This window comes from Azospirillum thiophilum (genome assembly GCF_001305595.1).
In the GTDB taxonomy this organism is placed as follows: Bacteria; Pseudomonadota; Alphaproteobacteria; order Azospirillales; family Azospirillaceae; genus Azospirillum; species Azospirillum thiophilum.
This window is the reverse complement of sequence record NZ_CP012401.1, coordinates 2,783,852-2,840,815: the sequence shown is the minus strand read 5'-3', so window position 1 is coordinate 2,840,815 and position 56,964 is coordinate 2,783,852. Positions and strand designations below refer to the sequence as shown.

The 56,964-nt window shown below is 69.0% G+C and carries 49 protein-coding genes (2 of these 49 only partly in view); 30 read left to right on the top strand and 19 right to left on the bottom strand.

The window, feature by feature from the left end:
• A protein-coding gene (locus tag AL072_RS13125; RefSeq protein ID WP_144428211.1) for an SLBB domain-containing protein crosses the window boundary here: on the bottom strand, positions 1–2,270 show its 5' portion. 622 nt of this gene lie to the left of the window's left edge; the window shows 2,270 of its 2,892 coding nt (coding positions 1–2,270); it begins with the start codon at positions 2,268–2,270; the stop codon falls past the left edge of the window.
• Positions 2,271–2,565: 295 nt separating this feature from the next.
• Here AL072_RS13125 and AL072_RS13120 point away from each other — a divergent pair, with 295 nt between their 5' ends.
• Both AL072_RS13120 and AL072_RS13115 read left to right on the top strand, forming a co-directional pair.
• Entirely contained in the window at positions 2,566–3,600 is a 1,035-nt protein-coding gene (locus AL072_RS13120) for a histone deacetylase family protein (RefSeq protein WP_045582187.1), read from the top strand.
• Between the two features lie 113 nt (positions 3,601–3,713).
• A complete protein-coding gene (locus AL072_RS13115) occupies positions 3,714–4,337 on the top strand; it encodes a putative metalloprotease CJM1_0395 family protein (RefSeq protein ID WP_245636684.1) in 624 nt (207 codons plus the stop codon).
• A 61-nt stretch (positions 4,338–4,398) separates the two neighbouring features.
• Here AL072_RS13115 and aguB read toward each other — a convergent pair whose 3' ends face one another.
• A complete protein-coding gene (gene aguB, locus AL072_RS13110) occupies positions 4,399–5,307 on the bottom strand; it encodes an N-carbamoylputrescine amidase (RefSeq protein WP_045582189.1) in 909 nt (302 codons plus the stop codon).
• Between the two features lie 599 nt (positions 5,308–5,906).
• Here aguB and AL072_RS13105 point away from each other — a divergent pair.
• Positions 5,907–6,368: a MarR family winged helix-turn-helix transcriptional regulator gene (locus AL072_RS13105; protein WP_045582685.1), complete on the top strand. Its 462-nt coding sequence runs from the start codon at positions 5,907–5,909 to the stop codon at positions 6,366–6,368.
• Positions 6,369–6,435: 67 nt separating this feature from the next.
• On the opposite strand, the gene AL072_RS13100 is transcribed toward AL072_RS13105, so the two are convergent.
• Complete coding sequence (locus tag AL072_RS13100) at positions 6,436–7,755, bottom strand: pentapeptide repeat-containing protein (RefSeq protein WP_045582190.1); 1,320 nt, start codon at positions 7,753–7,755, stop codon at positions 6,436–6,438.
• Positions 7,756–7,932: 177 nt separating this feature from the next.
• Between AL072_RS13100 and phoU the strand changes: the two genes are divergently transcribed.
• Both phoU and AL072_RS13090 read left to right on the top strand, forming a co-directional pair.
• Positions 7,933–8,688 carry a phosphate signaling complex protein PhoU gene (phoU, locus tag AL072_RS13095; RefSeq protein ID WP_045582191.1) on the top strand — a complete coding sequence of 252 codons (756 nt, stop codon included), beginning with the start codon at positions 7,933–7,935 and terminating at the stop codon, positions 8,686–8,688.
• 288 nt (positions 8,689–8,976) lie between these two features.
• Positions 8,977–11,232 (top strand): anthranilate synthase, encoded by a 2,256-nt coding sequence (locus tag AL072_RS13090; protein WP_045582192.1) that lies wholly within the window; start codon positions 8,977–8,979, stop codon positions 11,230–11,232.
• Positions 11,233–11,294: 62 nt separating this feature from the next.
• Here the strand turns inward: AL072_RS13090 and AL072_RS13085 are convergent, their stop codons facing one another.
• Positions 11,295–11,543, bottom strand: a complete 249-nt coding sequence (locus tag AL072_RS13085) for a DUF2312 domain-containing protein (RefSeq protein ID WP_045582193.1) — start codon at positions 11,541–11,543, stop codon at positions 11,295–11,297.
• Positions 11,544–11,950: 407 nt separating this feature from the next.
• Here AL072_RS13085 and AL072_RS13080 point away from each other — a divergent pair, with 407 nt between their 5' ends.
• The 8 genes from AL072_RS13080 (at position 11,951) to AL072_RS13050 (ending at position 18,392) form a co-directional block, all read left to right on the top strand.
• Entirely contained in the window at positions 11,951–13,099 is a 1,149-nt protein-coding gene (locus tag AL072_RS13080; RefSeq protein ID WP_045582194.1) for a Re/Si-specific NAD(P)(+) transhydrogenase subunit alpha, read from the top strand.
• A gap of 25 nt (positions 13,100–13,124) precedes the next feature.
• Positions 13,125–13,544 (top strand): NAD(P) transhydrogenase subunit alpha part 2, encoded by a 420-nt coding sequence (locus tag AL072_RS13075; protein ID WP_045582195.1) that lies wholly within the window; start codon positions 13,125–13,127, stop codon positions 13,542–13,544.
• Between the two features lie 4 nt (positions 13,545–13,548).
• Complete coding sequence (locus AL072_RS13070) at positions 13,549–14,943, top strand: NAD(P)(+) transhydrogenase (Re/Si-specific) subunit beta (protein ID WP_045582196.1); 1,395 nt, start codon at positions 13,549–13,551, stop codon at positions 14,941–14,943.
• A gap of 132 nt (positions 14,944–15,075) precedes the next feature.
• On the top strand, positions 15,076–15,363 hold the full coding sequence (locus AL072_RS13065) for a DUF1330 domain-containing protein (RefSeq protein WP_045582197.1): 288 nt from the start codon (positions 15,076–15,078) through the stop codon (positions 15,361–15,363).
• Positions 15,364–15,504: 141 nt separating this feature from the next.
• Positions 15,505–15,633 (top strand): hypothetical protein, encoded by a 129-nt coding sequence (locus AL072_RS35990; protein ID WP_281178640.1) that lies wholly within the window; start codon positions 15,505–15,507, stop codon positions 15,631–15,633.
• Positions 15,634–15,814: 181 nt separating this feature from the next.
• Positions 15,815–16,855 (top strand): ABC transporter substrate-binding protein, encoded by a 1,041-nt coding sequence (locus AL072_RS13060; protein WP_052710010.1) that lies wholly within the window; start codon positions 15,815–15,817, stop codon positions 16,853–16,855.
• Between the two features lie 29 nt (positions 16,856–16,884).
• Positions 16,885–17,637, top strand: coding sequence for an ABC transporter permease (locus tag AL072_RS13055; RefSeq protein ID WP_045582198.1), 753 nt, complete (start codon positions 16,885–16,887; stop codon positions 17,635–17,637).
• Complete coding sequence (locus tag AL072_RS13050; RefSeq protein WP_045582199.1) at positions 17,625–18,392, top strand: ABC transporter ATP-binding protein; 768 nt, start codon at positions 17,625–17,627, stop codon at positions 18,390–18,392. The genes AL072_RS13055 and AL072_RS13050 overlap by 13 nt, the downstream gene beginning before the upstream one ends.
• Before the next feature lie 42 nt (positions 18,393–18,434).
• Here AL072_RS13050 and AL072_RS13045 read toward each other — a convergent pair whose 3' ends face one another.
• The 3 genes from AL072_RS13045 to AL072_RS13035 form a co-directional block, all read right to left on the bottom strand.
• A complete protein-coding gene (locus tag AL072_RS13045; RefSeq protein ID WP_045582200.1) occupies positions 18,435–19,649 on the bottom strand; it encodes a threonine ammonia-lyase in 1,215 nt (404 codons plus the stop codon).
• Positions 19,646–22,258 carry a penicillin acylase family protein gene (locus tag AL072_RS13040; protein WP_052710011.1) on the bottom strand — a complete coding sequence of 871 codons (2,613 nt, stop codon included), beginning with the start codon at positions 22,256–22,258 and terminating at the stop codon, positions 19,646–19,648. The genes AL072_RS13045 and AL072_RS13040 overlap by 4 nt, the downstream gene beginning before the upstream one ends.
• Positions 22,259–22,398: 140 nt before the next feature.
• A complete protein-coding gene (locus tag AL072_RS13035) occupies positions 22,399–24,768 on the bottom strand; it encodes a hybrid sensor histidine kinase/response regulator (protein ID WP_045582201.1) in 2,370 nt (789 codons plus the stop codon).
• Positions 24,769–25,077: 309 nt separating this feature from the next.
• Between AL072_RS13035 and AL072_RS13030 the strand changes: the two genes are divergently transcribed.
• Positions 25,078–25,494, top strand: a complete 417-nt coding sequence (locus AL072_RS13030) for a hypothetical protein (protein ID WP_245636683.1) — start codon at positions 25,078–25,080, stop codon at positions 25,492–25,494.
• Between the two features lie 27 nt (positions 25,495–25,521).
• Here the strand turns inward: AL072_RS13030 and cbiB are convergent, their stop codons facing one another.
• Entirely contained in the window at positions 25,522–26,484 is a 963-nt protein-coding gene (gene cbiB, locus AL072_RS13025) for an adenosylcobinamide-phosphate synthase CbiB (RefSeq protein ID WP_045582202.1), read from the bottom strand.
• 67 nt (positions 26,485–26,551) lie between these two features.
• On the opposite strand from cbiB, the gene cobD reads away from it, so the two are divergent.
• From cobD to AL072_RS13005, 4 genes are all read left to right on the top strand, one after another.
• Positions 26,552–27,655, top strand: a complete 1,104-nt coding sequence (gene cobD / locus AL072_RS13020) for a threonine-phosphate decarboxylase CobD (protein WP_082405201.1) — start codon at positions 26,552–26,554, stop codon at positions 27,653–27,655.
• Positions 27,656–27,815: 160 nt separating this feature from the next.
• Positions 27,816–29,495 carry a diguanylate cyclase gene (locus tag AL072_RS13015; protein WP_045582203.1) on the top strand — a complete coding sequence of 560 codons (1,680 nt, stop codon included), beginning with the start codon at positions 27,816–27,818 and terminating at the stop codon, positions 29,493–29,495.
• A gap of 114 nt (positions 29,496–29,609) precedes the next feature.
• Positions 29,610–29,915, top strand: coding sequence for an STAS domain-containing protein (locus AL072_RS13010; protein ID WP_045582204.1), 306 nt, complete (start codon positions 29,610–29,612; stop codon positions 29,913–29,915).
• Between the two features lie 3 nt (positions 29,916–29,918).
• Positions 29,919–31,166 carry a PP2C family protein-serine/threonine phosphatase gene (locus AL072_RS13005; protein ID WP_052710013.1) on the top strand — a complete coding sequence of 416 codons (1,248 nt, stop codon included), beginning with the start codon at positions 29,919–29,921 and terminating at the stop codon, positions 31,164–31,166.
• Here the strand turns inward: AL072_RS13005 and AL072_RS13000 are convergent.
• Positions 31,114–32,049 (bottom strand): response regulator, encoded by a 936-nt coding sequence (locus tag AL072_RS13000; protein WP_045582690.1) that lies wholly within the window; start codon positions 32,047–32,049, stop codon positions 31,114–31,116. The genes AL072_RS13005 and AL072_RS13000 overlap by 53 nt on opposite strands.
• A gap of 156 nt (positions 32,050–32,205) precedes the next feature.
• Positions 32,206–35,811 carry a response regulator gene (locus AL072_RS12995; RefSeq protein WP_245636682.1) on the bottom strand — a complete coding sequence of 1,202 codons (3,606 nt, stop codon included), beginning with the start codon at positions 35,809–35,811 and terminating at the stop codon, positions 32,206–32,208.
• Between the two features lie 217 nt (positions 35,812–36,028).
• Between AL072_RS12995 and AL072_RS12990 the strand changes: the two genes are divergently transcribed.
• Positions 36,029–36,814 (top strand): ABC transporter substrate-binding protein, encoded by a 786-nt coding sequence (locus AL072_RS12990; RefSeq protein ID WP_045582692.1) that lies wholly within the window; start codon positions 36,029–36,031, stop codon positions 36,812–36,814.
• Between the two features lie 93 nt (positions 36,815–36,907).
• The gene (locus tag AL072_RS12985; protein WP_045582205.1) at positions 36,908–37,546 is read left to right on the top strand and encodes a glutathione S-transferase family protein; all 639 of its coding nucleotides are present in this window, start codon (positions 36,908–36,910) and stop codon (positions 37,544–37,546) included.
• Between the two features lie 52 nt (positions 37,547–37,598).
• Here the strand turns inward: AL072_RS12985 and AL072_RS12980 are convergent, their stop codons facing one another.
• The 3 genes from AL072_RS12980 to AL072_RS12970 are packed head-to-tail and all read right to left on the bottom strand — an operon-like array spanning position 37,599 to position 39,498.
• Positions 37,599–37,931: a DUF1244 domain-containing protein gene (locus AL072_RS12980; RefSeq protein ID WP_045582206.1), complete on the bottom strand. Its 333-nt coding sequence runs from the start codon at positions 37,929–37,931 to the stop codon at positions 37,599–37,601.
• 40 nt (positions 37,932–37,971) lie between these two features.
• Entirely contained in the window at positions 37,972–39,207 is a 1,236-nt protein-coding gene (locus AL072_RS12975) for a DUF2478 domain-containing protein (protein ID WP_045582693.1), read from the bottom strand.
• Between the two features lie 48 nt (positions 39,208–39,255).
• Complete coding sequence (locus tag AL072_RS12970; RefSeq protein WP_082108943.1) at positions 39,256–39,498, bottom strand: sulfurtransferase TusA family protein; 243 nt, start codon at positions 39,496–39,498, stop codon at positions 39,256–39,258.
• 187 nt (positions 39,499–39,685) lie between these two features.
• On the opposite strand from AL072_RS12970, the gene AL072_RS12965 reads away from it, so the two are divergent.
• Both AL072_RS12965 and AL072_RS12960 read left to right on the top strand, forming a co-directional pair.
• A complete protein-coding gene (locus AL072_RS12965; protein WP_045582207.1) occupies positions 39,686–40,675 on the top strand; it encodes an SDR family oxidoreductase in 990 nt (329 codons plus the stop codon).
• Between the two features lie 106 nt (positions 40,676–40,781).
• Complete coding sequence (locus AL072_RS12960; RefSeq protein WP_045582208.1) at positions 40,782–42,032, top strand: Hsp70 family protein; 1,251 nt, start codon at positions 40,782–40,784, stop codon at positions 42,030–42,032.
• A gap of 135 nt (positions 42,033–42,167) precedes the next feature.
• Here AL072_RS12960 and apbC read toward each other — a convergent pair whose 3' ends face one another.
• Complete coding sequence (apbC, locus tag AL072_RS12955) at positions 42,168–43,316, bottom strand: iron-sulfur cluster carrier protein ApbC (RefSeq protein ID WP_045582209.1); 1,149 nt, start codon at positions 43,314–43,316, stop codon at positions 42,168–42,170.
• Between the two features lie 172 nt (positions 43,317–43,488).
• Here apbC and hflK point away from each other — a divergent pair, with 172 nt between their 5' ends.
• The 3 genes from hflK to AL072_RS12940 all read left to right on the top strand — a co-directional run bounded on the left by hflK (position 43,489) and on the right by AL072_RS12940 (position 47,562).
• Positions 43,489–44,742: an FtsH protease activity modulator HflK gene (gene hflK, locus AL072_RS12950; RefSeq protein ID WP_045582210.1), complete on the top strand. Its 1,254-nt coding sequence runs from the start codon at positions 43,489–43,491 to the stop codon at positions 44,740–44,742.
• A 13-nt stretch (positions 44,743–44,755) separates the two neighbouring features.
• Positions 44,756–45,688, top strand: coding sequence for a protease modulator HflC (gene hflC, locus AL072_RS12945; RefSeq protein ID WP_045582211.1), 933 nt, complete (start codon positions 44,756–44,758; stop codon positions 45,686–45,688).
• A gap of 269 nt (positions 45,689–45,957) precedes the next feature.
• Positions 45,958–47,562, top strand: coding sequence for a DegQ family serine endoprotease (locus AL072_RS12940; RefSeq protein ID WP_045582212.1), 1,605 nt, complete (start codon positions 45,958–45,960; stop codon positions 47,560–47,562).
• 120 nt (positions 47,563–47,682) lie between these two features.
• On the opposite strand, the gene AL072_RS35180 is transcribed toward AL072_RS12940, so the two are convergent.
• Complete coding sequence (locus AL072_RS35180; RefSeq protein WP_167543373.1) at positions 47,683–47,856, bottom strand: hypothetical protein; 174 nt, start codon at positions 47,854–47,856, stop codon at positions 47,683–47,685.
• 536 nt (positions 47,857–48,392) lie between these two features.
• Here AL072_RS35180 and AL072_RS12935 point away from each other — a divergent pair.
• Positions 48,393–49,082 (top strand): LuxR C-terminal-related transcriptional regulator, encoded by a 690-nt coding sequence (locus AL072_RS12935; protein WP_014189689.1) that lies wholly within the window; start codon positions 48,393–48,395, stop codon positions 49,080–49,082.
• A 263-nt stretch (positions 49,083–49,345) separates the two neighbouring features.
• Here AL072_RS12935 and AL072_RS12930 read toward each other — a convergent pair whose 3' ends face one another.
• Both AL072_RS12930 and AL072_RS12925 read right to left on the bottom strand, forming a co-directional pair.
• Positions 49,346–50,749: an ATP-binding protein gene (locus AL072_RS12930; protein ID WP_082108944.1), complete on the bottom strand. Its 1,404-nt coding sequence runs from the start codon at positions 50,747–50,749 to the stop codon at positions 49,346–49,348.
• A complete protein-coding gene (locus tag AL072_RS12925; protein ID WP_045582213.1) occupies positions 50,746–51,447 on the bottom strand; it encodes a response regulator in 702 nt (233 codons plus the stop codon). The genes AL072_RS12930 and AL072_RS12925 overlap by 4 nt, the downstream gene beginning before the upstream one ends.
• A gap of 212 nt (positions 51,448–51,659) precedes the next feature.
• Between AL072_RS12925 and AL072_RS35600 the strand changes: the two genes are divergently transcribed.
• Positions 51,660–51,953, top strand: coding sequence for a hypothetical protein (locus AL072_RS35600; RefSeq protein ID WP_045582214.1), 294 nt, complete (start codon positions 51,660–51,662; stop codon positions 51,951–51,953).
• 46 nt (positions 51,954–51,999) lie between these two features.
• Here AL072_RS35600 and AL072_RS12915 read toward each other — a convergent pair whose 3' ends face one another.
• Together AL072_RS12915 and mbfA are read right to left on the bottom strand one after the other, a co-directional pair.
• Complete coding sequence (locus AL072_RS12915; protein ID WP_045582215.1) at positions 52,000–52,512, bottom strand: MarR family winged helix-turn-helix transcriptional regulator; 513 nt, start codon at positions 52,510–52,512, stop codon at positions 52,000–52,002.
• Between the two features lie 125 nt (positions 52,513–52,637).
• Positions 52,638–53,594 carry an iron exporter MbfA gene (gene mbfA / locus AL072_RS12910; protein WP_045582216.1) on the bottom strand — a complete coding sequence of 319 codons (957 nt, stop codon included), beginning with the start codon at positions 53,592–53,594 and terminating at the stop codon, positions 52,638–52,640.
• Positions 53,595–53,859: 265 nt separating this feature from the next.
• On the opposite strand from mbfA, the gene tpiA reads away from it, so the two are divergent.
• The 3 genes from tpiA to AL072_RS12895 all read left to right on the top strand — a co-directional run.
• A complete protein-coding gene (gene tpiA, locus AL072_RS12905; RefSeq protein ID WP_045582217.1) occupies positions 53,860–54,615 on the top strand; it encodes a triose-phosphate isomerase in 756 nt (251 codons plus the stop codon).
• Between the two features lie 194 nt (positions 54,616–54,809).
• Complete coding sequence (gene secG / locus AL072_RS12900) at positions 54,810–55,133, top strand: preprotein translocase subunit SecG (RefSeq protein WP_045582218.1); 324 nt, start codon at positions 54,810–54,812, stop codon at positions 55,131–55,133.
• 252 nt (positions 55,134–55,385) lie between these two features.
• Positions 55,386–56,964: the 5' portion of a CTP synthase gene (locus AL072_RS12895; protein ID WP_045582219.1), read on the top strand. Its footprint extends 53 nt past the window's final position; the window shows 1,579 of its 1,632 coding nt (coding positions 1–1,579); its start codon is at positions 55,386–55,388; the stop codon falls past the right edge of the window.

Sequence of the window (56,964 nt, the reverse complement as noted above, 5' to 3'; positions counted from 1 at the left end):
TCGGCCATCAGGCCGCCGGCCCGGGCGATCAGCGAGGACAGCGTCTCGCCCCGCCCGATATCGTAGCTGCCGGGCCGGCGCACAGCCCCTTCGATGGCGACGGCGCGCGCCTCCAGGGCCTGCGGGCGCGGATTGACCCGCAACGCGTCGCCGGGGCCGACGGTGCGCCCGGTATCCTGGCCGAGATCGACGATGCTGCGGCTTCCGGTCGCCGCGGTCAGCTCCGCTGCCGCCGGGTCGGCGTCGGCCGACAGCCCGCCCGCCACCGCGATCAGCGACGGCAGCGGCGTACGGTCGGCGACCGGGTAGCCGCCGGCATCGCGCACCGCGCCGCGCACCTGCACCGTCCGCTCGCCGATCAGGGCGACGACGGCCGGATCCAGCAGGGCGGCCAGCATCGGCGGCTCGCTCTGCTCATCGGCGGACGGCGTGGTATCGGCATGACCGGACGGCACGAGGCTGCGGATGTCCTCCGTGGCGAACAGATGGATGCGGTCGCCGTCGGCGAGGCTGCGGTCGGCGCGGCCTGCGGCGACCTCCTGCGGCGAAAAGGGCAGCCATGTGCGGATCAGGGTCCGCCGGTCGAAGCGCTCGACGATGCCCAGCAGCGGATAGACGTCGCGTTTCAACGCCTTGCCGCCCGCCAGCACGCCGCGCAGCGTGGCACCGGCCGACAGCCGACGGGTGCCGGGATGGCGGACATGGCCGATCAGCTCATAGCGCGGCAGCTCCGACTCGACGATCGCGTCACGGGCGCCGGTCGCCGGTCCATGCCCGTCTCCGCCTGCAACCGGGTAAAAGCCCGGGCGCTGCACGCCGGACAGCCGGAGCACGGCATGGCGCAATGCCAGCGGCAGCAGGTCGGGCACCGCCGTGAACAGGGGGGTGCAGGGCGTGCGCGCGCCGGTCAGTCCGGCGGCGGCGTGGGCCTGCGGGCCGGTGGCGAGCGGGCCGTCGGGCTCCGCCGCCAGCTTGCGGGCCAACGACACCAGTCCGGGGCAGGCGTCGGGCGGCGGCTGGCGTTCTCCGCGCAGCAAGGCCAGCACCGGCTCGGCTGTCAGGAAATCGACGTCGGCGGCTCCCAGCACATACAGCGTGTCGCCATCGGCCAGCCGGCGGCGGTCGCGTCCGGCCAGCACGGCGGCAAGGTCGACCGGGCGCAGGATGCGGGCGGCGGTGGCGGGGTCGGCGCTCTCCAGGGCGGCGAAGGGCAGATAGGGATCGGGCCGCAGGTCGGTGCGGGCAACCAGCCCGGCCAGGGTCTTCGCCTGGGGCAGGGCGCGCGGGCCGGGGCGCAGGACATGCCCCTCCAACCGCAACTCGTCGCGGCGATCCTCGCGCTGCGGGGCCAGCACCAGCAGGTCGCCGTCGGCGAAGCGTCCGGCATCGGGATCGGCGACATCCTCCGTCACCTCCTCGCCGGACGGGCCGATGCCGAACCGCAGGAGCCGGGCACGGCCAGGACGCAGCGCGCCGCCGGCCAGGTCGCGCAGTTCCATGGCGGACAGCGGGCCGGCACCGGGCGGCAGCTCATAGATCCCCGGCCGCTTGACCGGTCCGGCGACGGCCACCGTGGCGCCCAGCGGCGGGACGAACAGCCGGTCGCCGTCGCGCAGCGGCTGGTCGGCGTTGCCGGCATTCCCATCCATCCGGCCGGCCGTCTGCAGCGGGTAGAGGTCGACCGTCATCCCGGCTCCCGCCCGTATCAGCCGGATGGCGCGCAGGGTGCCGCCGCGCTCGACCCCGCCGGCAGCCGACAGCGCGTCGAGCACGGTGGCGAAAGCGCTGATCTCCTGCCGGCCAGGGCGCCGCACGGCGCCGGTCACCATCACCCCGATCCGCCGGACCTCCGCCAGGGTCGCGAAGGCATCGGTGTTCGGCCAGGTCGCGGCGACGGTGGTGGTCAACTCCTGCCGCAGGGCGTCCAGTGTCAGTCCGGCCGCGGTGACCGGCCGCAGATCGTCCACCACGAGCTGGCCGTTGCGGTCGACGGAGAAGCGCTTGCTGAAGGATTTCTGGCCGCGCAGCGTCACCAGCAGGGCGTCGCCGGTGTTCAGCACATAATCGCCCTGGATGGCACCCGGTGCCACGCCCTCCGCCTGAACGGGCTCCCCGACGGGGGCGAACAGGTCGTAGCCGAACTGACGCAGCGGTTCGCCGGCGCGGGCGGAAAAGGCCGATTCCAGCGGCGAGGGGGATGTCGGCAACGCGGCATCGCCACGCGGCGGCCCGGCGGCCAGCACGTCGCATGCCCCCGGCAACGGCGTCATCACCAACGCCAGAAGGGCGAATATTCTGCGCGCAGCAGCAAGCATCGGATATCAAACAACCAGTCACACCACCCGCACGGCGCGGATCTTGATTCAAGAACACTATTGCGTGTATTGGTCGAAAAGGCAATGGTGCGCATCCTGGGCGCCATGCAAAAGGGCGGCATCCGCAGCCCGGCAGGCGGGGCTATGATGCCGCCTCAGGCGGATATGCGGCCCGAGCCGCTCGCCTGATTCCGGCCATCCGGACCATGGCGGCGCCGCACGGCGCCGGACTATCGAGGATACCAGCGGCGTGATCGTCATCCACAGCGAAGAGCACCGGCTCCAGGCCGGGCGGTCCGAACTCAACGACGGCCAACTCGTCCCCTGCTACGAGAAGCCGGCACGCGCCGACATCGTCCGCGCGAGGATCGAGGCGGTGGGGCTGGGCCCGATCGTCGAACCCACCCGCCACGGCTTCGCCCCGCTGGAACGTGTGCATGACGCCGGCTATCTCGGCTTCCTTCGCACCGCCTGGGACGACTGGGTGACGGAGCATGGCGCCGACATCGATGCGCTGCCGCTGAACTGGGTGGCGCCGGGCATGGCGCGGCGGCGGGTCCCGCGCTCGATCGACGGGCGGCTCGGTTTCTACTCCTTCGATGCCGGGACGCCGATCACCGCCGGCACCTGGCGGGCCGCCACCGCTGCTGCCGACAGTGCGCTGACCGGTGCCGACCACCTTCGCGCCGGCGACCGCAGTGCCTTCGCGTTGTGCCGTCCGCCTGGACACCATGCCGGACATGCCTTCTACGGTGGCTATTGCTTCCTGAACAATGCGGCCATCGCGGCGCAGGCGTTGCGCGACGGCGGGGCGACGCGGGTGGCGGTGCTCGACGTCGATTACCATCACGGCAACGGCACGCAGGAGATCTTCTGGGAGCGTGGCGACGTGCTGTTCGTGTCGCTGCACGCCGACCCAATCGATGAGTTTCCCTATTTCTGCGGCCATGCCGACGAGACCGGAACAGGAGCCGGCGACGGCGCCAACCTGAATTTGACGCTGCCCTGGGGCACCGACTGGGGCGGCTATGCCCGAGCGCTGGAGACGGCGGCAGCGCGCATCGGCGGCTTCGGGGCGGATGCGCTGGTGCTGTCGCTTGGCGCCGACACCTACGGCGGCGACCCGATTTCCCGGTTCCGGCTGTTGTCGGAGGATTTCCTGCGCATGGGGGCGGCCATCGCCGGCATCGGCTTGCCGACCCTGTTCGTGATGGAGGGCGGCTATGCCGTCGACGATCTCGGGGTGAATGTCGCCAACGTGCTGACCGGCTTCCTGGACGCGTGAACGCGGCCGGGCTTCGCTTCGAATGCCGTGCCTGCGAAAGCCGTACTGTTGCCGGCACGGACGATTCGTCCTAAATTGAGGAGAGGTTCGGCCCCTTCTTGAGGACGCGGGCGGTGGCTGCCGACGTCGCGATATCCAGCCTGTCCATCGGGACCTATTCCGCCCCCCGCAGTCAGCCGCTGCGGGAGGACGGGAAGGGCGCGTCCACTGCCAGGACGGGACGTGGCGAATCGGAGACCAGTTCGGCGGCCGCCAAGCCGACCGACACGGTCACGCTGTCGGATGCGGCACAGCAGCAGGTCCAAAAGCTCAAGCAGGTCGATACCAACGTCCGCCGGCATGAGGCGGCACATCAGGCGGCCGGCGGCAGCCATGCCGGCGGCGCCTCCTTCACCTATACCCGCGGACCGGACGGCAAGAACTACGCCACCGCCGGCGAAGTGCCGATCGACGCCAGCGCCGAATCGGAGCCTGCCGCCACCATCGCCAAGATGGAGCAGGTGAAGGCCGCGGCGCTCGCTCCCGCCGATCCCTCGCCGCAGGACATGCGGGTCGCCGCACAGGCCGACGCGACCAAGCTGCAGGCCCAGGTGGAACTGCGCCGACAGGGTGGGGACGGTGGCAGTGGCAGTGCTGGCGGTGGAGGAGGCGGTGCCGCGGCGCGCGCGGCTGCCGCCTATGGGGCGGCGCAGGAATTGGGCAGCGGAGCAAGGCGGGGGACCGGGCTGACGGTTTGAGGAGGGTGCGGCGGCCGATGCCCCCTCCTCGCCGCAGGGTGATCGCCCGCTTGTCGCCCGCTCACCGCCGGGGCGTCGTCTCGCCGTCCAGCGTCAGCAGGGCGCCGTAAAGCTCCGGCCGGCGGTCGCGGAAGACGCCCCAGGAGGCGCGCTGGGCCGCGATGCGGTCTAGGTCGAAGGTCGCCGTCAGGACCGTCCGGCTCGCGCGGTCGGCCTGGGCCACGATCTCGCCCTGCGGCCCGGCGATGAAGGATGAGCCGTAGAAGGTCAGCGCACAGCTGTCCCCCTGCTCGGTTCCGACCCGGTTGGATGCCACCAGCGGCATCAGGTTGGCGCCGGCATGGCCCTGCATGACCCGGGTCCAATGGCCCTGGCTGTCGATGGCGGAGTCCTGGGGCTCCGACCCGATGGCGGTGGGATAGAGCAGCAGCTCGGCCCCCTTCAGCGCCATGATGCGGGCGGTCTCCGGGAACCACTGGTCCCAGCAGATGGCGCAGCCGATGGTGGCGTAGCGGGTCTTGAACACCGGGATGCCGGTGTCGCCGGGGCTGAAATAGAATTTCTCCTGATAGCCGGGGCCGTCCGGGATGTGGGACTTGCGGTAGATGCCCAGCAGGCTGCCGTCCGCATCCACCATGGCGACCGAGTTGTAATAGGCGTTGCGCGCCTTCTCGAAGAAGCTGACCGGGATCACCACCGACAGTTCGCGCGCCAGGGCACGCATCCGCCCGATCACCGGATGGTCTTCGGCCGGGGCCGCCAGTTCGAACAGCGACTGCTTCTGGTCCTTGCAGAAATAGGGCGTCTCGAACAACTCCTGCGGCAGGACGATCTGCGCCCCTTGGGCGGCAGCTTCGCGAATCAGCGATTCGACTCCGTCGACGTTGGCGGCACGGTCCCAGCTGCAGGCCATCTGGGTCGCGGCGATGGTGACGGTACGGGACGAGGAAACGGGCGGCGAAGCGGTCATGGCGGACTTATGACTCCTGTTGACGGAGGAAGGGACGGCGGACAAACCCTGTGTGGCCAAAGGTCGCGGCAGATACAAGCAAGCGGAAGGGCATTCATAAAACTTTAGGGAAATGTTAATTTTATCGTAGCTTGCCGTATGAACTGTCAAATAAAACCGATCCAATCGGCAATGAACGGGCTTGTCATCATATGCGGATATGAAGGTGGCCCGCGAAATGGGAAACATCGAAGTGAAGCCGCTCGGCCATGCGAAGATTCCGCCAAATCGTTATGTCTAAGCTGATCGTCGATCGGCGGCCATATCTCGGCATATCATTGCATGTCACCGCATGAAGTCCGCGCAATTGATTTGCGCTTTGCGTGCAGCACGTTATGATTGGATGCCGCAGCCGCCCCCATTCGTGTCAAGGTGGTATGGCCAGGACGGAGTGATTCCGATGGACGCGATGTCGCCGCGTCGCCTGACAGGCGACAGCCCGGCGCGCGCAGCCGGTCGGCGGGTGCGGTTGCAGGCGTGGGAATGACGGCAGAGAGATTGTCGGTATGGAGGCGTCTGTCAAGGGGTGGGAACCGGAGCGCCCCGATGAATCGGGGGACATGGCGGAATCTGCCGACGGTGCGTTATCGTTCGTCGTCAGGGAGGTCAACCGTGCTTTTTCCCGCGCCCTGCAGATGCGCATCGCGCGCTCGGGCGTCAGCATGGGGCAGTGGTTCTTCCTGCGGGCCCTGTGGGAGGAGGACGGCCTGACCCAGCGGGAGTTGAGCCACCGTGTCGGCATGATGGAGCCGACGACCGTCACTGCGGTCAACGTGATGGAAAGCCAGGGGCTGGTCCAGCGCGTGCGCAACCGCCACGACCGCCGCAAGATGAACATCTTCCTGACCGACAAGGGCCGGGCGTTGCGCAATGCGATGATGCCAAGCGCAGCGGAAATCGCCCAGATCGCCATCGATGGAATCACGCCGAGCGAACTGGAACTGACGTTGGACGTGCTGCGTCGCGTCGGTTCAAACCTAAACGCCGCCTCGGCCGCGGCCCGGGACGGTGAAGAGGGGTGAAGGCTCGGGCCCCGGCCTCCTGCGCCATCCTCCGCCGGCCTGTGCCGTGCCGGCCCATCTTGTGGGTTCAGTCGTCGTCCGGGTCGGGTGGCGGGGGCAGGCTTGCGCCGGTCAGGTTGGCTCCTGCGAATTTGGCGTCGCGAATGTTGGCGTCGCTCAGGATCGCGCCGGTCAAGTTCGCGTCGCTGAAATCGCAGCCCGCCAGATTGGCGCCGCGCATGTTGGTGCGGATGCAGGAGCTGCGGGTCAGCCGCGCGCCGGTGAGGTTCGCCGCCCACAGTCGCCCGGTCGGCTGGCCGTCGGGCCCCTTGATGTCGACCCAGCCGACCCCGGCACCGTCCAGCCGCACGCCGTCCATGTTGGCGCCGCGCAGGTTGGCCCCGTCCAGGATCGCCCCGGTGCAGTCGGCACCGGCAAGCACCGCTTCGGAGATGTCGCACATGATCAGCAGCGCCTCGCGGAGCTTGGCGCCGTCGAGATTGGCACGCTTCAGGTTGGCGCCGGACAGGTTCACGCCGGACAGGTCGATGTGGCTGAGGTCGGCGCCGGTCAGGTCGGCCCGCGCGCCCATCGTTCCGTTGGTGTTGATCCAGGTATAGTGGCTGTGCAGCGCCTGCTGGATCTGGACCGAGAAATTGTCGGCCGACCGCGCCAGATTGGCGCCGGTGGTGTCGGCCCCGGTCAGGTCGGCGCCTTCCAGCTTGGCGCCCTGGAGGTCGGCGTTGCGCAGGTTGGCGCCGGCCAGCATGGCGCCGGTCAGGTTGGCGTCGCGCAGCACCGCCCCTTGCAGGTTCACGCCGGACAGGTTGCTGCCGCGCAGGTCGGCGCGGGCGAGGTTGCAGCTTTTCATGCTGGCGCGCATCAGCGTGGCGCCGGTCAGCAGCGCCCCTTCGCAATCGGCGCCGTTCATCGACACGTCGGTCAGGTCGGCGCCCGACAGGTTGGCGTTGGTCAGCGACGCATCGTCGAAATCACTGCCGGACAGGTCGGAGCGGACGAAATCCAGTCCCTTGCCGCCGCCCTTGCCGCCGTTCGGCCCGCCATAGAGCAGCGCTCCGCCGCGCAGGTCGGCTTCCTTCAGGATCGCGCGCTTCATCTTGGCGCCGCGCATGTGGGCACCGCGCAGGTCGGCGCGATACAGGTTGCAGCCGGACAGATCCGCCTTGGTCAGATGGGCGGCGAACAGGTCGGCCGTGCTGAGATTGGCGTTCGACAGGTCACAATGGGACAGGTTGGCGCCCGACAGCTTGCCCTGCGCCAGGTTCACCCCGGACAGGTTGGAGCCTTCCATGTTCGCCATGGTCAGGTTGGCGCGTGAACCGCCGGATTTGTTCTTCAGCCAGCGCTCGTGCTTTTCAAGCACGGCAACCAACTCGTGCGGCGTCATCGGTTTCGTCCGGTCTGCCTGGTTGCATGGTCCATCGATAGACCAGTGTCCCTGAATAATCTATGACAAAGGTTAAGGAGCCTCCAGTTCCGGAAGCCGCTTGGCGCGGCGGCCCCGCGATCCCATCTCCGGGGCGGCGGGTGTCCGAATGCCTGTCACTGCAAGGAGTTGGGGACCATGTCGGGTGGACACACGATCGCGGCGTTCGATGCCGAGCTTACGGCCCTGCGGACCGCCGTCGACCGCATGGGCGAACTGGTCGAAAGACAGGTCGCCCTGGCGCTCGATTCGCTGGCCGGTCCCGATGCCGACCTTGCGGCCGAGGTGCTGAAGGGTGATGCCGAGATCGACCGGCTGGAGATGGAGGTGGAGGCGATGACCGTCCGCCTGCTGGCGCTCCGCCAGCCGATGGCGAAGGATCTGCGCGAGATCGTCGCGGCGCTGAAGATCGCCTCGAACCTGGAGCGGATGGGCGACTTCGCCGGTTCGGTCGCCAAGCGGGCGGTCACGCTCTCGACCCTGCCGGTGGCGCCGCCGGTAGCCTCGCTGATCCGCATGGGCCGCATGGTGCAGGCGATGATCGGCGACATGCGGCGGGCCTACAGCCTGCAGGACGCCGATCTCGCGGCTTCCGTCCGCGAGTGCGACGGCGAGGTCGACGCCGCCTACACCAGCCTGTTCCGCGAGTTCCTGACCTACATGATGGAGTCGCCGGCCCAGATCACCGGTTGCACCCACCTGCTGTTCGCCGCCAAGTCGATCGAGCGCATCGGCGACCACGCCACCAACGTGGCGGAGAATATCAGCTTCCTGGTCAAGGGCCGGCTGCCCTCGGACGAACGCCGCAAGGAGGATCTCAGCAGCTACGCCGTCGCTCCACATCAGGAGGGACCGCAGGAGGGGCCGCAAGAGACGCCGCAAAAGAGCGGATGAGCGGGACGGCTTGACAGGAGCCGCGGGTCTGTGGCTCGCTATGCCCCATGAACATGTCCTCGCTCCTCCTGTCGCAGCGTTGGTGGCGGCCCGTACAGATCGGGCCGGCCTGGCGACGCGCGTGAGCGTGGATTGAACGAAAAGGCCGCCCGGTGCATCCGGAGCGGCCTTTTTCCTGACCCCCACCTGACTCCCAAGTCGCGGGTCATGCAGTGGAAGCAAGGACAGGCAAGCGGAAGCACCGGGCGGCGTCACCCCGACAGACGTCCCATCCGGAGTCCCGCCGCCATGATCCCGCCCGATCTCTTCCTCGCCGATCCGGTCCTTCTCGCCCCCTTAGTCGCCCGAACCGGCGGCGGGCTGGAGGTTCATCGCAGTGCCGAACCGGCCGGTGCGCAGCCTGCCGATGCGCTCGATGCGCTCGCCGGGGCGCTGGACGAGCGGCGCGGCCTGCTGCTCTCCGGCGGGGTCGAGGCCCCCGGCCGTTATCGCCGCCAGGCGCTGGGCTTCGTCGATCCGCCGCTGTCGGTGACCGCCCGCGGTCGCACGGTGCGCATCGATGCGCTGAATCCGCGCGGCCGGCTGCTGCTGCCGGCGGTGGTCCGCGCACTCGACGGGCATGAGGCCCTGGTCGGGCTGGAGGTCACGGAGGGTCGCGTCACCGCCCTGGTCCGCCGCCCGTCCGGCGTCTTCGCCGAGGAGGAGCGCAGCCGCCAGCCCTCCGTCTTCAGCGTGCTGCGGGCGCTGATGGCGCTGTTCGCCAGCCCGGACGAGCCGTTCCTCGGGCTCTATGGCGCCTTCGGCTATGATCTGGCCTTCCAGTTCGAGCCGATCCGCCGGCGGCTGGAGCGGCCGGACGACCAGCGCGACCTCGTCCTGTATCTGCCCGACCGGCTGCTGGTGGTCGACCATGCCGCCGGGGTGGCGCGCCGCTTCGCCTATGAGTTCGTGGTCGACGGCGTCTCGACCGACGGCGTCGCTGGCGGCGGCCGGGTCCATGGCTACCGGTCCGACACCAACGCCGCCGCCGGATGCGACCATGCCCCCGGCGACTACCGGCAGGTGGTCGAGGCGGCCAAGGAGGCCTTCCGCCGCGGCGACCTGTTCGAGGTGGTGCCCGGCCAGACCTTTGCCGAACCGTGCGCCGACAGCCCCTCGACGGTCTTCCGCCGCCTGCGCGCCGCCAACCCGGCACCCTACGAGGCGTTGATCAATCTGGGCGACGGCGAGTTCCTGGTCGCCGCCAGTCCGGAGATGTATGTCCGCGTCGGCACCGGCGCCGCACGGGGCCGGGTCGAGACCTGCCCGATTTCCGGCACGGTGGCGCGCGGGGCCGATGCGCTCGGCGATGCCGCGCAGATCCTGACGCTGCTGAACTCGGCCAAGGACGCGGCGGAACTGACGATGTGCACCGACGTCGACCGCAACGACAAGGCGCGGGTGTGCGAGTCGGGGTCGGTGCGCGTCGTCGGCCGGCGGATGATCGAGCTGTATTCCCGCCTGATCCACACGGTCGACCATGTGGAGGGGCGGCTGCGTGCCGGCTTCGACGCGCTCGACGCCTTCCTCACCCACAGTTGGGCGGTGACGGTGACCGGTGCGCCGAAGCGCTGGGCGATGCAGTTCCTGGAGGACACCGAGCGGTCGCCGCGCCGCTGGTATGGCGGGGCCTTCGGCCGCATCGGTTTCGACGGCGGGATGGACACCGGGCTGACCCTGCGCACCATCCGCATGAAGGACGGCGTCGCCTTCATCCGTGCCGGCGCCACCCTGCTCTCCGACAGCGACCCGGAGGCGGAGGATGCCGAATGCCATCTGAAGGCGTCGGCCTTCCGCGATGCGGTGCGCGGCGCCGCAAAGGAGCGGCCGCCTGTCGTTCCGAAGATGGACAGGCTGGCGGATGGGCGACACAGCGGGCAGGGGAGGCGGGTGCTGCTGATCGACCATGACGACAGCTTCGTCCACACGCTGGCCGACTATTTCCGCCAGACCGGCGCCACGGTGACGACCCTGCGCCATACCCATGCGCGGGCAGCCCTGCGCAGCGATCCGCCGGACCTGCTGGTGCTGTCGCCGGGACCGGGCCGCCCGGAGGATTTCGACGTCGGCGGCAGCGTCCGGGCGGCACTCGATCTCGGCGTGCCGGTCTTCGGCGTCTGCCTGGGGCTGCAGGGCATGGCCGAGCATCTGGGCGCGACGCTGGAGCGGTTGCCGGAGCCGATGCACGGCAAGGCCTCCGCCCTGCTGCACCGGGGCGGGGCACTGTTCGACGGGTTGCCGCAGGGATTGCAGGTCGGCCGCTACCATTCGCTGGTGGCGAAGCGCGACAGCCTGCCGCCGGACCTTCGGGTGACGGCGGAAACCGGGGATGGCATCGTCATGGCGGTGGAACATTGCAGCCTGCCGCTGGCGGCGGTGCAGTTCCATCCCGAATCGATCCTGACCCTGGATGGCGGGCATGGGCTGGCGTTGATCGGCAACGTCATGGCGACGCTGGCCGGGCGCCGCGAGGCGCTGGTGCCGGAATGCGAAGCGGCGGCCTGAGGGCCGCCGCGGCATACCGGCAGACTGTCGGGCGGGTGGTGACGGGAACCGGTCGCCGCCCGTTACTCCACCATCCCCAGCGCTTCCTTGTAGAGCTCCAGGATCGCTTCCTGCTCCTGGCGGTCGGCCTTGTCCATCTTCCGCAGGCGGATGATCTGGCGGATGATCTTGACATCGAAGCCGGTGCCCTTGGCCTCGGCATAGACTTCCTTGATGTCTTCCTGGAGACCGCGCTTCTCCTCCTCGAGACGCTCGATGCGCTCGACAAAGGATTTCAGGCGATCCGCCGCGATGCCGCCGACGTCGGACATGGCAAAACCTCAAACGATGGGGGTGTTCGTAAACGGGGCGGGACGATATCGGCGGGCGGGGGGAATGGCAAGCGGACGATGCGCGGCTCGGGGATGCAGCGGCCGGGACAGGGGCCGGGACAGGGGCTGTCGCCTGCGACACCGGGTCGCGGCCGGTCCTTCGTACAACCCCGAATCCATCCGGCATGTGAACAGCTCGTGGCTGATTTGTCTTACCTTCTGAAACAATCGTACGATGGATGCTCGCGGCCATTCCCTTTGTTGCGATGCACTGTATAGGCTGGTATTACCATCGGTGTGTTCGGCTTCACAAAGTCACACGGATCCGGCATGAATGCGCGTCGTCTGGGCCGATAACCCAGGGGGGGGCCGGGATCGGCGTATCTGAGGCAGGGGAGTTGTATTCAATGAAAGTCGCCATTCCAAAGGAGCGACGTGCGGGCGAACTTCGCGTGGCCGCATCACCGGAAACGGTGAAGAAACTGAAGGGGTTGGGACTGGACGTGGTGGTTGAGAGCGGGGCCGGGCTCGGCTCCAGCATCACCGACGCCGCGTTCGAGGCGGCGGGCGCCGCCATCGCCGCCGATGCCGCCTCGGCGCTCGCCGATGCCGACATCGTGCTGAAGGTGCAGCGGCCGCTGATCGCCGCCGAGGGCGGCGAGGACGAGCTGGCGCTTGTCCGCAAGGGTGCGTTGCTGTTCGCCATCCTCAATCCCTACAGCAGCCGCGACCATGTGAAGGCCTACGCCGATGCCGGCGTGAACGCCTTCGCCATGGAGTTCATGCCGCGCATCACCCGCGCCCAGGTGATGGACGTGCTGTCCTCCCAGGCCAACCTCGCCGGCTACAAGGCCGTCGTCGATGCGGCCGGCGAGTATGGCCGCGCCTTCCCGATGATGATGACCGCCGCCGGCACCGTGCCGCCGGCCCGCGCCTTCATCATGGGCGTCGGCGTCGCCGGGCTGCAGGCCATCGCCACCGCCAAGCGGCTCGGCGCCATCGTCTCGGCGACCGACGTGCGCCCGGCGGTGAAGGAGCAGGTGCAGTCGCTGGGCGGCAGCTTCGTCGCGGTCGAGAACGACGAGTTCCGCCAAGCCGAGACCGCCGGCGGCTACGCCAAGGAGATGTCCGACGACTACAAGCGCCAGCAGGCGGCCTTGGTCGCCGAGCATATCAAGAAGCAGGACATCGTCATCACCACGGCGCTGATCCCCGGCCGCAAGGCGCCGATCCTGGTGACGGCGGAGCATGTGGCGTCGATGAAACCGGGTTCGGTCCTGATCGATCTCGCGGTCGAGCAGGGCGGCAACGTCGAGGGCGCCAAGCTGGGCGAGGTGGTGACCACGGCCAACGGCGTGAAGATCGTCGGCCATGCCAACTACGCCAGCCGCATCGCCGAGAGCGCGTCGCTGCTCTACGCCAAGAACCTGCTGGCGCTGCTGACGTCGCTGCACGGCAAGGACACCGGTGTGGCCGTCAATTGGGACGACGAGATCGTCAAGGCCATCGCGCTGACCCGCGACGGCGCCGTCGTCCACCCCGCCTTCGCCGGCTGACCGGGCGCCCGAGGAGACAATCGCAATGGACCAGACCCAACTGTCCGCCCGTATCGCCGAGCTCAAGGCGAACCTCGCGGCGCTCGGCCAGCAGGCCGACCAGCTCGCCGCCCAGGTCGCTCACGCCGCCCAGCCGGCGGCGGAAGCCGCCGGCGGCCATGGCAGCTTCTTCGTCACCGGCCTGACCGTGCTCGTGCTGGCCTGCTTCGTCGGCTACTACGTCGTCTGGCGCGTCACCCCGGCCCTGCATTCGCCGCTGATGGCCGTCACCAACGCGGTGTCGTCGGTCATCATCGTCGGCGCCCTGGTCGCCGCCGGCCCGGCCGGCTTCGGCTTTTCCAAGGTCCTGGGCTTCCTCGCCGTCATCCTGGCAAGCGTCAACATCTTCGGCGGCTTCCTGGTGACCCAGCGCATGCTCTCCATGTTCAAGAAGAAGGGCAAGTAAGACCATGGAAACCTTGTCGGCCCTTCTCTATCTGGTCGCCTCGATCTGCTTCATCATGGCGCTGCGCGGGCTCAGCAGCCCGGAGACCTCGCGCCAGGGCAACATCTACGGCATGGTCGGCATGACCATCGCCATCCTGACCACGCTGGCCTCGCCCATCGTCCAGTCCTACTGGATGATCGTGCTCGGCATCGCCATCGGCGGCGGCATCGGCTATGTCGTCGCCAAGAAGATCGAGATGACGGCGCTGCCCCAGCTGGTCGCCGCCTTCCATTCGCTGGTCGGCCTCGCCGCGGTCTTCGTCGCTCTGGCCGCCTTCTATTCGCCGGAGGCCTACGGCATCGGCACGGCCGGCGCCATCGCCAAGGGCTCGCTGGTCGAGATGGCGCTCGGCACCGCCATCGGCGCCATCACCTTCACCGGCTCCATCGTCGCCTTCGCCAAGCTCCAGGGTCTGGTCACCGGCAAGCCGCTGGTCTTTCCGATGCAGCATCCGCTGAACGCGGCGCTGGGCGTGCTGACCGTCATCCTGATCGTCTGGCTGGTGCAGTCGAACTCGACCGCCGCGATGTGGATGATCGTCCTGGTGGCGCTGGCGCTGGGCTTCCTGCTGATCCTCCCCATCGGCGGGGCGGACATGCCGGTGGTCATCTCGATGCTGAACAGCTACTCCGGCTGGGCGGCCTGCGGCATCGGCTTCACGCTTCAGAACAACCTGCTGATCATCACCGGCGCGCTGGTCGGTTCTTCGGGTGCGATCCTGTCCTACATCATGTGCAAGGGCATGAACCGTTCGATCTTCAACGTCATCCTCGGCGGCTTCGGCGGCGAGGCGGCGGGTGCCGCGGCTGGGGCCAAGGGTCCGCAGGGCTCGGTCAAGGCCGGCTCGGCGGAGGATGCCGCCTACATCATGAAGAACGCCCAGTCGGTGATCATCGTCCCCGGCTACGGCATGGCGGTGGCGCAGGCCCAGCATGCGCTGCGCGAGATGGCCGACACCCTCAAGCATGAAGGCGTCAGCGTCAAATACGCCATCCACCCGGTGGCGGGGCGCATGCCCGGCCACATGAACGTGCTGCTGGCCGAGGCAAACGTGCCCTACGACGAAGTGTTCGAGCTGGAGGACATCAACCGGGAGTTCGGCACGGCGGACGTGGCCTTCGTCATCGGCGCCAATGACGTGACCAACCCGGCGGCCAAGACCGATCCGGCCTCGCCGATCTACGGCATGCCGATCCTCGACGTGGAGAAGGCCAAGACGGTGTTCTTCATCAAGCGCGGCATGGCGGCCGGCTATGCCGGCGTCGAGAACGAGCTGTTCTTCCGGCCCAACACCATGATGCTGTTCGGCGACGCCAAGAAGGTCACCGAAGAGGTCGTCAAGGCGATGGAAGCCTGATCCGCTTCCACGATTTGCCTCTACGGGGGCTTCCAAGGCGGTTGACCGGAACGGGCGCGGGGGGCGAGGCTTCCCGCGCCCGTTTTCTTTGGGCCGCCGCCAGGACGTATCACCAAGAAAGGACGAGGACCAATGGCCGCCTACATCATCGCCGACGTGCGGGTGACCGACCCGGTCGCCTACGAGCTCTACAAGTCGTTGACCCCCGACGCCATCGCCAGGAACGGCGGCCGTTTCCTCAGCCGCGGCGGCGAAACGGTGGTGCTGGAGGGCGATTGGCAGCCCAACCGCGTCGTCATCCTGGAATTCCCCGACATGGCGACGGCCAAGGCCTTCTATGAGAGCCCGGAATACCGCAAGGCGCGGGATGCCCGACGCGATGCCGCCGATTTCAAGATGATCGTGGTCGACGGCCTGTAAACACGACGCAGGCCGTTACCGTCGGTTACACAAAGGCGTCAGCGGGACACACAGCGGCAACATGGCCTCGTTAACGGTTGGGTCACCGGAAGACGGCGGGGATTCCCCGCCGGCTCCACCACAATGACGGAAAACCCGGCCATGCATGACGATCTCCATTCCGAACCGCTCGATTCGCACATCACGCTCTGGACCCGCATCGCCGTCGCCATCCTGATGGTGGGCGTCTCGCTCTGCGGCGTCTCGCTTTACCTGCTGACGGAGATGTGACGCCACGCCGTAAAATCCGCGCCGAACCCACATTCTGCGCCGATTCCGGTCTCTGGCCGGACTGTATGAACATTCAAAAAATGTTCTATTGTGAATTCCCGTTCGCGTTCTTGTGGAAATCTCTCTTCTCTATCCGGCCAACCGTGCTAAATAGCGTCGGAACCCCAGTCGAGGATATCCGATGCTCCGCTTGACCCGCCGCTCCACCCTTGCCGCCCTGGTCGCCCTCGCGTCGGCTATGGCGTCGGCCGTGGCCGTTGCGCCCGGTTCCGCCCGCGCCGCCAATACGGTGAAGCTGGAAATCGGCTATATCCCCATCCTGGCGGCGTCGCCGCTGTTCATCGTCGACGGGCAGGGCTGGGCCAAGGAGGCCGGGATCGAACTGAAGCTGACCCGCTTCGAGTCCGGTCCGCACGCCATCCAGGCGATGGCCGCCGGCCAGATCGACCTGCTCTATGCCGGCGTCGCCCCGGTCCTGGTCGCCCGGACCAAGGGGGCCGACATCTCGGTCATCGCCAATTCCGCGGTGGAGGAGATGGTGGTCGCCGCCCGCGGCCCCTTCGCCAAGGCGCTGGGCGCCGCCCCGACCGCCGAGTCCTTCAAGAAGTTCGCCGCCGATACCGGCCGCAAGGCCAAGATCGGCACCCAGCCGCCGGGCTCGGTCCCCGACACGGTGCTGAAGCACTGGCTGTTCAAGGTGGTCAAGGTCGATCCGGCCGACGTGGAACTGGTGCCGATGGGCATCGAGAAGACGCAGCAGGCGCTGCTGGCCGGCGCCCTCGACGCGGCCACCATCCGCGAGCCGACGGTGACCGTGACCCAGCAGATGGACCCGAACGTTGCGCTGCTGGCGACCGGCGCCCAGATGTTTCCCGACCAGCCCGGCACCGTCGTCGCCGCCCGCGCCGAAGTGTTGAAGAAGAATCCCGACGCCATCAAGGCGCTGGTCAAAGCGCACATCCGCGCCGTCGAGCTGATCGCCAAGGACCCGGCCGCCTCTGCCAGGATCGTGAACAACTATCTCGGTAAGGGCCTGCTGGAGCCGGCGACGCTGGAGGCCGCCTTCAAGGGGCCGGGCTCCAAGTTCGTCGCCGATCCGCACAAGGTGGTTCCGGCGGTCGAGCGGATGATGGCCTTCACCAAGGAGATCGGGTCGGCGAGCGAGACGATCCCGGTGGCCGAGGCCTTCGACTTCAGCTTCTATGACGCCGCCGCCAAGTAAGGCGCCCCATCGATCAAGACGGCCTTTCAATGAAGACCTACCAAAAGATCGCCCTGTCGGCGCTTGGCGTCGTCACCTTCCTGCTGCTGTGGGAAGCGGTGGCGCGCAGCGGGGTGGTGCCGGCCCGGCTGCTGCCGTCGCCGAGCGCGGTGCCGGCCGCCTTCCTGACCGAGTTCAAGAGCGGCATCTGGCAGGCGATGGTGGCCGCCAGCCTGTCGCACTATCTGGTCGGCCTGTCGCTCGGCACCTTCCTCGGCGTGTCGTTCGGCACGGCGGCGGCGCTGTGGGGCGTGTGGGACGCCTTCCAGGCCTGGGTGGTGCGCATGCTGCGGCCGATCCCGGCCATCGCCTGGATCCCCTTCGCCATCATCTGGTTCGGCGTCAGCGAGGGGGCGGCGTCCTTCCTGATCTCGCTGACCGTGTTCTGGATCAACTATTATGCCAGCTACGCCGCGGTGCGCGGGGTGGACAAGGATCTGATCGAGCTGGGCCATGCCTTCGGCCAGGGCGGGCTGATCCCGCGCCTGTTCAAGATCATCCTGCCGGGGGCGCTGCCCGGCATCCTGTCCGGTGTGCGCGCCGGGCTGGGGCAGGGGTGGATGACGGTGGTCGCGGCCGAGCTGTTCGGCATCTCCGGCCTCGGCATGCGGATGATGGAGGCGTCGGGCCTGCTGGCGACCCACATCGTCGTGCTCTACATGGTCACCATCGCGCTGCTCTACGGCGTGTCGGACTTCCTGTTCATGCAAGTTCAGTCACGGGTGCTCTCATGGCAGCGGTGAGCCAGACCAACCGGCCCGCAGGATCGGTCATCGACCTGGATGGCGTCTCCATCGGCTACGGCGCCGACGCGCCGCCGGTGCTGGTCGACGTCAACCTGTCGGTCGAGCGCGGCAGCTTCGTCGCCATCGTCGGCCCGTCGGGCGTCGGCAAATCCACGCTGCTCCGCGTGGTCGCCGGGTTGCACACCGCGCGCAGCGGCGGCGTGACCATCCATCAGGACCAGCGCCCCGGCCATCGCCCGGTCGGGCTGGTGTTCCAGGATGCCCGCCTGCTGCCCTGGCGCCGGGTGATCCGCAACGTCGAGTTCGGGCTGGAGGGACTGCCGGTCAGCCGGGAGGACCGCCACCGCCGGGCCGAGGCGGCGCTGAAGCTGGTGCGGCTCGACGGCTATGCCCGCCGCTGGCCCTACGAGCTGTCGGGCGGCCAGCGCCAGCGCGTCGGCATTGCCCGCGCCATGGCGGTCGATCCCGACATCCTGCTGATGGACGAGCCGTTCGGCGCGCTCGACGCCATCACCCGCAACAACCTGCAGGACGAGTTGCGCCGCATCCACCAGGAAACCGGCAAGACCGTGCTGTTCGTCACCCACGACCTGGAGGAGGCGGTGCATCTGGCCGACCGCATCATCGTGCTGGGCGGAACCCCGGCCCGGGTGGTGCGCGACGTCCGCAACAGCGCCGGCCGCGACGGCTCGGTCTTCCGCGACCAGGTGGAGCAGCTGCGGCTGGAGATCGCCGACAATTACAGCATCTGAAGGGAATTGGCCCTCTCCCGTCCCGGGAGAGGGCGCTATCCGTCAGCCCACCTCGACCATCAGGCTGGTGGGATAGCCGGCGTCCTTCATCCGGGCGATCAGCGCCTCGACATGGGTCTGGTTGCGGGTTTCCAGAACCACGTCGATCTCCGCCATCTTCACCGGCACATTGTGGAACAGGCGCTGGTGATGCACCTCCACGATGTTGGCGCCGGCCTCGCCCAGCAGGCGGGTGACGCGGGCGAGCGCGCCGGGGGCGTCGGTGATGCCGATGCGCAGGCGGACGATGCGGCCCTCATGGACGAGGCCGCGCATCAGCACCTGGGCCATGATGCGGGAATCGATGTTGCCGCCGGACAGCACGATGCCGACCTTCCGCCCCCTGTAGCGCTCCGGATCGTCGAGCACCGCGGCCAGCGCCGCCGCACCCGCCCCCTCGGCCACCAGCTTCTGCACGGTGGCGAGATGGTAGACCGCCTCCTCCAGCCGCGCCTCGCTCACCTCGACCATCTCATCGACGAGGTCGCGGATGATCGGCAGGGTCAGGGCGCCCGGCGCCTTCACCGCGATGCCCTCCGCCACCGTGGCGCCGCCGCAGGTGATGGGTTGGCCGGCCAGCGCCTGCCGCACCGCCGGATACAGGCTGCACTGCACGCCGACAATGGTCAGGTCCGGCCGCAGCGCCTTGGCCGCGGTCGCCATGCCGGCGATCAGCCCGCCGCCGCCGACCGGGATCACCAGGATCTCGAGGTCCGGCACATCCTCCAGCAGTTCCAGCGCCGCGGTGCCCTGGCCGGCGGCGACCAGCGGGTCGTCATAGGGATGGACGAAGGTCAACCCGTCCCTTGCGGCCAGATCATGGGCGAAGGCGGCGGCCTCGCTCAGCGTCTCGCCATGCAGCTCGACGGTGGCGCCGAGATTCTCCGTCCGCTCCACCTTGGTGAAGGGGGTGAATCCGGGCATGACGATGGTCGAGCGGATGCCGAGCCGGGTCGCATGGCAGGCCACCGCCTGGGCATGGTTGCCGGCGGACATGGCGATCACGCCGGCGCGGCGTTCCGCCTCGCCCAGCGACAGCAGCTTGTTCAGCGCGCCGCGCTCCTTGAAGGAGGAGGTGGCGTGCTGGTTCTCCAGCTTCACATGCAGCCGGCATCCCGCCATGTCCCCCAGGCGGGGCGCCGCTACAGTGGGCGTTCGGGACAGATGTCCCGCGATGCGCGCCGCCGCGGCGCGCACATCCTCCAGAGTGATGGTCATTTCGCGTTTGCCCCGGGGTTGCGTGGTGTGAGTGTCAGCACCTCCGCCCCTGCCGCGACCAGCGTGCCACGGTCGCCGGCCAGACGCAACGCGCCGCCGTCGCGCCATGTCTCCACCAGATCGCCCCAATGGCGCGACCAGATGTTTCCGGATTGGCCGGTGGCGATCACGAAGCGCGAATTGTCGAGGTCGGCCAGATCATAGACCGCGCGGAAGCCGGCGCCATGGACATGGCGGAACGGATTGGCGCCATCGCGGGTCGTGGTCGTCCCGCGGTTGACGGTGAAGAAATCGCCGTCGGTTTCGACCGACAGGTCGGCCCGGCCGCCGATCAGCGGCAGGCGGCCCAGCATCCGGTGGGCAAGCTGCGCCTTGTGCTCGTCGCCCCAGCGCCAGCTCTTCGGGCTGGAGCCGTGGCGGTCGGCCAGCATCTTCACAGCGCTTTCCAGCGCCTTGCCGATGGTGTCGGCGCAGGTCTCCTTCTCCGGAGTAGTGACGTCGTCGCACCAGTCCGGCCGTTCGCCGATGACATGGCGCAACGCTTCCGGCCGCAATTCCCAGTAGGAGGCGAAGTCGGGGCCGAGTTCGTCGGCGAAGACCGCCCGCACCAGTTCGCGCAGCCAGGCGGTGAAGATCAGCGGCTCCGGCCGGTCGCGGTCCATCCGGCCGTCCCAGCCGCGCAGCAGCGCCGCGGCGTCGGTCGCAAGGCCGGGCGGCGTCGGATACTTCAGCAGCTCTGGCAGGAAGTCGCGGGCGGGCAGGGAGACGACGTCCATCTGCTGGCGTGCCACATCCTCGACGGAATGGCGGCCGGTGCCCAGCATCTCGACGATGCGCTTGGCGCGCGACGGGTCCGGCCATTCGGTGGCGAGGCGGTAGGGGTAGTCGCGCCCGACCACCGCGTTGTTGGCGTTGACGAACTGGCCGGACGGCGGGTTCACCCCCTGCGGCAGGGCGTAGTAGGGCAGGAAACCGGTCCAGTCATACTCCCCGGTCCAGCCTGGAACCGGCACGCGCCCGTCGCCCTTGCGGCGGATCGGCAGCTGCCCGGCGGTGATGAATCCGACCTCGCCGGCGACGTCGGCATAGACGATGTTCTGCTGCGGGGCGACATGCAGGCGCAGCGCGTCGCGCACGCCCTCCGCCGTGCCGGCATGGTTCAGGCGGTAGAGCGCCTCGGCGCTGGTGTCGTCCTCGGCCAGCCCGGGGAAGGACAGGGCGAGCGGGGCGCCTGAGCTGGAACCGGTGGCGGTGCCGCCATCGAGGTCGGAGATGACGGGCCCATGTCGGGTACTGCGCACCGTCAGCGTCTGCGAGGCCTCGCCGGCGATGGCGATGGTCTCGCTGCGCGTCTCGAACGGCTGGCTGCCGTCCGGGGTCAGGTAGCGGGCGGGATCCTGCGGGTCGGGCTTCTCGACGAACAGATCCTGGGTGTCGCTGTGGGTGGTGGTGAAGCCCCAGGCGACCTTGCCGTTGTGGCCGAGGATGGTCAGCGGCACGCCCGGCACGGTCGCCCCGGTGACGGTGAAGTCCGGCGTGACGATGCGGGCGAGATACCAGAGGATCGGCGCCTCCAGCCCGAGATGCGGGTCGTTGGCGATGATCGGCTTGCCGGTGGTGGTGCGTGCGCCGGTCAGCACCCATTCGTTCGAGGCGGTGTCGAAGCCCATCCGCGGCAGCGCGGCCAGGGTGCGGGTGACGGTCTCCCGCAGGTCGTTCATGCCGCGCAGTTCGCCGGCCAGCGTCGTCGGGGCGCCGGGCGCGTCGGGCGGGAACAGATCCTCGACCTGGCTCGGCGACAGCCGTTCCAGCAGGCGGGAGCGGAACAGCTCGTCGCGGTAGTTGGCGGACAGCTGCAACGCCATCAGCTTGGCCCAGACCAGGCTGTCGGCCACCGTCCAGGGTTCCGGCGTGTGGCGGAGAAGCTGGAATTCGAGCGGCAGCGCTTCCGACCGGGTGGCGAGATAGGCGTTCACGCCCTCGGCATAGGCCTCGAACGCGGTGCGGGCGTCGGGCGACAGGGTGGCGGCCATCGCCTGGGCCGAGCGGTAGAGGCCGAGCGTGCGCATCAGCCGGTCGCTGCGCAGGGCGAAGTCGCCATATTCGGTGCCGACCAGCTCGGCCAGCCGGCCGGCGCCGGCGCGGCGCATCGTCTCCATCTGCCACAGCCGGTCCTGGGCATGGGCGTAGCCGAGGGCGCGATAGCCGTCGCGTTCCGTCGCGGCGAAGATATGGACCACGCCCTGCCCGTCGCGGACGATCTCGGCCGGGGTGCCGCTGCCGGGGATGGCGATGGTGCCGTTGGTCTGCGGCTGCTGCGCGCGCATCCACAGCCAGGCGCCGAGCAGCGTCGCCGCCGGGACCAGCACCAGCACGCCGAGAGCGGCGGCGACCTTGCCCCGGCGGGTTCGCGGCAGGCGGAAGCGCGGCGGACGGAATTGCGAGGGGTGCGGCTGGCCGGGATGCTGGCCACGCGGGTAGCCGGCCGGCGGCGGGGCGGCGGTGGCGTTATGGCGGGACAGCATGCGGGCGAGGACGGCGCGAAGAAGGAAAGCGCAGGACTGGCCAGCGCTGAACAGGGCGGCGCGGAACGGGGAACGGCGAAGCATCACGGTCCGTGGGAGAGGATGGGGCGGCGAGCCGGGGCGCCGGGGCACGGTCGGGTTGCGGATGCTAGTATCCTAGCCGCCGGCCCGTCCAGGGTTGCTTGGCCGGGGCCGGCGGCTTTTTTCCCGGCCCCGCGGGGGGCTTACGCCGCGGCGGTCAGGATTTCTCGCAGCAGCGGGGCGGACACCGGCTTGTGGATCAGACGGTGGCCGCTGCGCTGAACCTCGGCGATGCGGGCGGGGTCGGTGTCCCCGGTCAGGACCACGGCGGGGACACGGACGCCGCAGACGCCGTAGATGTCGCGGATCGCCTCCACCCCCGTCCGCCCTTCGCGCAGGCGGTAGTCGGCGACGATCATCGCCGGGCGGCGTCCCAGGTTCAGCAGGGATTCGATGGCCTCGTCGGCGGACATCGCGGCGACCACGTCATAGCCCCATTCCTCCAGCATCGCCCGCATGCTGAGCAGGATGATGCTGTCGTCGTCGACGACGACGATCAGGCCCTTGCCGCGCTGCCGCTCGACCACGGTGCGAACCGGCTTGGGGATCGGGCGCGGCACCGCCGCCGGCAGGTCGAGGAAGAAGCCGCTGCCGCGGCCCGGGGCGGAGCGCACCGTCATCCCGTGGCCCAGCAGCCCAGCCAGCCGCCGCACGATGGCCAGCCCCAGCCCCAGCCCCTTGCGCCGGTCGCGTTCGGGATTGGCCAGCTGGGTGAATTCCAGGAAGATGTCCTGGATCTTGTCGGCCGGGATGCCGATGCCCTGGTCGACCACCGCCAGCCGCAGCCCGCCGTTCCGGTGCAGGCAGCCGATCAGGACGTTGCCCCGCTCCGTGTAGCGGATCGCGTTCTCGATCAGGTTGCGCAGGATGCGTTCCAGCAGGGCGGGATCGCTGCTGATCCAGGCGGTGGTCGGGACATGGCGCAGCCGGAGCCCGGACTCGGTGGCGCGGATGCGGTATTCCTCCGCCAGCCGGTCCAGCAGCGGGCCGAGCGCGAAGTCGGTGACGCTGGGCTTCACCACCCCGGCATCCAGGCGGGAGACGTCCAGCAGGCTGTCCAGCATCACCCGCAGCCCGGTCAGCGACTCGGTCATGCTGGCGAGCAGCGGGGATGTGGGGTGGTTCTCCAGCTTGTCGGACAGGGCATGGGCGAAGAAGAACAGGGATTGCAGCGGCTGGCGCAGGTCGTGGCTGGCGGCGGCCAGGAACTTGGTCTTGGCGCGGTCGGCGCGCTCGGCCTCGACCCGGGCGCGCACCGCTTCTATCCGGGCGGCCTCCGCCTCGTCGCGGGCGCGCAGGATCGCCTCCTCCGCCGCCTTGCGGGCGGTGATGTCGCGCATGATGCCGGTGTACATGCGCCGCTTGCCGACATGCCATTCGCCGACCGACAGATCGAGCGGAAAGACGGATCCGTCCTTGCGCAGCCCCTCCACCTCGCGGCCGATGCCGACGATCCGCCGCTCCCCGGTGCGGTGGTAGCGGGCGAGATAGCCGTCGTGGGCCGTGCGGTAGGGCTCCGGCATCAGCATCCTGACATTGCGGCCGATCACGTCCGCCGCGGCATAGCCGAAGGTCTTCTCGGCGGCGAGGTTGAAGGACTGGACGATGCCCTGGTCGTCGATCAGGACGATGGGGTCGACCGCGGTGTCGACGATGGCGCGGTAGCGCGCCTCCTGCTCCTCCGAGCTCTCGGCCTGCCGGCGGCGGCCGAGCAGGGAGGACAGCAGGGCGAGCGACAGCAGCAGCAGCGTGCCGGCTCCGATCATGGCGGCCAGCAGCGAGGGCGACAGCGCCATCCCGGTCGCCGGGGCCGCCATACCGTGGCCCTGCATCGCCTGGGGGGACGCCGCATTGCCGGGGCCGGCGATCGGCTCCATGCCGGCGGCGGCCATGCCGGTATAGTGCATCGCCACCACGCCGAGCCCGAGCAGCACCGCCCCCGCCGCCCGTTCCAGCGGCCCGTTGGTGCGGAAGGCCAGCCACAGGGCCGCGGTCGATGCCACGATGGCGATGACGACGGAAGCGGCGACCAGAATCGTGTCGTAGGACAAGCGGGCCTCCATGCGCATGCCTGCCATCCCCACGTAATGCATGCCGACGATGCCGAGCCCGGTCAGGGTTCCGGCGATGGGCAGGGTGAGGCGGCGCGGCCGGTTGCGGGCCACGGCGAACAGGCCGGCGCCGGACACGGCGACCGCCAGCAGGAAGGAGAGGGCGGTCAGGCCGGCGTCGTAGCCGATCGGAATATCGCTGCGGTAGGCCAGCATGCCGATGAAATGCATCGACCATATGCCGACGCCCAGCGCCAGCGCCGCGCCGGCCAATTGACGGGTTCCGCTGCGTCGGTCCTGCGGATCCGGACCGGCGACCGGCATGGCCGGCCCATCCCCCGCCGTTCCGATCCTTGCCATCCTGCCGCGCGCGTGATGGGCAAGATCCAGGGCGACGTAACCGCCGAACACGGCGATGACGTAGGATAAGACGACAAGAAGCGGGTCGTAATAGCCGGGCACGATGAAGTCGGTCTGTGTGTGGTTGGTTGCGAAAGGAGAGGAATTGTTCGCGCATTGCAGAAGACAATTTGGGAGAGGGTGCCAGTCCCTCCCATCGAACGAAAGGCTCCCCTTCGTGGTAGTGGGGGGCCTACGCCTTCCGTCCGGATATCTCCAATGAACAGGTCGCCTCCCCCTCCGACAGAGGGCAGGTCCGGATCCCATCCGCCATCTGGCCGTCTGCGCCCGATTCCACTGCGTATTCTGCGTGGAATCGCGACCCTGTTCGCACTCGCCTATTTCCTGCTGGATGCGCTTGCATACTGGGTTGTGCGGCCCGTCCTGTACCGAATTTCACGGCTGCCGGTCTTCGCGCGGATCGGCCGCTGGGCCGGCGGGCTGGGGCCTTACCCGTCCCTGCTTCTGGTCCTGCTGCCGCTGGCGCTGTTGGAGCCCGCCAAGCCGGTGGGCGCCCTGCTGCTCGCCACCGGGAGGCCGGTGGCCGGGGTCGCCGTGATCGTCGGGGCGGAACTGGTCAAGATCACGCTGGTGGAACGGCTGTTCCACGTCGTCAAGCCGAAGCTGCTGACCATCGGCTGGTTCGCCCGGGGATATCGTCGGGTGACTGGCTGGCTTTGCTGGCTGAAGGAGACCGCGCCGGCCCGTGCCGCCCGCCGCCTGCTTCGACGGCTGCGGCGGCTGGGACGGCGGCTGTCGCTGACGGTGCGGCGGGCGCTGCGGGGGTGAAGCGGCCCGATACCGGCGCCAATCCGGTCAGCCCGCGATCGCCAGCACCAGCGCCCCGGCGATCAGCAGGATGCAGGCCCGCCGGTAGAGCGTCAGCGCCAGGCCGATGTCCTCCGGAGTTGCGGCGGTGCGGCCGGCGCCCAGCCAGACATCCTCGATGCGGGTGGTGCCGTAGACGCGCGGTCCGCCCAGCCGCAGGTCGAGCGCTCCGGCCATGGCCGCCTCGGGCCAGCCGGCGTTGGGGGAACGATGGCGGTGGGCGTCCCGCCGCACCGACAGCCAAGCCTGCCGGCCGTCGGCCCCGCCGGTCAGCCGGGCCGCGGCGACCAGCAGCAGCGCGGTCAGGCGCGAGCCGGGCAGATTGACCAGATCGTCGAGCCTTGCCGCCGCCCAGCCAAAGGCCTCGTGCCGGGGTGTGCGGTGGCCGATCATGCTGTCGGCGGTGTTGATCGCCTTGTAGAGTGCCAATCCGGGCAACCCGCCTACCAGCAGCCAGACCGCCGGAGCGACCACGCCGTCGGAGAAATTCTCCGCCAGACTTTCGATGGCGGCGCGGACGACGGCGGGCTCGTCCAGCGTCGCCGGGTTGCGGCCGACGATCATCGACACCGCCTTGCGTCCGCCCTCCAGCCCGCCTATGCGGAACCCGTCGGCGACCGCCTGCACATGGTCGTGCAGACTGCGTTGGGCCAGCAGGGTGGAGGCGAGGGCGGCCTCGGCCAGCCAGCCGAAAGGCAGCAGCCGGCAGGCCCAGGCCGCCGCCGCCGCCACGCCGCCCACCGTCAGCAGCAAAACCAGCACGGCCAGCACGCCCGATGCCTTGCGCCGGCCGAACCCGTCGATCTCGCGGTTGAGCGCATGGTCGAGCTGCGCGATAAGCGCACCGATCCACACGACCGGGTGACGGATGCGGGCGTAGAGTGGATCCGGATAGCCTGCCACCGCTTCGATGACCAGCGCAGTGGCGAGCAGGAAGGAATGCAGCGGCACGGACGGACGTTCCAGGGAATGGGGCGGCCGGCAGGCCGCGCGGCGGCGGGAAGGAAGAGGCGCGATCATGGCCGAAGACGGCACGGCGACCAAGCGGGCTATGACGGGGCGGGAAATGACGGGTCAGGACATGACCGGTCAGGCCGCGGCGGGACAAGGGAAGCCGGACGCGGCGGGCGGCACCCTTTTGCATGGCGGCGACCTGGACGGCGCCCGTGCCGCCTTTCCCGGCGCGCCGGCCCCCTGGATCGACCTGTCCACCGGCATCAACCCCTGGCCCTATCCGCTGCCGCCGGTCCCGCTCGATGCCTGGACCCGGCTGCCCGGCCGGGGGGAGGAGGAGGCGCTGCGCGCGGCGGCGGCATCCTGCTACGGTGCGTCGTCGGCGGAGCTGGTCGCCACCGCCTCCGGCTCGCAGGCGTTGATCCAGCTGTTGCCGCGGCTGTGCCGGCCGGGCCGGGTCGCCGTGCTGGGGCCGACCTATGCCGAGCATGCTCGCTGCTGGGCGCTGGCCGGCCACGAGGTGCGCGCGGTCGAGCGGCCGGAGGAGGCCGGGGTGCTGGTGGCCGGGGTGCTGGTGATCGTCAACCCCAACAACCCCGACGGCCGGCGCTTCGCCCCCGGCGAGCTGCTGGAGATGGCCGGGGCGCAGGCGGCGCGCGGCGGCCTGCTGGTGGTGGACGAGGCCTTCGCCGACATGCGGCCGGAGGACAGCGTCGCTCCCGCCGCCGGCCAGCCGGGTCTGGTGGTGCTGCGGTCCTTCGGGAAGTTCTTCGGGCTGGCCGGGCTGCGGCTGGGCATCGCCCTGGCGCCGGCGGCGCTGGCGGCGGCGCTGCGGGAGGCCGTCGGTCCCTGGGCGGTGTCCGGTCCCGGCCTTGCCATCGCCACGGCGGCGCTGGGCGACCGCGACTGGATCCCGGCGACCCGCGATCGTCTGGCGCGGGCCTCGGCCGGGCTGGACCGACTGCTGGAGGGAGCCGGCCTGCGGGTGGCCGGGGGGACCGAGCTGTTCCGTCTGGTGGAGGACGCGCGGGCGCCGTCGCTCTACCGGGCGCTGGGGAGCGCCGGGATCCTGGTGCGCCGATTCGAGCATCGTCCCGACTGGCTTCGCTTCGGATTGCCCGGTCCGGACGAGGCGTGGCGGCGGCTTGCTGTCGCTTTGGACGATTGAGCCATCCGGGAAGCGCAACCGGCTTGACTGTCAGCCTATTGAACAATCGACGAAAATTTTATGTTTTCAACCGTTTATAGAATTTCCTTTCGAGCTTCGCCACCTCGTAGGGATTCACCGGCATTGCAAGGAAATAAAATTCTATGGGACACTGTCCGCTATGCTGGATTCGGGTAACGTGGCGATGATCTCTGGCCGTGGTTCGCAGGACACGCGGGATGCCGCGTGGTCAGCCTTCGACCGTCTTCCGGTCGGGGTTTGCCTTGCCACGGCTTCGGGGCTTATCCGCTATGCCAACCCCGCGCTGCATGGCCTGCTCGGCTGCGAGCCGGACGGGCTGCCGGGGCTTGGCCTGAGCGATTTCCTTCTGGACGGCGATGGCCCGGATGGCAAGCCCCTCGGCACCGAGGCATCCGGCGGCTCCCGCACGGTCAGGCTTGCCGACGGCTCGCTCCGTTGGGCGATGGTGGCGGAATCCCCTTGGGAGACGCCCTTCGCCGCTGGGCGTGCCGACCGCCCCGCGGCGGAGGCGTTGCGCCTCTTGACGATTACCGATGCCGACGCCCTGCAGCGGCAGGCGGCTGCTTCGCAGGACGGCGGCCGGCGCGGCGAGATGCCGGTGGTCGACGCCCTGATGGCGGCGGCCCCGGTGCCGCTGTTCGTCAAGGACATCCGCGGCCAGTACATCGCGGTCAACGACGCCTTCGCGCGCTTCACCGGCATCGATCCGGCGGAGATGCTGCAGCGCACGACCTTCGCCCTGACATCTCCTGCCGCCGCCAAGGAACATGTCGGCCATGACCGCGCCGTGATGGAGCGGCACGGGAGCGTGCAGTACGATGCGCCGATCTGCACCGCTGACGGCGCGCTGCGCATGGTCAGCCTGACCAAGGCCGCCTTCCGCGACGGATCGGGCAAGGCCGTGGGCATCGTCGGCGCCATCCATGAACTGGCGGAGGCCCGACCGAACGAGGAGCGGCTGGAAGCGATCCTGGAGCAGAGCCCGGTCGGCGTCTCGGTCTCGCGCCGCGACGACGGCCGGATCATCTTCGTCAACACCCGCTTTTCCGAACTGATCGGCCTGCCGCGCGAAAGGCTGATCGGCAGCCGCGCCCGCGACTATTACCTGGACAGCCACCAGCGCCAGCGGGTGCTGGAACGGCTGCGCAGCGGCGGCGGCGTCACCAACATGGAGGTCCAGTTCAAGCGGGCCGACGGCTCGCCCTTCTGGACGCTGTTCACCGTCAATCAGGCGGTGATCCAGGGCGTTCCGGTGAATCTGGCCTGGATCTACGACTACACCGAACGCCGCAGCATGGAAGAGGCGCTGCGCGACATGGCGTCGCGCGATCCGCTGACCGGCATCTACAACCGCCGTTCCTTCATGGAGCTGGCGCGGTCCCAGCTGGCCCGCGCCCACCGGTTCCACGAACCGCTGTCGGTCTTCGTGCTGGACGTCGATCATTTCAAGAAGATCAACGACAGCTTCGGCCATGCCACCGGCGACGACGCGCTGCGCATGGTGGCCGCCGGCTGCCAGGCGATCCTGCGGGAATACGACATCCTCGGCCGGCTGGGCGGGGAGGAATTCGTCGTGGTGCTGCCGGGCGCCACCGCCGACGAAAGCCGCGTGGTGGCCGAACGGGTGCGCCGGCATCTGGCCCGCATGCCGATCGAGGCGCCGGACGGGACCTTCCGCCTGACCGCCAGCATCGGCATCGCCGGGCTGGACGGGGCGACCGATACGCTGGAGCGCGCCATTCACCGCGCCGACCTCGCGCTCTACCGTGCCAAGCATATGGGCCGCAACCGTGTGGCGGTGTTCGAGCCGGGAATGTAAGCCGGCAGTTGGTGGAAGACCTCCGCTCTGCTAGCCTGATCGCCGCCACTGCCTCAGGTGCAGGCGGGCAGGCGGGCAGGCGGGTGGCGGTGGATCGGCGGGGTGGAACGGGGCATGGACTACGCGGTGCGTGACAGCGGCGGCGTGCGGGAACTGGAGCTGCGTGGGCAGTTGACTTTCGAGGCCGATGCCGGTTTCCGGCAGATCCTGGAGGCGTGGGAGAAAAGCGGCGTACGGGAGTGCGTCCTGAACCTCGCCGCGGTCGATTTCATCGATTCCGCCGGGCTGGGGCTGCTGGTTCTGGCGAACAACGCGGCCAGACGGACGGACGTGCTTCTTCGCCTGAAGCACCCGCGCGGACAGGTGCGCGAGATGATCGAGATTTCGGAGTTCCACACCATCATCCCCTGCGAGTTCTGACCGGTGAGCGGCGGCTCGCGTGTGGTGATCGGCCATCCGCGCCCGGCGGCGGCCGGCCCCTTGCGTGGGGTGGTCGAAGGGCTGGGCGCCCGCGACGTCGCCGTGGTCGACGGTGACGGGTTGCTGGCCGCCGTGGAGGAGCCGCCGCATCTGCTCGTGCTGCATGCCGGCCTGCCTGGCTTCGGGCCTGAGATGCTGAGCGCTCTCAGGGCCGGGGCGATGCTGCGCGAGCTGCCGATCCTGGTGCTTGGCCGCTTTGCCGGCGCCCGGCAGCGTGCGGCGTTGATGGCGGCGGGTGCCACCGACCTGCTGGCCCGCCCGCTGACCCTGCCGGAACTGGCGGCCCGCCTGTCGCTGCATCTGGAGAACCGCAAGCTCACCCAATCCCTGCAGGAGATGATCGACAGCCTGCACGCCTATCATGGCGGCGCCATGCAGCGGATGGCGTTGGCGCGGGAGATGCAGTTGGGGCTGCTGCCCGACCGCGCTCTTTGCCAGGGGCTGGAACGGAGCCACGGCATCGAGCTGGACAGCCATTTCGAATCGAGTTCGGAGCTCGGCGGCGACCTGTGGGGCGTCCATCCGCTCGACGAACGGCGCTTCGCGCTGTTCCTGTACGACTTCACCGGGCATGGGGTGGCGGCGGCGCTGAACACCTTCAGACTGCATGCGCTGCTCGCCCGCACCGACCTGCCGGCCGACGACCCGGCCGGGACGCTGGCAGCGCTGAACCGCCTGCTGATCGGGCTTCTACCGGAAACCCAGTTCGCTGCGATGGTCTATGCGGTGGTCGACACGGCGGCCGACACGCTGACCTATGCCACCGCCGGCGCGCCGAAGCCGCTGATCGGCCGACCGGACGGATCGCTGGAGATCGGGCCGAGCTGCGGCGTGCCGCTGGGCGTGGCGGCGGGAGCCGCCTACCGCAACCACCGGCTTGAGTTTCCGGCCGGCTCGTTCCTGGTCCTGTTCAGCGATGCCCTCGTCGAGGCGCGCGGCCGGGACGGCCGGCTGGTCGGCCATGGCGGCGTCGCCGATCTGGTGCGCGGCCTGCCGGGCCTGTGCGGGAGCGGCGCGGAGGAGAACAGCATGGAGGATGGAATGGTGGAGGAGGGCGCCCGGCCGCTGGCCCGCCTGCTCGACCGCTATTTCACGACGATGCCGCGGCCCTTGGCCGACGACCTGACGGTGCTGTGGCTCAGCCGGCCTTGGCGTCCTGATCCATGGCCTTGCCGTCCCGATCCAGATTGACGATGCCGACCACGCGGTTGCCGGTGCCGACATAGGTCAGCTGGTCAAACCCGACCATGCGGGCCAGCGCGATGCCGCGCCCATGGGTGGCGGTGGACTGGAAGGCGTCGACCGACAGGTAGCGCGTGAAATCGAAGCCGGGCCCCATGTCGGAGACGGTGAAGATGACGCGGCTGTCGCTGCGCTCCACATGCAGGGTGGCGTGTTTGTCGCGATGTTCGGCCGAGGCCAGCCGTGCCTCGATCTCGCGCGCCAGCAGGCCGTTGGCCTTCAGCCGGCCCTTCGCCTCGAACCCGATGCCGAGATTGCCGTGCTCCACCGCATTCACCAGGATTTCTGACAGGCCGAAGGTCAGGCTGTGCGTCGTGGCGGCGACCGATGACAGGGCGATGGCGAGATTCTGCGCCTCCTGCGGGGTGCGGAAGCGGAAGCGGGCGTCGCGCAGCAGCCCGATGGCGTCGGAGCGCGAGCGCAGATCGCCCTGCAGGCTCTTCAGCCGCCCGGTCGTCTCCTCGGCCGCGCGCACGATGGAGCGCAGCAGGGCTCCGTCATAGGGCTTGATCAGGTAATAGAACACGCCGGCGCGGATGGCCGCCGCGATCTCGGCGCTGCTGTCGGAGATGGTCTGCACGATGACCGGGATGCCGGCCAGATGCGGCACCTTCTTCATCCGCTCGTACAGCTCCAGCCCGTCGCCGTCGGAAAGCCGCCGGTCGAGCAGCACGACATGGATCGTCGACCCGGCGGAGTTCAGGATGTCCCAGGCTTCCGCCCTGGTTTCGGCTTCCAGCGTCCGATAGCCGATGCGGGCGAGATAGCCGGCAACGATGGCACGGGTCATTTCCTCGTCATCGACGACCAGTGCGGTGACGGCTTCGGCCATGGTCGGCATGAACTCCGGCGGATCGGGCTGGCGGATCAGGTTGCCAGATCGGGGCTGGCTGGCCCTGTCTTGAATATGCCGCAATTTATACAAAAACCGCCCTCGCTACAATCATCGGCGGCACGGCGTCGAAGGGCTGCGGCCTCCGTGCCCACGTCACCGGGCCGGCGCGTCGAGCGTGGCAGCCGCGTGGCGGGCGGCGGTCAGCTCCGCCGCGACGCGCTCCACCGCTTCCGCGGTCAGGGCGGCGCGGTCCTGGCGGCGGGCGGCGGCGACCAGATGATGGGCGGCGGCGGACAGACGGTCGAAGCCGACATTGGCGGCCGACCCCTTGAGGACATGGGCTTCGCGTTCGATGCCGGCGCAGTCGCCGCGCGCGATCGCGGCGCGCAGCCGGTCGAGATGCAGCGGGCTGTCGCCGAAGAAGGTCGCCAGCAAGAGGGCGAAACCGTCCTTGCCCAGCGCGTCGCGCACCTCTTCGATCTTTTCCGTGTTGAGTGTCGCCGGCTCCGGTTCTGCCGCCGGTGCCGGGCCCGGGGCGGCGGAAGCCGTGCCGGGGGAGGCGCCGGGGGATTCGGCAGGAGGGCGGGCGGGAGGGCCGGCGGGAACGACGAAACGGGCGATCGCGTCCAGCAGCTTGCGGGCGTTGACCGGCTTGGACAGGTAATCGTCCATACCGGCTTCCAGGCAGATGGCGGCGTCGCCTTGCATGGCGTTGGCCGTCAGCGCGACGATGGGAATGCGGGGCGCCGCGCCGGACAGCCGCCGGATGCGCCGCGTCGCCTCCAGCCCGTCCATCACCGGCATCTGCACATCCATCAGGATCAGGTCATAGGGGCGGGCGATGGCCGCCTCCACGGCCTCCTCGCCGTTCGACACCGCATCCGCGCTGTGTCCCGCCCGGCGCAGCAGGGCCAGGGTCAGCTGCTGATTGACCGGGTTGTCCTCCGCCACCAGAACGCGGGCGCGCGGCCCGGTCTCCGGCTCGGTGCGGGCGGCCGGCTTGTGCGGTACGGCAGGGGCCGACACCGGCAGGCCCGGGGGGCCCCTCTCGTCCGCGGATGCTCCCTGCGGTTCCAGCAGGCGGGCAAGGCACTGGCACAGGGTGCTGAAACGGATGGGTTTCGCCAGATGGGCGTCGACCGGCGCGGGATCCCGCTCCTGCCCCTCGAGCCGTTGGGAGGAGGCCAGCGCCAGCCTGATACCGGCCAGTGCCGGGGTGGCGCGGATGCGCCGCGCCACCTCCGGCCCGGTCAGGCCGGGCATGCGGTGGTCGAGGATCGCCGCGTCGAACGGGCGGCCGGCGCGTGCCGCGGCGATCAGCCGTTCCAGTGCCTGCTCCCCGTTCCCGGCGGTCGCGGTCTCGATGCCGAAGCCGTCGAGCTGCCGGGTCAGCAGCTCGCGGTTGACGGCGATGTCGTCGACCAGCAGCAGGCGCCGCCCGGCCCAGTCGCCGACCGGTGCCGGCTGGTGGGAGGTGCCGGTGCCGCGCCGCAGCGGGATCGACAGCCAGAAGATGCTGCCGGCGCCCGGCTGGCTTTCCACCCCGATGCGGCCGCCCATCAGCTCCGCCAGCCGCTTGCAGATCGCCAGCCCCAGCCCGGTGCCGCCATGGCGGCGGGCGGCCGAGGAATCGATCTGGGTGAACATGGCGAACAGCCGCGGGCGTTCCTCCTCCGGAATGCCGATGCCGGTGTCGCACACCTCGAAGCGGACGCGGACGGTGTCGGGCGGCTGGTCGGGATCGGGTGCCTCCTCGCCCAGCAGGATGGTGACGCTGCCGGCGTCGGTGAACTTCACGGCGTTGCCGGCGAGGTTCAGCAGGATCTGGCGCAGCCGGCCGGCATCGCCCAGCAGGCTGCCGCGCAGGGCCGGGGGGACGAAGCTGGCGAGATCCAGCCCCTTGGCCACGGCGCGCGGCGCCAGGATCTCGGCCACGCTCTCGACCATCGGCACCAGTTCGAACTCGCCGATCTCCAGATCCAGGCGGCCGGCGTCGATCTTCGAAAAGTCCAGGATGTCGTTGATGATGACCAACAGGGATTCGGCGGAATCGCGGATGGTCTCGGCATAGCCGCGCTGTTCCGCCGCCATCGGCGTGTCGAGCAGAAGCCCGGCCATGCCGATCACCCCGTTCATCGGCGTGCGGATCTCGTGACTCATGGTCGCGAGGAATTCCATCTTGATCCGCTGCCCGTCCTCCGCCCGGTCCTTCGCGTCGCGCAGCGTATGCTCGACGCGCTTGGACTCGGTCAGGTCGCGCAGGATGGCCGCATAGAGCGGACCGGCCGCCGTCTTCACCAGCGCGATCGAATAGGCGAGGGGGAATTCCTCCTCCTGTCCCGCATCCCCCGCCTGTCCGCATTCCTCAGGCAGCGGCCGGATCGCCAAGGTCTCGCCGCGGACGGCGACGTCCCTCGGGCGGCGGCCACGGGCGATGTCGTCCAGCGCGCGGACGGCGGCATCCCGCGTCGCCGGGGGCAGCAGGTCGACCACCGAACGGCCGGCCAGCCCGCCGGGCGGATGGCGGAACATGGCATGGGCGGCCGGGTTGGCGGCCTCGATCACCCCGTCGGGCCGGGCGGTCACGATCCCTTCGGCCGCGGTGGCGACGATGGCCGACAGGCGGGCGTTTGCCTCCTCCAACGCGTTGCCCTGCCGGCGCTGTGCCACCAGCGCGCGCGCCAGCAGGATGCCGAACAGGCCGAGCAGCAGGATCATTCCCGCCGACAGCAGCGTCGTCATCCACAGATTGCTCCGCCAGTCGGCAAGCACCCCGTCCTGCCGGACGCTGACCGTCAACACCAGCGGCCATACCGGTGTCGTGCGGTAGGCGACGATGCGCGTGCCGGTGGCGGCGCCGATGTCGGTGCCGGAATGGTGGAACACGCCATATTCGGCCAGCGGCAGATGCGACCGGAACAGTGGCGTCGCGGCGAAGGAACGGCCGATCGCCTCCCCGCCCTGCGGTTGGACGGTCATCAGCGTGCCGTCGTACCGGTAGAGCGCGATGCGCTCCCCGCCGCCTTCCGCGGCGTCGGCGGTCTGGACCGAGCGGTAGAGGCCCTGGAAATAATCGGGGTTGACCGTGGCGACCACCACCGCCTGCAGCGTGCCGTCGGCGTCGCGTACCGCGCGGCTCATCGGCAGCAGCCAGCGCCCCGACCGTTCGGTCCCGGCGGTGCGGTCGATCAGGCCGCGCCCGGGCTTGGGGTCGCCGATCACCAGCCCGGTGCCCGGGCCGCCAGCGGCCTGGAGACGGAAGACGTCCAACTCGCTCAGGTGGGTGCCGGGGGGATGCGTGCCCTCCGTGCTGGCGACGATGCGGCCGGTGCGGTCCAGCAGGGTCAGGCCGCGCAGGTGCGGCGACCGGCGCAGCCGGTCGGTCAGCAGGACCGCCGGGGCGGGCGCTGCCGCGCCGTGCACGGTCCCGCCGGGCGGCGCGCCGTCGCTGGTCCAGTCGGACTCGGACAGCGAGTCGGCGATGGCCTGCAGGGTCACATCCACCGACTGGACCGTCCGGGTGGTCGACACCTCCAGCGCCGCGGCAAGGCTGGCGAGGTTGGTTTCGGCGGCGTCCAGGGCGCCTTGGCGCGCGGCGCTCAACTGCAGTCCCTGGTTGACCAGCAGGGCGAAGACGGCAAGGAGGGCGAAGGCGATGACGCCGCCCCGATGCTGGAAGAGACCCTTCAGATCCGCTTTTGCTGGAGACGAGGACAGGGCGGCGTTCCGGACAGTCAGGTGTGGCGGACGGGGCGGCACGGGCGGAGGGCCGGTCCGCTGCGAAACCGCGGCCGTGTCGGCGTCGACGCTTGCGATAATAGCAGTTGCGGCCGGCCGGCGCCAAGCATCGGCTGCCGTTCGGCGCCGGTCGATGCTAAGATAGCGGGGCCTTGTGGTTGCCCTGCCGCCCGGGCTCAAAGAACAAGACCGGTGACGAAACGAGAGGTGTGACATGGAGACGCGGGTGTGCCGGACGATGGGTTTGGCAATTCTGTCCCTTCTTGCAGTCGGCACCGCCGGACCGGCCCTGGCGGACGAAGGGAGACTTCAGAAAATTACGGATCAGAAGCAACTTCGTGTCTGCTCCTGGCCTGATTACTACGCGATCTCGTTCCGGAACCCGCGCACCGGCGTGCTGGAGGGGCTGGACGCCGAACTGGCCCAATCCTTCGCCGACGATCTCGGTGTCCGCCTGTCGGTGGTCGAGAGCAGCTTTCCCCGCTTCATCGACGATCTGCTGGCGGATCGCTGCGACATCGGCATGTTCGCCATCGGCGCGACTCCGGCGCGGGCGCAGCGCGTGGCTTTCAGCCAGCCCTACCTGCGCAGTGGCATCTATGCCGTGACCACCCAGACCAACGATCTGATCAGGCGCTGGGAGGATCTGGACCGGTCCGGCAACGTCGTGGCGGTGCAGAAGGACACCTACATGGACGGCTACGCCCGCAGGGAGATGAAGGCGGCCCGCATCGTCGCCGTCACCCGCCCGCAGGAGCGGGAGGAGGAGGTGCAGGCCGGCCGCGCCGATGCCTTCCTGACCGATTATCCCTACGGGCAGCGCATGCTGGCCTTCCATCCCTGGGCGCGGCTGGTCGTGCCGGATGTCCCGGTGCAGCCCACCCCCTACGCCTATGCGGTGGCGCCCGGCGATGCCGCCTGGCTCGAGCGGGTCAACGCCTTCGTCGCCGCGATCAAGGCCGACGGGCGGTTGGAGAGCATCGCCGCCCGCTACAAGCTGACCCCCATCGTGGCGCGGGACTGAGGCGCGCGCCACGAATGCGGTTCCGGGAAAAATCCGGTGTAGGATCGGTCGCGCAGCCGGCATTCGGTCCGGCATTTTCCGGGGGAACCGTCGATGATCCTGATCGGACAGTATGATTCGCCCTTCGTGCGCCGCGTCGCCGTGGCGTTGCGGCTCTATGGCATGGCCTACGAGCACCGGCCCTGGTCGGTCTTCTCCGACGCGGCCGAGGTCGGCCGCTTCAACCCGCTGAAGCGGGTGCCGACCCTGGTGTTGGGAGAGGGCACAGACGGTGACGAGGCGCTGATCGAAAGCGGGGCCATCCTCGACCATCTCGACGAGGTCGCCGGACCGGACCGTGCGCTGATCCCCCGGCAGGGGCCGGAGCGCCGCCGGGCGCTGAAGCTCTGCGCGCTGGCGACCGGGCTGGCCGACAAGGCGGTCAGCCTGGTCTATGAGCGGGTTCTGCACCGGGAACGGTCGGAGCTGTGGGTGGAGCGCTGCACCGGCCAGATCGGCGCGGTGCTCGACGTGCTGGAGGCCGACCGCGCCGCGCAGCCCGGCCCCTGGTGGTTCGGCCCGCGCATCGGCCATGCCGACATCGCCGTCGCCTGCGCCCTGCGCTTCATCGGCGAGGCCCATGCCGGCGTCTTCGACGGCGAGCGCTGGCCCGCTCTCGCCGCCCATGCCGCCTCCTGCGAAGCCCTGCCGGAGTTCCAGGCGGTGGTGCAGCCCTTTTCGGTGAGCGCCTGAGGCTTCGCCTCTTTCCGCCGCCTTCGGCAGTGGCGGAAAGGGGCGGTGCGGTCTACCGCGCGGTGTGCCCGCTGATCTCGGCGTGCAGCGGCTTGGTGTCCTCGAACGTCTTCTGCTGTTCGGGGGTGGCCTCCTTCTGATGGGTCCGCTTCCATTCGGAATAGGGCATGCCGTAGACGGCGATGCGGGCATCCTCGTCGGACAGCTCGACGCCGCGCTCCCTGGCGGCGGCCGCGTACCATTTGGACAGGCAGTTGCGGCAGAAGCCGGCGAGGTTCATCAGGTCGATGTTCTGCACGTCCGTGCGCTTGCGCAGATGGTCGACCAGTCCGCGGAAGGCGGCGGCCTCGAGTTCGATGCGGGTCTGGCGGTCCAGTTCGGCCATGGGGTCTCTTCTCCTCCGGTATTCTTGTTCGGGTGCCGATCTAGAGATTGGGTGTCCGGTGCAGCGTGACCATCCGGCCATGGGGATGAAAATCGCGTGAGCCGCCACCGCCGGCGATGGTGCGCGCAACCGCCTCGCGGTCGACGGCGACGAAGCCGGCCAGCGATTCGATGCCATAGTCGAACAGGCGTGGGGTCAGCGGCGTGCCGGGGCCGATCATCGCCACCCGCGCGCCGGCCGAGACCCGCAGCAGGCGGGGCAGGGTGCGGTTGGCAAAGGCGGACGCCGTGACCGCCACCGCATCCGCCCCCGGCAGCAGCCAGTCGCAGGCCGCTTCCGGAAATTCGCCCTCCTGCGGGTTCATGTCGATCACCCGGGCCTGCGGCATCCGCCGGGCGATCTGGGGGAAGCCGCCGATCACCACCACCCGGCCATCCACCCCGGCGAACAGGTCGAGCCCGTTGCCCGGCGCGCCGGTCAGGTCCGGACGGTTGTAGTGGGCGTTGAGTGCCGCCGTTCCGACGGCGATCTCCAGCGCATCCCACGACTGCACCGCCATGGCTGCGAGATCGCGCAACGACCGTCCGGCCCAGCGTTGCGCATCCTCCACTCCGTCTGCTGCGGGCGGCGTCTGCCGTGCGGCAACGCCCAGGCCGGCATCGGTCTCCACCAGCACCCATTGGGCGCCGGTGACGATGCGCCGCACGCGGGCGTCGGCGACGCCCTGGACGAGGTCGTCATAGAGCCGCTGCGGTCCCCACCAGCGCCACAGCGACTCCGCGGTCGGCGACAGCAGGTCGCAGAAGCCGCCGGTGGCCGTCTGCCATTCGTTGAGATAGCGGCTGCCGACGCTGGTCAGCACCGGGATGCCCTCGGCGATGGCGGCCAGCATCTCGTCCGACAGGCCGTCGCCTTGCGATTCCAGCCCGGCGAACTTGTTGACGACCAGCAAATCGACCTTGGCCGCGACCGCCTGGCGGATCGCCTGGCTGGCCTCGGCCACGCCGGTCGGGTCGACGCGGCAGGATTGCGATTCCCGCCCCAGCCGCTGGGTGATGTCATAGGCGCGGCCGGTGGCGACGTCGACCAGCTCCATCAGCTCCGCGCAATCGTCGCCTGGCCCGCGGTTGCGCTGGACCAGCCCGCCGACGCGGAATCCGCGCCGCTTCAGCTCCGCCGTGAAGCCGTCCAGCAGCGTGTCGACCCCCTGCGAGCCCGGACCATGGATCACGGCGCCGGGACGCAGGGGCGGCGGAGAGGCGGGGGGCAACGGCATCGGCATGGACCTTTCGCGGGGAGGCGGGGGGAGAGGGAGGCGGGCGCCTCAGCCGCCCCGGCGGATCCGGTAGATGAAGACCGTCTTGTGGACATCGTCGGGCTGCGTCTCGTGCGACAGCAGCGCGTTGTCGGTCGTGTTGCAGAAATGCCTGAAATCGATGACAGAGGCCGGATCGGTCGCATGGACCACCAGCTCCTCCCCCGCCTCCATCCGGTCCAGCAGGGCCCGGGTGCGCAGGATGGGCAACGGGCAATGCAGCCCCTTCACGTCAAGCTCTCTCGCCGGCACCGCGCCCGCTCCACACTGGTTGAGGATGAAAACCACACTGGACGTATGACTGTAGCGGGTTCGCGCCCGCTTCTCCAGACCTGCGGCTTGGGCTCGGCTTGGGCCTGGGTGGGCTCGCCCGCGATCTTCCGGAATCCGTCCTGTTGTACGCCCCAACGGCAGGAATTCCGATGAAAGGATGGCAGTCATGGCGAAGCGGTTCGGCGGCAAGGTGGTGGTCATCACGGGCGCGTCCAGCGGCATCGGGCGGGCGACCGCTGTGGAGTTTGCCCGCCAGGGGGCGGCGGTGGTGCTGGCGGCACGGCGGATGGCCGCCCTGCACGAGGTGGCGGAGGAGTGCGTCGAGGCCGGCGGCCGGGCGATGGTGGTGCCGACCGACGTCACCGACCGGCGCGCCGTTCAGCATCTGGCCGACCGCGCGGTCGAGGCCTTCGGCGGCATCGACATCTGGGTGAACAATGCCGGCGTCATCGCCTTCGGCCGGTTCGAGGACATCCCCGACGACGTGTTCGAGCAGGTGGTGCGTACCGACTTCTTCGGCATGGTCCATGGCTGCCGCGCCGTGCTGCCCCATTTCCTCGACCGCGGCGAGGGGATCGTCATCAACACCGCCTCGATGGTGTCAAACATCGGCCAGCGCTATGCCACCCCCTACACCGCGGCGAAGTTCGCGATGCGCGGCTTCTCCGAATCGCTGCGGCAGGAGCTGGTGGACGAGCCCGGCATCCATGTCTGCATGGTGATGCCCGCCGCCATCGACACCCCGCTGTGGCAACATGCCGCCAATTACACCGGCCGGGCGGTGAAGCCGCTCAACCCGGTCCATCCGCCGGAGGAGGTCGCCGCCGCCATCCTGTCGCTGGCCCGCGATCCCCGGCGCGACCTGTTCGTCGGCGCCGAGGGCCGCCTCGCGGCGGTGGGCAACACCGTGGCGCCGCAGCTGACCGAACGGGCGCTGGCCCGTACCATCGAGCGGGACATGTTCCAGAACCGCTCGGCTCCCGCGACATCCGGTGGGGTGCTGACGGCGATGCCGGAGTATCAGGGCGCCAGCGGCGGCTGGATCGAACCGAAGCCGGAAAACCCCTTCTCCTGGACCAACCTGACCCTGTTCGTGCTGCCGGTCCTTCTCGCCAGCCGGCCGCTGGGCGGCGCCCGGATTCGTCATGCCCGCTGAGCGGCGAGGGGAAGCGGCTTGATCCGCCGGTCCGGAGCCGTTATACGCTCGCCCCTTTTCCGGTGCGGCGTGTGGTCGCGCCGGCCATCCGGGCAGGAGGCGGGACATGACGGCTTGCGGGCTCGATTTCGGCACATCGAACACGACGCTGGGCGTCCAGGATTCCGGCGGCTTCCGGCTGCTGGCGCTGGACGACGCGCGCACGACCCTGCCGACGGCGGTGTTCTTCGACTTCGAGCATGACCGGACGACCATCGGGCAGGCCGCCATCGACGGCTATGTGTCGGGGGTCGAGGGCCGGCTGATGCGCTCGATCAAGTCGATGCTCGGCACCGACCTGATCGATGCCGACACCGCGCTGCGCAAGGGCCGCATCAGCTTCCGCGCCGTCATCGGCACCTTCCTCGAACTGGTGAAGGCGCGGGCCGAGCAGTCCCTTCGGAGCGAACTGGGCGACGTGGTGGTCGGCCGTCCGGTCCATTTCGTCGACGGCGACCCGGCCGGCGACGCGGCGGCGGAAGAGGCGCTGGGCCTGATCGCCCGCACCGCCGGCTTCCGCAACGTCTCCTTCCAGTTCGAGCCGATCGCCGCGGCGCTCGACTACGAGCAGCAGGTGAATGCCGAGGAATTGGCGCTGATCGCCGACATCGGCGGCGGCACCTCGGACTTCTCGGTGGTGCGGATCGGGCCGGAGCGGCGCGGCCGGGCCGACCGGGCCGGCGACATCCTGGCGAACGACGGCATCCGCGTCGGCGGCACCGACTTCGACCGTGACCTCAGCCTCGCCACCGCCATGCCGGAGCTGGGGCTGGGCAGCGCGATGAAGCGCGCCGGGCTGCTGGCGCCCAGGAGCATCTATTTCGATCTGGCGACCTGGGCGAAGATCAATTTCCTCTATACCGCCAAGGCGATGGCCGAGCTGGAGCGCCTTCAGCGCGATTCGGCCGAGCCGGACAAGATCGAGCGATTGATCGGCGTGGTCGAGCACCGGCAGGGCCATGCGCTGGCCATGGCGGTGGAGCGCACCAAGATCGCGCTGTCCGACCGCGAGGCGGCGGAATTGGCGCTGGACTGGGGCGACGGCAAACTGGCGCTGCCGGTCGACCGCGCGGCGCTGAACCGTGCCACCGGTTCGCTGGCCGCCCGCATCGGCGTCCGCATCCGCGACTGCCTGGCCGATGCCGGGGTGACGGCCGACCGCATCGACGCGGTGTTCCTGACCGGCGGCTCGACCCTGCTGCCCCAGGTCCGCGCCGCCATCCTGGCCGAAGCGCCGGACGCCCGCGTGGTGGAAGGCAACATCTTCGGTTCCGTCGGCCTCGGCCTGACGGTGGAGGCACAGCGGCGCTACGGGTGAGGAGGCGGTCGCACCGCTGCCCCCTCCCTGACCCTCCCCCGCTGGGCGGGGGAGGGGACAAAGTACGTGTTCAAGAAGGCTACGGCAGTCCCTCCCCCGCCCAGCGGGGGAGGATAGGTGGGGGTTTAACCCTCCTCACTCCACCACGATGCGCGGCGCGGCGCGGCCGGTCGGGCCGCCGCCGATCTTCTCCCACAGGCGGGTGGCGATGCGGCGGTAGGACTGGGCGTATTCCGACTCTGGCTGGGACACCACGATGGGCTGGCCCTGATCGGAGGTCTCGCGGATCGACAGGTGCAGCGGGATCTCGCCCAGGAACTCCATGCCGAGATCGTCGGCCTCCTTGCGGGCGCCGCCGTGGCTGAAGATTTCGGTGCGGTGGCCGCAGTTCGGGCAGCAGAAATAGCTCATGTTCTCGATGATGCCCAGCACCGGGACATCGACGCGGCGGAACATGTTCAGCCCCTTGCGGGCGTCCAGCAGCGCGATGTCCTGCGGGGTGGAGACGATCACCGCGCCGGCCAGCGGCACCTGCTGCGCCATTGTCAGCTGGGCGTCGCCGGTGCCCGGCGGCATGTCGACCACCAGCACGTCGAGCGTGCCCCAGTTGACGTCGCGCAGCATCTGCTGGAGCGCGCTCATCACCATCGGCCCGCGCCAGATCATCGGCGTGTCCTCGGCGACCAGGAAGCCCATCGACATCACCTTGATGCCGTAATTCTCCATCGGCTCCAGGCGCTTGCCGTCGGGGCTGTTCGGCCGGCCGGAGATGCCCATCATGCGCGGCATCGAGGGGCCGTAGATGTCGGCGTCGAGCAGCCCGACCCTCAGTCCGTTCGCGGCCAGGGCCAATGCGAGGTTGGCCGACGTGGTCGATTTGCCGACGCCGCCCTTGCCGGACGCGACCGCGACGATCGCCTTGACGCCGGGAACCAGCGGCTTCTGCGGGTCTTCCTTCGGCGCTCCATGCGAATGGCCGTGGGAGTGCCCATGCGAATGCCCGTGGCCCTGCTGTGCCGCGGCCTGCGGGGCGGCGCGGTGGGCGGTCAGCACCGCGGTGACCGACAGCACGCCCGGCAGGGCGTCGACCGCTTTTTCGGCGGCATGGCGCAGCGGTTCGGCCTGGGCGCCGCGTTTCGGATCGACTTCGATGGAAAAGGCGACATGCCCGTCGCGCACCACGAGGCCCGACAACATGCCCAAGCTGACGATGTCGCCGCCCCGGTCCGGGTCGACGACGGTCTTCAGCGCCTGCATGACTTGAGCTTCGCCAATCTGCGCCATGGTTGAAAACTCCGCTGTATTCCCGATATTGGCGGATATCCGTTGGTGGAATCCTTACCGGAGGGTATGGGGGACTATAGGACCGACGGATGAGATCGGTAAAGGGATGCGCTGGGCTAAGCCCTTGCGCTTCCATATGATGGGACGAATCGCAGAAAGGGGACGGAGTCGGATGCCGTGGAACAATCAAGGCGGGGGTGGCGGTGGCGGCCCCTGGGGGCCTCCGCCGGGCAACAACGGCCCGGGCAACCCGTGGGGGCGTCCCCAGGGCGGGGGAAATGGCGGCGGTGGCGGCGGCCCGCAGCCTCCCGACCTTGAGGATCTCCTGCGGCGCAGCCAGGACCGGCTGCGGCGCGCCATGCCAGGCGGCTTCGGCAGCGGGCGGGGCGCGGCGCTGGTCGTGGGCGTGCTCGGCCTGATCTGGCTCGCCAGCGGCATCTACCGCGTCGAGGCGGACGAGCAGGGCGTGGTCATGCGCTTTGGCGAATGGACGCGCACCGAACAGCCCGGCCTGCGTTACCGCCTGCCGTCGCCGATCGAAACGGTGCTGCTGCCCAAGGTCACCCGGGTGAACCGGATCGAGGTCGGCTACCGCTCGTCGGTGGGCGGCGGCCGCAACGACCGCGACGTGCCCGACGAATCGCTGATGCTGACCGGCGACGAGAACATCGTCGACATCGACTTCACGGTGTTCTGGGTCATCAAGGACGCCGGGAACTTCCTGTTCAAGATCCGCGAGCCGGAAGTGACGGTGAAGAAGGCGGCCGAAAGCGCGATGCGCGAGGTCATCGGCCGCACCGACCTGCAGCCGGCCCTGACCGAGGCCCGCCAGCAGATCGAGACCTCGACCCGCCAGCTGCTCCAGACCATGCTGGACGAGTATCAGGCGGGCATCGAGATCACCCAGGTCCAGCTGCAGAAGGCCGACCCGCCGCAGCCGGTCATCGACGCCTTCAACGACGTGCAGCGTGCCCGCGCCGACCGCGAGCGCGCCCGCAACGAGGCGGAAGCCTACCGCAACGACATCATCCCGCGGGCACGCGGCGAGGCGGAGCGGCTGGTGCAGGAGGCTTCGGCCTACCGCGAGCAGGTGGTCAGCCTGGCGCAGGGCGATGCCGAGCGTTTCCGCAAGGTGTACGAGGCCTATGCCCTGTCCAAGGACGTCACCGCCAAGCGCATGTACCTGGAGACGATGGAGGAGATCTTCCGCGGCCGGAACAAGATCATCGTGGACGGGGCGGCGCAGAACGTCGTGCCGTACCTGCCGCTGAACCAGCTGGCCCCGAACGCCGCCCCGGCTCCGCAGCAGGCGCCGCGCCAGGCCCCGCCGGCCAACCCGGGTGGCAACCAGGGAGGGGCGCGGCCGGGCACGCAGACGCAGCCGCTGTCGGCCCTGCCGCAAAACCCGTCCCTGTCCGGCCAGTGAGGAGGATCGCATCATGAACCGCACCCTCGCCGCCGCCGGCGTCGCCATCGTGGCCCTGGGCGTCATCGCGTCCTCCGCCCTCTTCACCGTCAACGAGGCCCAGCAGGCCCTGGTCCTCCAGTTCGGCGAACCGCGCCGGGTCATCCAGGACCCCGGCCTCAAGGCCAAGATCCCCTTCATCCAGGAGGTCCGGATCCTCGACCGCCGCGTGCTCGACCTCGATCCGCCGGTCGAGCAGGTCATCCTGGCCGACCAGAAACGCCTGGACGTCGACGCCTTCGCCCGTTACCGCATCCACGACCCGCTGCGCTTCTACCAGACCGCCGGGAGCGAGGCGGTGGCCGAGACGCGACTGAACTCCATCGTCAACTCCGCGCTCCGCCGCGTGCTCGGCAACGTCACGGTGCTGGCCGTCCTGTCGGACGAACGCGCCCGCATCATGACCGACATCAAGGGGCAGGTGAACGACGAGGCCAAGCGCTTCGGCATCGAGATCGTCGACGTCCGCATCCGCCGCGCCGACCTGCCGGAGGAGACCAGCCAGTCGATCTTCGCCCGCATGCGGTCGGAGCGCGAACGCGAGGCGTCCGAGGCCCGCGCCCAGGGTCAGGAACAGTCGCAGCAGATCAAGTCGCGCGCCGAACGCGAACGCACGGTCATCATCGCCGAGGCCCAGCGCGACGCGCAGATCCTGCGCGGCGAAGGCGACAACACCGCGATCAAGCTGATCGCCGAGGCGACCTCGCAGGACCCCGCCTTCTACGGCTTCTACCGGTCGTTGGAGGCCTACCGAAAGTCGCTGAACGGCAACGACACCACCATGGTGCTGTCGCCGACCAGCGAGTTCTTCCGCTACTTCAGCGGGGCCGGTGTCCAGTCGGATCCGCAGGCGGCGGCCCAGCCGCCGGCAGCGCCGATGCCGCCGGCAGCCGCCCCGGCGCAGTAAGGGCCGGAGACGGCAGGAGCATGAACGGCCGGGTCGGTTTTCCTCTCGATCCGGCCGTTCTATTTGAATGCCAACGGATCGTGACTGCGGAAACCGGAGTTCGGCGAACACCGGGGCAGGGCGGAAATTCGCCGGCTTGAGATTTCCACTGGTCCCGACTGGACCGGCACGCCATCTTGCGGCCATACTCTTGGCCCAACACATATATGGCCCAGAACTGGGCGGCCGCTCCCGTCCACGGAACCGGCCGGACGTCTGGTAGGGAGAGCATGTTGATCCGCATACCCAAATTCGAACCTGCCACGCGTGGCGCCGAGGCCGGGGCCCGGCCGCGTAAGGCGGGCGTCCGGCCACTGGCTGCGGCCATCGTCTGGGGCATGACGTCGGTCATGGCCGGCGGTGCCGTCATCGGCGCCTTCGCCGGCGCCGCTCCCGCCCAGGCCCAGGCGGCCCAGCCCCATGCGGCGGCACCCAACCGCAACGCGCCGGGCAGCTTCGCCGACCTGGCGGAAAAGCTGCTGCCGGCCGTCGTCAACATCTCCACCAGCCAGAGCGCGCCGCAGCGGCAGCAAGGTCCGCGGCCGGAGATCCCGCAATTCCCGCCGGGCTCGCCCTTCGAGGACTTCTTCCGGGACTTCTTCGACCGCCAGCAGCAGCAGGACCAGCCGCAGCGCAAGGCGACCTCGCTCGGCTCCGGTTTCGTCATCGACGCCACCAACGGCTACGTGGTCACCAACAACCATGTGGTCCAGGACGCCGACGAGATCACCGTCATCCTGCAGGACGACACCAACATCAAGGCCGAGTTGGTCGGCAAGGACAGCAAGACCGACCTTGCGCTCCTGAAGATCAAGACCAGCCATCCGCTGGTCGCCGTGCCCTTCGGCGACAGCGACGCCATGCGCGTCGGCGACTGGGTGGTGGCGATCGGCAACCCGTTCGGTTTGGGCGGATCGGTCACCGCCGGCATCATCTCGGCCCGCCAGCGCAACATCGACGCCGGTCCCTACGACGACTTTCTGCAGACCGACGCGTCGATCAACCGCGGCAACTCCGGCGGCCCGATGTTCAACCTGAACGGCGAGGTCATCGGCATCAACACCGCCATCTTCTCGCCGTCGGGCGGGTCGGTCGGCATCGGCTTCGCCATCCCGTCAAACCTGGCCAAGCAGGTGGTGGCCCAGCTGAAGGAATACGGCAAGACCCGCCGCGGCTGGCTGGGCGTGCGCATCCAAGCGGTGACGCCGGAAATCGCCGAGAGCCTGGGCCTGCCCAACCACAAGGGCGCGCTGGTCGCCTCCGTCACCCCCGACGGCCCGGCGGCCAAGGGCGGGATCCAGGCTGGCGACGTGGTGACGAAGTTCGACGGCAAGGAGATCGACGAGATGCGGCGCCTGCCGCGCGTCGTCGCTGAGACCTCCATCGACAAGGCCGTCCCGGTCGAGGTCTGGCGCAAGGGCAAGACCCAGAACGTCCAGGTCAAGGTCGGCGAGCTGGAGGCGGCGGAAGAGCAGGGTCTGCTGGCCGCCAACCCCGACGACAAGCAGCAGCCGAAGGACAAACCGCCGGCCCAGAAGCCGACCGAATCGCTCGGCATGAAGTTGACTGCCATCACCCCGGAACTGCGCCAGCAGTACGAGATCAAGCCCGACCTGAAGGGCGTGGTCATCACCGAGGTCGCTGGCAACTCGACGGCCAGCGAGAAGGGCCTGCGCGCGGGCGACGTCATCATCGAGGTCGGGCAGGAAGAGGTCCGCAAGCCGGAGGATGTCGCCGCCAAGGTCCAGAAGGCCAAGGAGCAGAGCAAGAAGTCCGTCCTGCTTCTGGTCGACCGCAAGGGCGACCTGCGCTTCGTGGCGATCCCGCTGAGCTGATCCGGCTGAGCTGATCCGGCCGAGGCGATCGGGCGGGAGTGGAACAGGGGCGCCGGCGGGAAACCGCCGGCGCCTTTTTCATGTGCTCTTCAGGTCCGGATGTCGGGGGGGGCTGCCGCGTCAGGCGCCATCCAGTACCATCGCCAACCCCACGGCGCCCGCCAGCAGCGCGCAGAGGGCGGCGACGATGGCGAGGCTGCGCAGGAACTGGCGGAACTCGCCCTGCTTCCAGGCACTGCGTCCCAGCAGCACCAGATAGCCGGCCACGAAGGCGCCGATGATCTGCCAGCCCATTGAATCCCCGTCCGGTCTCCGTCCCCGATGCCGTCGGGCAGCGCGGTCCGGCGCAAATGCGCATGGGCATCCAGGCCGGGTCAAGCGGTCCGCTCGCCGCTCCGTCACGGTTTATGCCGAAAGGCAAGGGCGCGGTTGGGGTTATCGGACGGCATCACCGGTCCGACCGATCCCGGCGCAACTTCGTGTGAGATTTTTAGGACGACACTCGCTTATGGGGTGCGATATCTCGCAAATAAGTGGTGGTTAACGGTATAGTTAATTCTCTTGAGCTCTTAAATGTTCGCCGCTGTGATATCTTTGGATCCGGAAATCTTGAGGAGGCTTTGAGCATATGTCCAATGCGTTCTTCTTTTAACTCCGGAGAGTGGTACCGTAGGACACGACACGGGGGTAACCTCCCCCTAAATAACGGCCTGCCGAAGCCATCGAGGGGTAATCGCCGAGTTACCAATGCGTCGAGACCTTCACTTCGTGGAACGGATGTCATGGGCCACGACGTCATAATGATCGATCCAAAATTGCGGGAGCGGAAGATGGACACAGTGCGCGCTTTTCTAATCGACTCGAACAAGCTGTTTCGCGAGGGGCTGAAGCGCCTCCTCGACGATTCGCCTTTCCAGATCCTTGCCGAGGCGGGAAACCTGCGCGAGGCGCTGGGGTCGGTTGAGAACGGCCTGAAGCCGCAACTCCTCCTTCTCGACCTGCAGAATGGCGGCGACGAGGAGGCGGAGGGGATGCGCCGCCTGCGCGCGCTGCTGCCCGACACCCGCATGGTCATCCTGACCAGCGATCTCTGCACCCGCCGCCTCGCCAATGCGCTGGAGGCCGGTGCCGACGGCTACCTGATGAAGGACCTGTCGTCGGACGCGCTGGCCCAGTCGCTGAAGCTGGTGATGATGGGCGAGAAGGTGTTCCCAACCCATCTCGCCGCGCTGCTGATCTCCGGCCGGGTCAACGGCAACGGCACCGAGATGCCGGTCTCGCGCAAGGGCCTGTCGCAGCGCGAGGTCCAGATCCTGCGCTGCCTGCTGAACGGCGACAGCAACAAGATGATCGCCAACCACCTGAACATCACGGAAGCCACCGTGAAGGTTCACCTGAAGAGCCTGCTGCGCAAGATCAACGCGTCGAACCGCACCCAGGCCGCCATCTGGGCGCTGAACAACGGCATCGGCGGCGAATTGGCCGGTGCCGGCGCGGTCGCCGCCGCAGCGAACCAGTAGGCGCCGCTCCGGTCTTCCTCCGCCCCTGCAAAGCCCCTGTCGCCCCTTCCGCCTTCGGTAGAGGAAGGGGCAGGGGGCCGGCGGCAATGCGGCCCATCGGCCCGCCTTCTTTTGGGAAGCGCGGGCTTTTCCTTGCCTGCGTTTTCGCCTTTACGTCAACGGCTCCTGATCCTTACCTGTCAGGATCAGGAGCTTCGGTGGCATGGGCTGCCGCCGCGCCGGTCGACGCGGATACCAGCGGTCATCATCAATGACCGCTGGTATTACACCGGCAGCCGGATCACCGCGCGCAGGCCGCCATAGGGGCTGTCGTCCAGAGTGATGTCGCCGCCATGGCTGCGGGCCACGTCGCGGGCGATGGTCAGGCCCAGGCCGGACCCGCCGGTATCCAGGTTGCGGCTGCTGTCGACCCGGAAGAACGGCTTGAACACGTCGTCGCGGATATAGGCTGGGATGCCGGGGCCGTCGTCGTCGACGAGGATCTCGATCACGCCGTCCTTCCGTTCCGCCGTGACCCAGGCGGTGCCGGCATGGCGGCCGGCATTGACCAGCAGGTTGGCGATGCAGCGGCGGACCGCGTTGGGACGCAGCGGCAGGATCAGCCCGTCCGGCGCGGTCAGCGTCACCTCGGTGCCGTCGCGCCGTGCGCCGGCGGCGACCTCGTTCAGCAGGCGGGTCAGGTCGGTCGGCTGCGCCGCCTCCGTCCCCTCGCCGCGGGCGAAGGCCAGATAGCCTTCGATCATCGTCTCCATCTCAGCGACGTCGGCCTTCAGTTCCTCCACCTCGGGATCGAGGTCGGGGTCTTCGATCATGTCGAGTGCCAGCTTCATCCGGGTCAGCGGCGTGCGCAGGTCGTGGCTGACGCCGGCCAGCATCTCGGTCCGCTGGGTGATCTGGCGCTGGATGCGCTCGCGCATCAGCAGGAAGGCGGAAGCGGCCTGCCGCACCTCGGTCGCCCCCTCCATCTTGAAGTTGGAGACGTCGCGGCCCTTGCCGAGCGCGTCGGCGGCGATGGCCAGCCGCTTGATCGGCCGGATCTGGTTGCGCATGAACAGGATCGCCACGGCGAACAGCACGATGGCGGAGCCGACCATCCACAGGATGAAGATGTAGCTGGTCGGCGTGAACAGCCGGCGTTCCGGCGACATCACCGACAGCACGCCGTTCGGCATCTGCACCCGGATCTCGTACCATTCATGGGCGACGCGGGTGTTGATGGTGAAGGGGCGGGCGACCCGCTCCTCCATCGCCTTGCCCAGCGTGCGTTCCAAGAGGCCGCTCAGCCTGCGGCGGCGGTCGGGCAGGACCTGGTCCGGTTCCAGCGTGACGATCAGGTCGGTGGTGCGGGCGGTGGTGGCCAGCGCCCAGTCGCGCCCGTCCTGCGACGGGTCGCGTTCCAGCATGGCGATCGAGGTGGCGATCTCGCCGGCCACCGCATAGGCCAGCCGGTTGGTCACCGTGTCCCAGTGACGATCGTAGAAGATCCAGGTCGCCACCGCCTGCGCCAGGATGACCGGCGTGACGATGATCACCAGCGACCGGCCGAACAGGGTGCGCGGCAGGAACCGCTTGACCAGGGGGATGCGCCGCCGCCGTTCGGCCCGCCGGGCGGCGGCGGCCGCCCGCGTGTCCGCTCCGCCAGCTTCCGACCCGCCTGGCGCCGTCACGGATCGGGCCTCAGCACATAGCCTTCGCCGCGCACGGTGTGGAGATAGCGCGGCTCGCGCGGGTCGGCTTCGATCTTGCGGCGCAGGCGGGTTACCTGGACGTCGATGGTGCGGGCGTTGCCGGCGACCTTGCTGCGCTCGGTCAGATCCTCGCGGCTGAAGGTCACGCCGGGGGAGGCGGCGAGGATCCGCAGCAGGCTGGCTTCCGCCGTGGTCAGCCGGATCACCTCTTCGCCTACGCGCAGCTCGTCGCGGTCGGGCAGGTAGATCAGCGGGCCAAGCTTCACTGGGGTCGCAGGCGGGGCCGCCGGCTCCGGCGGGCGGGCGGCCTGGCGGCGCAGGATGGAGTTGATGCGCAGCAGAAGCTCGCGCGGCTGGAACGGCTTGGCGAGGTAATCGTCGGCCCCGGCCTCCAGCCCGGCGATGCGGTCGTCCGGCTCGTCGCGGGCGGTCAGCAGCAGGATCGGCAGATCCCGTTCGCGCCGGAGCGATTCCGTCAGCTCCAGCCCCGACTCTCCGGGCATCATGATGTCCAGCACCAGCAGGTCGAAGGCAAGCCCGCCCAGCTGCGCCCGCGCGTCGGCGGCGTCGCGGGCGGTGCTGACCATGAAGCCGTTGCCGGCGAGATACTTGCGCAGCAGTTCGCGCAGGCGGGTGTCGTCGTCGACGACCAGGATGTGGGGCTGATCTTCGGTCATGGCGCGACTATAGCGCGGCTCCCCGCAATCGACATAGCCTCGCCATGCGGGACGCATTTACCGACCAAGCGGGACGCATTGCCCGGCCGTGCGGGGCGCATCGTGGGTGTGCATGGCGGGCAGGCGTGTAAGGGTTTGGCCGTTTCGGGCCCGTTCCGTGTTAATCTTCCATCTGTCCTCTACGAGGGCCGAGAGACACAGGAGCGATCATAATGGCCGACGACAACAGGTCCAACGACCCGCGGGACCTGGACGCCCAAGACCTCGCTGAAATGACCCGTGCCTTCCTCGCGAAGGGCGGCAGCATCGTCCAGTGCGCGCCGGGTGCTTCCGAGAATGTGGTGTACCGCAAGGGCGGCTTTCGGCGCCGCAGTCCAAACGACGCCAAGGCGGCCAATGGTCAGGCCAACGGCCAAGTCAATGGCCAGCCCGGCGCACCGGCCGCCGCCAACGCCCCCGGTGGCGTGGAGCCGGAGACGGCCAAGCCCGAATCGAATGCCGGCTGAGAAGGGGGTCTGAAAAGGACGGCCGGGAACGGCCGCCAACCGCGGATCAGCGCTTCGCGGCCAGACGGGCGGGTGGGACGGGCGGGGCGAATTTGGCCCGGTCCCCCTCGTCCAGCATTCCCATCATCACCTTGCGGAAGCCCTCCACCGCCTCGGCGCCGGCCATGCGGTAGGCGCGGGCGATGCGCTGGCGCTGGGTTTCGGACAGCTGGCGTTCGAGTTCCACACCCTTTTCCGTCAGCTCCAGCAGACGTTGGCGGCGGTCGCGCGCGCCGGTCTGCTGGTCGATGAAGCCCTGGCGCACCAACTCGCCCAGCACGCGCGACAGGCTCTGCTTGGTGATCTTCAGGATCGCCAGCAGTTCCGACACGGTGATCCGGGGATAGCGGCCGACGAAATATATCACGCGGTGATGCGCGCGGCCGAAGCCGATCTCCCCCAGAATTTCGTCCGGTTCGGCAGTGAATTCGCGGTAAGCGTAGAACAGCAGCTCCATTCCGGTGCGGAGTTCCTCCTCGCGGAGGAAGAGCTGGTTCACGCCTGCTTTCAGATCGGCCATGGCGACGCGGTTGGTTCGATTTATTCTAATTAGGACAGCGACTCAGACATAAACAATCGCAAGCCCGCTTACAAGGACAAGCTCTACCACAGACGTCGTCATTTGTGGCGTTCCGGCGGGATCCGTCAGGCGCTGCCGATCAGGATCCCGGTCGCGAAGACCAGCAGCCCGCCGACCACCACCTGGAAGGCGGCGGCCAGCAGCGGCGTATCCATGTAGCGGTTGCGGATCCAGGCGATGACCGCCAGCTCGACCGCGACGACGGCGGCGGCGATGGCGGTCGCCGTCCAGAAATGCGGGATCAGGTAGGGCAGGGCGTGCCCCAGGCCTCCCAACGTGGTCATGGCACCGCAGACCGCCCCGCGCAGCCACGGGCTGCCCCGCCCGGTCAGTGACCCGTTGTCCGACAGCGCCTCGGCGAAGCCCATCGAGATGCCGGCGCCGATCGAGGCCGCCAGCCCGACCAGGAAGGTTTCGTGGCTGTCCTGGGTGGCGAAGGCGGCGGCGAACAGCGGCGCCAAGGTCGAGACCGACCCGTCCATCAGCCCGGCCAGACCCGGCTGGATGATCTGCAGGACGAACAGGCGGCGTTCGGATTCGTGCTCTTGCTCGGGCGCGGCGGAGGAGAGGTATTGCGCCTCCAGACGCTCGGCCTTGGCCTCGTGGCGGCGCTCCTCCTCGGCGAGGTCGCCCAGCAGCTGGCGGACCGCGGCGTCCTGCGACCGCTGGGCGGCCCGGACATAGAAGCGCTTGGTCTCCGCCTCCATCAGTTCGGCCTGGCGGCGCACGGTGTCGAGTCCCAGCGGGCGCGACAGCCAGACCGGCTTGCGCTCGACGAAGCCCTTGACGTCCTGACGGCGGATCAGCGGGATATGGTCGCCGAACTTGCGGCGGAACAGCTCCAGCAGCCGGTGGCGATGGCCGTTCTCCTCCGTACCCATGGCACGGAATATCCTGGCGGTGTCCGGATAGCTGTCCATCAGGCCGTGGGCGAACTCGTCGTAGATGCGGCTGTCCTCCTCCTCCAGCGCGATGGCGAGCGCCAGCAGTTCCTTTTCCGTCAGGTCCGAGAAGTTCTTCATGGGGTGGCCTTCGCCGCATGGGAATGGTGCGTCGCAATGATCCTATTCCGAAAGGGGGTATCCGCAACCCGGCGGTTCGGCCGGGGTGCCGCACCCGGGGTGTTACACCCGGGGTGCTACACGATGTCCCGCCGACCCTTCCTTGGGGACTGCGCCGGTCGGGTGGGTGGAATTCCGGCGACGGGCTTGCTATGGGCTTTGCTCACGAGAGGCAAAAAACGTTCCACAAGTTCCCATATAAAGCCGACACAAGAAGGAAACGACCATGACCGCCAACCGGAAGTTGATCGCCGGAAACTGGAAGATGAACGGGTTGAAGGCTGACGGGCTCGATCTCGCCTCCGACCTCGCCGGGCGGCTGAAGGGCGCCGGGCCGGTCGCCTTCGACATGCTGGTCTGCCCGCCCTTCCCGCTGCTGTTCCCGGTGGGGGAGGCGATCGCCGACAGCCCGCTGGCGCTGGGCGGCCAGGATTGCGCGCCGAAGACCGCCGGCGCCCACACCGGCGACGTCGCCCCGACCATGCTGAAGGACGCCGGCTGCCGCTACGTCATTGTCGGCCATTCGGAGCGCCGCGCCGACCATGGCGAAAGCGATGCCATGGTCAACGCCAAGGCGACCGCCGCCCATGGCCAGGGCCTGATCGCCATCGTCTGCGTCGGCGAGACCGAGGCGCAGCGCGATGCCGGACAGGCGGACGCCGTGGTCTCGGGCCAGCTCGCCGGCTCCATTCCCGCCGGTGCGACGGCGGAGAACACCGTCGTCGCCTATGAGCCGGTATGGGCGATCGGTACCGGCAAGACGGCGACTCCGGACGACGTGAAGGCGATGCACGCCCACATCCGCGCCGAGCTGGCCGGCAAGATCGCCGACCCGGACAAGGTGCGCATCCTCTATGGCGGCTCGGTCAAGCCGGGCAATGCCGCAGAGCTGATGGCGGTCGCCAATGTCGACGGCGCGCTGGTCGGCGGGGCGTCGCTGAAGGCGGACGATTTCTGGGGCATCGCTACGGCCTGCCGCTGAGACCTGTCGCTGACACCTGTCTCCGATACCGGCTCCTTGGTGCCAGCCATGCCGTGGGCGGATATGCCATAGGTATTTTGGCGCTGGCATATCGCGCGATGCCGCGGTACAAACAGTGGGCGCGCGCCACGGGCCCCTGATACGGCCTGTGGCGCGCTATTCGATTTTTGGGATGGTTGTGGGGTGAGCATCGCATGGAATCGGTGATTCTGGTCATTCACCTGCTGATCGCCATCGGGCTGGTCGGTGTGATCCTGATCCAGCGGTCGGAAGGCGGCGGACTCGGCATCGGTGGCGGCACCATGGGCGGCATGATGAGCACCCGCGGCACGGCCAACCTGCTGACGCGGACCACCGGCATCCTGGCGGCCTGCTTCTTCGCCACCAGCATCGTGCTGGCGATCCTGGCCGGCGGGCATTCGCGCCCGGCGTCGATCATCGACACGTTGCCGGCCGCTCCGGCGCAGTCGACCGTACCGGCCCAGCCGGCCGTTCCCGCGCCGCCGGTGTCCCAGTAACGGGACCGTAAGGCAAACGGGTACGAGTGAACAGCGAGGCGGCCTCCCCGAAGCCGCCTCTTTCTTTTGAGGGCCGACGATCGCGACGCGATGTTTCGGCGGCGACCCTCCGGGGACATTGATACGGTCTCCCCTTCGGGGAGATGGAACGGCTCTCCCCTTCGGGGACATGTTGAATTCGTCCCCTTTGGGGACATCCAGACTCCGTCCCCTTCGGGGACATGGAACAGCTCTCAAGCTCTTCGGACGGACATGACTCGCTACATCTTCATCACCGGTGGCGTCGTTTCTTCGCTGGGCAAAGGTCTGGCGTCGGCGGCTCTTGGGGCGCTTCTCCAGGCGCGCGGCTACAAGGTGCGCCTGCGCAAGCTGGACCCGTACCTGAACGTCGATCCCGGCACGATGAGCCCCTACCAGCACGGCGAGGTCTTCGTGACCGACGACGGGGCCGAGACGGACCTGGACCTCGGCCATTACGAGCGCTTCACCGGCGTATCGGCCCGCAAGGGCGACAACATTACCACCGGCCGCATCTATTCCACCGTGATCGCGAAGGAGCGTCGCGGCGATTACCTGGGCGGCACCGTCCAGGTCATTCCGCACATCACCGACGAGATCAAGGAGTTCATCCGCGCCGACGCCACCGACGAGGACTTCGTCCTGATCGAGATCGGCGGCACGGTGGGCGACATCGAGTCGCTGCCCTTCCTGGAGGCGATCCGCCAGTTCGGCAACGAGGTGGGGCAGGAGAATGTCCTGTACATCCACCTGACGCTGCTGCCCTACATCCCGACCGCGGGCGAGCTGAAGACCAAGCCGACCCAGCATTCGGTGAAGGAGCTGCTGAGCGTCGGCATCCAGGCCAACATCCTGCTGTGCCGCGCCGACCGCCCGATCCCGGAGAACGAGCGCAAGAAGATCGCGCTGTTCTGCAACATCCGTCCGGAACGGGTGATCGCGGCGCTCGACGTCGAGTCGATCTATCAGGTGCCGATCAGCTACCATGAGGAAGGCTTCGACACCCAGGTCCTGAGCTATTTCGGCCTGCCGGTCGACAAGGAGCCGGACCTGTCGCGCTGGACCCGCATCATGGACCGGGTGCGCAAGCCGCAGGGCGAGGTCACCATCGCGGTGGTCGGCAAATACATCAGCCTGCTCGACAGCTACAAGTCGCTGGCCGAGGCGCTGACCCATGGCGGCATCGCCAACAACGTCAAGGTCAACCTCGACTGGATCGATTCGGAGATCTTCGAGGATGACGACGCGGCGGTGAAGCGGCTGGAGAATGTCCACGGCATCCTGGTGCCGGGCGGCTTCGGTTCCCGCGGCACGGAAGGCAAGATCCGGGCGGCCCAGTTCGCGCGTGAGCGCAAGGTGCCCTATTTCGGCATCTGCTTCGGCATGCAGATGGCGGTGATCGAGGCCGCCCGCAACATGGCGAAGATCGAGGATGCCGGCTCCACCGAGCTGGGCAAGCCGGGCAACCCGGTCGTCGGCCTGATGACCGAATGGATGCGCGGCAACACGCTGGAGCGCCGTGCCGAGGTGGGCGACCTGGGCGGTACCATGCGGCTCGGCGCCTATCCGGCCAAGCTGCTGGACGGCAGCAAGGTCGCCGAGGTCTACGGCACCACCGACATTTCCGAGCGGCACCGTCACCGCTACGAGGTGAACGTGTACTACAAGGAGCGGCTGGAGCGCTGCGGCATGCGCTTCAGCGGCCTGTCGCCGGACGGGGAACTGCCGGAGATCGTCGAGATCCCCGACCATCCCTGGTTCATCGGCGTGCAGTTCCACCCGGAGCTGAAGTCCAAGCCGTTCGAGCCGCACC

What these genes read in the sequence shown, in the direction of transcription:
- apbC (WP_045582209.1), bottom strand. Translation starts at nt 43,316, where the DNA reads ATGGCGCAGATTGGCGAAGCTCAAGTCATGCAGGCGCTGAAGACCGTC.
- AL072_RS12980 (WP_045582206.1), bottom strand. Translation starts at nt 37,931, where the DNA reads ATGGCCGAACTGGACCGCCAGACCCGCATCGAACTCGAGGCCGCCGCC.
- AL072_RS13070 (WP_045582196.1), top strand. Translation starts at nt 13,549, where the DNA reads ATGGAAACCTTGTCGGCCCTTCTCTATCTGGTCGCCTCGATCTGCTTC.
- AL072_RS13105 (WP_045582685.1), top strand. Translation starts at nt 5,907, where the DNA reads ATGGCGGAATCTGCCGACGGTGCGTTATCGTTCGTCGTCAGGGAGGTC.
- AL072_RS12975 (WP_045582693.1), bottom strand. Translation starts at nt 39,207, where the DNA reads ATGCCGTTGCCCCCCGCCTCTCCGCCGCCCCTGCGTCCCGGCGCCGTG.
- AL072_RS35990 (WP_281178640.1), top strand. Translation starts at nt 15,505, where the DNA reads ATGCATGACGATCTCCATTCCGAACCGCTCGATTCGCACATCACGCTC.
- AL072_RS13015 (WP_045582203.1), top strand. Translation starts at nt 27,816, where the DNA reads ATGCTGGATTCGGGTAACGTGGCGATGATCTCTGGCCGTGGTTCGCAG.
- AL072_RS13080 (WP_045582194.1), top strand. Translation starts at nt 11,951, where the DNA reads ATGAAAGTCGCCATTCCAAAGGAGCGACGTGCGGGCGAACTTCGCGTG.
- AL072_RS13050 (WP_045582199.1), top strand. Translation starts at nt 17,625, where the DNA reads ATGGCAGCGGTGAGCCAGACCAACCGGCCCGCAGGATCGGTCATCGAC.
- AL072_RS13065 (WP_045582197.1), top strand. Translation starts at nt 15,076, where the DNA reads ATGGCCGCCTACATCATCGCCGACGTGCGGGTGACCGACCCGGTCGCC.
- AL072_RS13090 (WP_045582192.1), top strand. Translation starts at nt 8,977, where the DNA reads ATGATCCCGCCCGATCTCTTCCTCGCCGATCCGGTCCTTCTCGCCCCC.
- AL072_RS12990 (WP_045582692.1), top strand. Translation starts at nt 36,029, where the DNA reads ATGGGTTTGGCAATTCTGTCCCTTCTTGCAGTCGGCACCGCCGGACCG.
- secG (WP_045582218.1), top strand. Translation starts at nt 54,810, where the DNA reads ATGGAATCGGTGATTCTGGTCATTCACCTGCTGATCGCCATCGGGCTG.
- AL072_RS12960 (WP_045582208.1), top strand. Translation starts at nt 40,782, where the DNA reads ATGACGGCTTGCGGGCTCGATTTCGGCACATCGAACACGACGCTGGGC.
- tpiA (WP_045582217.1), top strand. Translation starts at nt 53,860, where the DNA reads ATGACCGCCAACCGGAAGTTGATCGCCGGAAACTGGAAGATGAACGGG.
- AL072_RS35180 (WP_167543373.1), bottom strand. Translation starts at nt 47,856, where the DNA reads ATGGGCTGGCAGATCATCGGCGCCTTCGTGGCCGGCTATCTGGTGCTG.
- AL072_RS13055 (WP_045582198.1), top strand. Translation starts at nt 16,885, where the DNA reads ATGAAGACCTACCAAAAGATCGCCCTGTCGGCGCTTGGCGTCGTCACC.
- hflK (WP_045582210.1), top strand. Translation starts at nt 43,489, where the DNA reads ATGCCGTGGAACAATCAAGGCGGGGGTGGCGGTGGCGGCCCCTGGGGG.
- AL072_RS12925 (WP_045582213.1), bottom strand. Translation starts at nt 51,447, where the DNA reads ATGACCGAAGATCAGCCCCACATCCTGGTCGTCGACGACGACACCCGC.
- AL072_RS13060 (WP_052710010.1), top strand. Translation starts at nt 15,815, where the DNA reads ATGCTCCGCTTGACCCGCCGCTCCACCCTTGCCGCCCTGGTCGCCCTC.
- AL072_RS12965 (WP_045582207.1), top strand. Translation starts at nt 39,686, where the DNA reads ATGGCGAAGCGGTTCGGCGGCAAGGTGGTGGTCATCACGGGCGCGTCC.
- mbfA (WP_045582216.1), bottom strand. Translation starts at nt 53,594, where the DNA reads ATGAAGAACTTCTCGGACCTGACGGAAAAGGAACTGCTGGCGCTCGCC.
- aguB (WP_045582189.1), bottom strand. Translation starts at nt 5,307, where the DNA reads ATGACCGCTTCGCCGCCCGTTTCCTCGTCCCGTACCGTCACCATCGCC.
- AL072_RS12940 (WP_045582212.1), top strand. Translation starts at nt 45,958, where the DNA reads ATGTTGATCCGCATACCCAAATTCGAACCTGCCACGCGTGGCGCCGAG.
- AL072_RS12935 (WP_014189689.1), top strand. Translation starts at nt 48,393, where the DNA reads ATGGACACAGTGCGCGCTTTTCTAATCGACTCGAACAAGCTGTTTCGC.
- AL072_RS13075 (WP_045582195.1), top strand. Translation starts at nt 13,125, where the DNA reads ATGGACCAGACCCAACTGTCCGCCCGTATCGCCGAGCTCAAGGCGAAC.
- hflC (WP_045582211.1), top strand. Translation starts at nt 44,756, where the DNA reads ATGAACCGCACCCTCGCCGCCGCCGGCGTCGCCATCGTGGCCCTGGGC.
- AL072_RS13010 (WP_045582204.1), top strand. Translation starts at nt 29,610, where the DNA reads ATGGACTACGCGGTGCGTGACAGCGGCGGCGTGCGGGAACTGGAGCTG.
- AL072_RS13045 (WP_045582200.1), bottom strand. Translation starts at nt 19,649, where the DNA reads ATGACCATCACTCTGGAGGATGTGCGCGCCGCGGCGGCGCGCATCGCG.
- AL072_RS13000 (WP_045582690.1), bottom strand. Translation starts at nt 32,049, where the DNA reads ATGGCCGAAGCCGTCACCGCACTGGTCGTCGATGACGAGGAAATGACC.
- AL072_RS12915 (WP_045582215.1), bottom strand. Translation starts at nt 52,512, where the DNA reads ATGGCCGATCTGAAAGCAGGCGTGAACCAGCTCTTCCTCCGCGAGGAG.
- cobD (WP_082405201.1), top strand. Translation starts at nt 26,552, where the DNA reads ATGGCCGAAGACGGCACGGCGACCAAGCGGGCTATGACGGGGCGGGAA.
- AL072_RS13040 (WP_052710011.1), bottom strand. Translation starts at nt 22,258, where the DNA reads ATGCTTCGCCGTTCCCCGTTCCGCGCCGCCCTGTTCAGCGCTGGCCAG.
- AL072_RS13100 (WP_045582190.1), bottom strand. Translation starts at nt 7,755, where the DNA reads ATGACGCCGCACGAGTTGGTTGCCGTGCTTGAAAAGCACGAGCGCTGG.
- AL072_RS13085 (WP_045582193.1), bottom strand. Translation starts at nt 11,543, where the DNA reads ATGTCCGACGTCGGCGGCATCGCGGCGGATCGCCTGAAATCCTTTGTC.
- phoU (WP_045582191.1), top strand. Translation starts at nt 7,933, where the DNA reads ATGTCGGGTGGACACACGATCGCGGCGTTCGATGCCGAGCTTACGGCC.
- AL072_RS12985 (WP_045582205.1), top strand. Translation starts at nt 36,908, where the DNA reads ATGATCCTGATCGGACAGTATGATTCGCCCTTCGTGCGCCGCGTCGCC.
- AL072_RS35600 (WP_045582214.1), top strand. Translation starts at nt 51,660, where the DNA reads ATGGCCGACGACAACAGGTCCAACGACCCGCGGGACCTGGACGCCCAA.